Below are 48397 nucleotides of genomic sequence, written 5' to 3'. Positions count from 1 at the left end.
AGACACAACCCTTTGTTTGAGTAATTCTAAAATTCCCTCTTCATGTTTCCAACCAGTAGCTATTTGTCGCACCGCTTCACGTCGCACATTCGAACTCTGATCAGACACAACCCTTTGTTTGAGTAATTCAAACATTCCCTCTTCATGTTTCCAACCAGTAGCTATTTGTTCCAGCGCTTTACGTCGCACCTTCCCACTATTATTAGACACAACCCATTGTTTGAGTAATTCTAAAATTCCCGGTTCATGTTTCCAACCAGTAGCTATTTGTCCCAACGCTTCAAGTCGCACATTCCAATTCTCATCAGACACAACCCATTGTTTGAGTAATTCTAAAATTCCCGGTTCATGTTTCCAACCAGTAGCTATTTGTCCCAACGCTTCAAGTCGCACATTCCAATTCTCATCAGACACAACCCTTTGTTTGAATAATTCTAAAATTCCCTCTTCATGTTTCCAACCAGTAGCTATTTGTCCCACCACTTCACTTCGCACACTCCAGCTCTGATCAGACACAACCCATTGTTTGAGTAATTCCAAAATTCCTGGTTCATATTTCCAACCAGTAGCTATTTGTCGCACCGCTTCACTTCGCACACTCCAGCTCTGATCAGACACAACCCTTTGTTTGAGTAATTCTAAAATTCCCTCTTCATATTTCCAACCAGTAGCTATTTGTCGCACCGCTTCACTTCGCACACTCCAGCTCTGATCAGACACAACCCATTGTTTGAGTAATTCCAAAATTCCTGGTTCATATTTCCAACCAGTAGCTATTTGTCGTACCGCTTCACGTCGCACTCTCCAATCCTCATCAGACACAACCCTTTGTTTGAGCCAAATATAAGTTGAGTTTTCATCCCTCCAAGTTGTAGCAACCACTTCCACAGCTTGAGTACGAATTTCACGAACTAGATGTGCCTCATCGCTATAACGTTCATAATAATAACCAAGGTCATACCCAGTCAAATCTTTTAACCTATTTAATAACCGCTCCTCCACATCACCAATACTATGACGACTCCTCACTTCAAACAAACACTTGCCCGCCAAAAATAAATTCAGAAATTTTTCCTCTTCCCCCTCTTGATCCATCAAATAACTAATAATATCTCCCACAAACTTAGCATCAATCATCCCTGCAATTAACCGCAAAACTTCATGCCATTTTTCATCCTGCCAATGCTTACCAAAAACATAATTTATCAACCCATATATTTCCAGAGTTTGTGTTTCCTTAAACTGCCAAACAAAACTCCAAGCACAGAAAAATTCCAAAAAAGTTCGATGCACAAAAGCATAATATTCAGCCCCAACAAAACACAAAATAAAATTCCGACTCCGTAACTGTTCAATCAATGCCTTAGCCATCGGTCTCGCATCATTCATATCTATACTTTTAAGATATTCCGAAATAATCTCTCTTAAATCTTTTTCAGCAATTAAATTACCAGCTAAACCTGCCTCATTTTCCTGCATAAAAAAAGCTACCCGACGCAAAATTGCCTGCTTATCTTTATAGTCAATAGTTATCGGGTCAATTTTCGCATCAACCAAGGCTCGTTCCATATCCCATTGCTGTAATAAAACCCGCGAAGCTTGATTATAAAGTTCCGCTCTATCTCTGGGCAATTCTTGATGACGATTCAAGATAGCCATCATAGTTAATAAAAGGGGATTTCCTGACAATTGTTCAATAGCTGGAGAATCCTTAATTGCCCGTTTCAACCTCTCCCTTTTCCTCACCTTTTCCGCCTCATCCTGATAAGTCAATTTATGCCAACGTTGAATAAATTCCTCAACTTGTTCCTCCTCCAAATCTTGCAACATAAAATGATAAAACTCAGCATCCCGAAGTTTTTGATGTTTATAACCAATCACCCGCGAAGTAACAATAACCCGGACATTTTTATAGTTATTAGTAAATCCATGAATCCCAGTTATTATATCACCTCGTTTCGCAGGGTCGAAAACTTCATCTAACCCATCAAAAATCACAATAGCATCACCATTTTGTAATTTTGCATGAAGTTCAGGTTTAGGTAAATGACAAACAACTCCACTACCCTTTTCCAGAAAATCTAGAAAATTATTACACTTATTGGCATCATAGTTACGCACATAAGTCCGCAGTTCAATTAACAAAGGAATTGGGTATGAAGGCAAATATTTCGGTAGTAATTCTGCCCATTCCAAAGCGATATATTGTAATAAAGTAGACTTACCAGAACCGGGGTCGCCCAGAATAACTAAATATTTATAATTTTGATCTTCTACTAAGTCTAAAACCGAGCGATTTTGTTGTTCAAAATATCTGCGCCGGAGACCTTCTAATTGTTCCGAAGAAAAATCTTCCTCAAGGTCTCCAGTCTCTTTTAACCGCTGCCGATATTCTTTAGGAATTTCATGTACTTGAGGCAAAAACTCTTGAGATTCCCGGACATTTTGAGGAATAAATATTTTCCATAATTTCAATTGATCGTAACCATAACCACTCGTATCTAAACTTTCTAATTTGAGATTGCCATATTGTTCTCGGATTCCCTCTTGATGTTTTTTGAGATTAAAATCTAGTTTAATATCAGAGTTTTGATTTGCCAGTTTATCAAAATTTTGTGAATCCAATATTTTCCGTAAATCATCAGAATTTATCCTAATAATTTGAACTTTTTTGAGATAATTTTTAGCTATTTATTCCCAGTCAAAATTTTCTGGTAAAGCAGGTAAAGATGGATTTATTTGGTGCCAAATTTTAACCAATTGAGGAGTATCTAAAACCTTAATATCCTTATTAAACGGACTCCCCATAATTTCCAAAACCGACTCATTTTCCAGAAATAGTTTTAAATGCTCATTATATTTCTCAATTTGATTTTTATCTAATTCAGCCAGCTTTAATTCTTGCTGTACTAACCCAGAAAATTCTTGAAGAGCTTCCTGCATAGCCTTTTTCAAAGACCTTTTGTGGCGATCGCTAATCTCACCTGTAAAATCAGTAATACATTGCTTAAAAAAATCTTTAACATAGTCTTCAAGGGTTTCTTGAGCTAATTTTCCCAGAACTTCTCTAACGAGAAACCACAGTAATGAGAAAAATGTAGTAGTAGCCAACCATTCAAGCATAATTATTTCAGCTTTAATGTTAATCGTTATTTTTAATTATATTATATGTATATGTATCCCACCACCTCATCACCTTTTCTGAGTAATATCATTAGCTAAAGTAGTAGCGTATCTAGACTAAAATTGTGGTTAAAAAAAACTCACCCCTTCCCTTGTAGCAGGGGTATTTCATTCTTGGTATTTGGCAGAGAGAGGGGGAGCAGGGGAGCAGGGAGCAGGGGAGAATTTTCCACCCTTTAACCTAGATTTTCCCCAAATTCTGGTAATGATGTCCCCAATTCTCATAAATAATCAATTATTTATTTTACTTTGAAACAGCCCTGCTTCCCTTGTAGGGAAGGGGGAATATCTCCCCCTCTCCTTGCAGGATAGGGGGAGGGGCTGGGGGGAGAGGTCTTAATTTATGAAACTTACCCACAAAATAAATCTAGACACTCTACTACATTCTTTTTCGCCCCTAGCTCTAACTAACTTCCGGTTCCGAACCCTTCAATTCACAAACCATCCCAGAACAAGCGGGATCTTGCGGTCCCATCTCTGGTAACTCACTCGCTAACACATAACCATTCATCAACTCCGAGAAATCATCAGACTTCCGCCGTTCCAACATCTCCCGTTGCAATTTTTCATATTCCTCTTTAGAAATACGCTCGAACGGCAACCGGGGGAACGGTGCATCAAACCGCGCTAACAACGCTGACGAGATATAACCCTCATCATCGCGAATGGCTTCATAAATGCGTTTGCCCAAAGGTTCAATTTCTTCCTCTGTCAGCAAAATAGTGCTACTGCTGTTATGAGTCGTCCAAGCTTGCTGTACCACCATGTAAAAATCAAACATCGCAGTAGCGGTGAACTTCTCAATGGCAATATCCTCAACCCCAGGCAAATCTATCCAAGAAACCTGCACTGGAATTTCCACCAACCATTCTTTGGCGCGATCGTCAAAAGGATCGTTGAGTAAATTTCCATTTTCATCTTTGCTTGACTGTCCGGGAATCACCGAATAACCATAGTCCAAACACGCTAATGCTACCGGGTCATTTTTGGCAAAAGTAATCCGTCGGACCCACCGCAAACCAAAAGGAGGATGCCAACCAGGAGCAGCATTTGTTAACAGAGATTTGGTATTGTGCGATTTCAAAGCACCTTGCCAATACCAAGAGTCGTTATCATCCACACCCTCAATGGCAAAATCATAAGAGTAGTCACAAACTGCCCCAATATTCACAGATTCAATTTTGTATGGAGAAAAACTGAAAACGCGCTTTGGTGGAAATAGGGGTCGTTCCTGACATTTGATACTGTGTTCATTCAGATAATCTAAAGCGTCAGCATTAGACAACATTCGACTCAGACATAATCCCCACATATCTTTTTGTTGGGGTTGCAAGTTTTCCCCTTTGGTATTGTGAAAGATACTGAAACAGAGTCCGATCGCTTCCCCTACTTGTTGCAGGTTGCCAATAAAATCAGAACTTGCTGAATCTATAGATAAGTTCCCCTGTTTCCGCACACATCCATCAGTATCTATCAAACCACAGAAAAATGATAGCAGAGTAACTCGTGAAGAGCGACGTAAACTCATGGGTATCCGGTCTAAATCTTTGCTTTTATCAGTTTTGGCAAGTTGGTTTAAGTGCAACCAGTCAAATAATTGTCGAGAAGCAAAGGATAATTCAAAACGACCATTACCAAGGTCATTGATATTACCTGGGATGCCAAATAATTTTTTGCCTGTTTCTTGGAGGCGATGCAAAACATCAAGTCTGCCATGAGAAAAACGGACTCGATATTTGTGTTCAGAAATGCAACCATTCCCAAACAAACAACCTAAAAAGTAAGCTAAATCTGGAGTAAGAGTTGCCGGAGTCACGATTTCGTGAGTTAAGACACCACGGTTATGACCTAATGTTTGAGACCGTTTCACTCTGGTATAATTTTCTAACTCCAAGGGTATTAGTAAAGCATCTTCTTGTTTGTGATATTCACCAATACTGTAGTCAAGCAACATTCCTGGTTTAAGATCGCAACCATATACCCACTTACCTGCGACACTCATCCGATGGTTGGGAGTCATCCGTAATATCCTACCATTAGCTAGTTTGACTTCCACAAGTTCTAGTGGTTGATTAGCGATCGCCGTGGATGCTCCTATTCCATCGCGAACAGTTAATTCTAATCCTACCGTTTCTCCACTACCAGGTGCGACTATTTCATCTGCATAAAGCAAACCTTGATTAAATATTCTCAAAGCAGTTTTGTCGAGACAACCGGAAGGTTGCACTGTTGTACACCGATTCGGACGTTTCAGATTGTGGCGATCGCAATAATCCCACACTACCCGATGCACTATTTCCCGCCACCGAGTTAAATATTCTGCTTCCTGTTGTTTAAACTCTAAACCTTGAATAGTTGCCGGACGTCCTGCTTGCCACCAATGCAACCATTCAATACCAAAAGCTTTCACAAAAAAGTCAAATAAACCAGTAAAAGAAACCCCAACAATAGGGTCTAATTCTCGACTATAATTATAGCGAGGTTCCAGGAATTTATGGTTAAGTAAAGTTGCCACGGAAAGGGCACCAGCAGTAAAAGCTTCCTCCTGTTCTTTATGATTATTTGGGTCAATTTGATTCAGATGAATCTCTGATAAATTACAATTTCCGGTCAAAGTATTGCCAAAAACACCTTTATGAAATTCTGGTTCTTCAAAACAATAAGTGTCATGTAAACCTGGTAATTCTTCAACACTTTCAATTGTTTGATATTTACCTTTAAATTTAGGTTCACACCCTTTACTTGTATCTAGTCTTTGACAAGGAATTTCACTACAATCAGTTATTTGTAAGTAGTAAAGGTCTTTATTTCTTTCTCCTAAATTTGTAGTATAACCGCGACTGGCCATTAAATTTACTGATGCACGAATACCACATTTTATCAACAGTAATTGTAGTCTTTTTGCCCGTTCATAATCAGATACATAAATTCTGATTCCATTACTGTTAGTATTAGAACCATCTGTATCTGCTAATCCGGCAATAAAAGCTAGAATTGCTGGTTTATTCCAACTAGCAATAATATTTAAAGCATCAGGTTCAGTTTGTAAACGATGCAGTAATTCTCCAGAGAATCCTAAATCAGTGACATCAACAAAAGAAGGTAGATAATTATATTGTCGTTCCACTGATTTATTACCAGCAACAATTAATTCAGCTTTGTGAGAATAAAGCCGAATTTTAGCATTACCATTTTTGTCTAATGTTCCATCACCTACAGCTACACCTAATGTATAAGCATAAGATAAATTGATAGAATCTCCATCCTGATAATCTATGACAAAAGGTTCCGTATGTAAAACATATTTGCTATGATTTAGCAAATCTTTTGTTTGTACTTCTTGATAGTTTTTACCAAACCTATCTTTAACAAAAAATCGGTGATATTCTGTCACATCAAGATAAGAACCATCCCCAAATTTTACCCGGTATAATTTTCTGTCTTTTCCTGTTTTGAAAGGAATTACTTGACTCCAACTTTTACCGTTCCAAACTTCAACTTTTTGACCAACAATATCTTTGATTTTGTGAATACTGTCGCGAGTAATTAATAATGTATCTTCGCTGACACAGTGAAAATTTGAACCAATAATTTCGCCACAGTTATGAACTACAAATCCATTAGCGTCAAACCGAGACGGTCCGGGAACGGTGCAATCATAAACAGTTTCTGTCCCATCGGGAGTAATAGACTTAACTGTTGCAGTGAAGCGGTCACGATTTAGTGTCCGCTTATATCCTTCTAAGACAAGAGTAAGCTTTTCACTTTTAACAGGCTCTTTGAACCCAACAAGTTCTTTAAAAATTAGCAAGTTATCTTTAGAAACAACAAGTTCATGATTGGCTTTGCAATGATAAAAAGCAAGATCGCGATTAGAATCCGGTAATTTTCTTACGTTCTCACTACGTCGATTCTGGTAAACTGTTGAAATAATTCCTATTCGGGCTAGCATTCTTTGAACAATTAAAAGCGAATTTAGATTGCTTTGCGCTAAACGAATACTAACGCCTTTATTTGGGTCGCCTTCAACACTACCATCTGCATCAAAAATTCCTCGTAGAAAGCCACAATAAAAGTTGTAGCTACCACGTTCAATTTCTGAAGTTATAACTTTGTGCTTGCGGTTTATTCCAAACTTATCTCCTAAAACTGCTAACTTAGAAGAAGTTACTTGGCTCATGTTGTGGAGATTGTGATGACATCCTTTTATGTTAGGATGTCCTAAAGCAGAATTATTCAGGGTAGCAATTGCATACTCTAGCATTTCATTTTGAGATTTACCCCAATACCTAAGTATTCCAATGTCATTACCACTTTTAGTTTTGGCAATAGAGCCATCGCCAACCATACTTCCTAAAAGCCATCCTTCTTCAAAAGTTCCTTCACCGTCCCATTTTTGAATTTCTCGGTGATTGTGTAAACAAACTCGATCGCCAGGTTTTAAAGAAATAGCAGAAACCCATTCAGTATATTGTTTCTTTTGAGTTTGACTTATAATTTTAAGCACGAGGTGGTTTTCAGTTAGTCGGATTGAAAAACCTTCTTTAGTTTCCAGTTTTAAAATAGGTTTTGTCCCAGTTTCAAAAAATCCGTCAGGAGTTGTACTAAAAAGTTCTCCGTTAACAAAAGTGCCATGTTGAACGCCAATTAATTCCTTGACCTGACGCGCTCCAAACTCAGTATGAATCCAAGTATCTGCTGTTACACATGGGTTGAGTCCTAGACGAGCTAACCGATGTTCGAGTTCATCATTACTAATATTTGGATAGTGTTCTTGAAACCATTTTTTGGCATTATCTTCTCCATAAGCTTTCAAGAAATCACTCTTTATTTCTGGCGTTGAAAGTAGATCGCGATTAGCACGAGCAACTGCTTCACCTCCCCACTGAATGGCACCTTCACCCGAATAAAACTGTTTTCTCACTGCCTCAACACATTCTTCTAATGTTGGTTTGTGATGGAAAACATGGGTATGATTTGCCATTCTCAAAGCATCTCTTTTGGGGTCAATTCCCCAGTTACCGTTTTCATCTTGTCGCCAGAGATTATCCTTCGCTACAGCAAAGAGGCGATCGCTACTATTACCTTGGCGCATTCCTGCAGATCTTCTGATGTTGCCGGCGACGATCGTGACTGCTGCTTCGTCAATTAGCAAACAACATTCCACAGAATTTAATTGTCGCCCAACTGCTTGATTTAAAATACTCCCACAACGTTGATACAATTCTGGCAATTTTACCGGATTGGCAACACCACCAAATCCTTTTAACGGTTCTCCCGCAGGTCTGACATCACTCAAATCAATGATAACATTCACCTTTCCCGAAAATCGCTCATCAGTTGACAACTCCAACAAAGCCTGATAAGACCCTACCCAACCTTGACGACTGTCACCAACCAAAATTTCCGCTTCGTCTTGATGAAATGTTACTTCTGTCAACTCACGCCTTGATTCAGGAGGAGTAACACCAATTTCACCCCGCAATACAATATTTAAATAATTGCGAATCGGTGGCAGTTGATTTATATTATGTGGTTCTAATACTGCACCTGTACCACACCCCATCATCGCTAAGTCCATTAATAAACCGAAGGAGCGCCAGTCTACAATATTAGTGGACGAGCAGTTATAGGCCCCTGAAAAGTTTTGCTGTTGGGTAATCCATTCTGTGCCACCTACCCACAACCAACGGCCAGAAGATAGGGCCTTAAGTTGGCTCTGCATCCGATAGAGTAAGTCTGTTTCTTCGGCCGTGAGTTGGCCTAATTTTCTGAGGCCATTAATTGTGCGATCGCACACTTCTGTCCAGGTCTCACGGCCTGTTTCTGTCTTACGGCTATAGGTTCTGTAAAATACGGGATTAGCTGTGGGAGCTGTTTCTGGGAACTCCGTCCGATCTATTTTTTCTAGTTCTCGTACCATAGTGAAATTGAAAATAGAATTTTTTGGAAATAAGCAACAAATTATGAGTGTAGCGACTTTTCATATTTAGTGTCAAATTGTTGACAAATTTACCAAATCACTCTACATTTTGTGTTTTTTTGTTTTAGAGGTAAAATTAGTATTTTAGAGATGTAATTAGAATTGAACTAGAGTTAAAAGTATGAGTAAAACACTACAAAAAAATGTTTGCCTAGCATGACCTAAGAAACACTTACCTATAATAATTGAATGCTTACTAAGATATAGGAATCCTAAATAGGTTGTGACAAATAAAAAAGTTGAAACTCCCACCTTTTCCCTGTTCCCTATTCCCTAAAAACCGGCAATATTTTTGCCACAAATATGCGGAGGATTGCTATATTAAACAAGGTACTATATATGTTTGAGAAAATCTTTTCTTTTAAGAATAAGTATAAAGTCAGTATGACAATTTTTGTATTTATTCTTTCCCTGATTATTATTCTCAGCTTTAATTCAGAAAAAATTCTCTCTCAAGACATAAATTTAACTGTCTCAGAGAAAGTGATGAAAATGGAGGAAAGGCTAAATAAAGAATTTGAAGCTTATTTCGATAGAGGGTTTTCTAAATTTTCAAAGAATGGTGATTATATTGCTCAAAAATTGTTAGGAATTAGCCAAAAAAGTAATATAAGACCAGCCGTATTTTGGGCGATTCCTGAACCATAATATTTACATTTAGTTTTTATCTCTCCTGGAAAAAAACCTCTAGTTGAAGATATTAATTTTCTCAAAGAAGAAACCCTAATTCAGACAGTTAAATCATTTCATGTTCAAATCATTAATCCTCAGAAGGGTTTTGCAAACTTTAACTTAAGTCAGGCTCAACAACTCTATGAATGGATTATTAAACCCTTTGAAGCAAATCTCCAAGCCGAAAAAATAGACACAATATTGTTTTGTTTAGGAAAAGGTTTGCGTACTTTACCAATAGCCGCATTACACGATGGAGAACAATTTTTAGTAGAAAAATATAGCCTGGCAATTATTCCTGCATTTAATTTAATTGACTCTAATTATACTCCCATTGAAAAAGCTAGAATTTTAGCTATGGGAGCATCAGAATTTGAGAAACAAACTCCTTTACCAGCAGTTCCAGTTGAACTTTCAACAATTGTTGATGGAAACCTTACAGAAAATATCTCACCTCAAAATATTTCTGGAGGTTGGCCAGGAGAATTGTTTCTTAATCAGGAATTCACTTTAGAAAACTTAAAAAATCAACTTTATTCTCAATCTTTTAATATTATTCACTTAGCAACTCATGCGGAATTTCGACCTGGAAAACCTGAAAATTCTTACATTCAATTTTGGGATACTAAACTCAATTTAGACGAAGTAAAAGAGATTAGTTGGAACACTCCTCCGGCTGAATTATTAGTTTTAAGTGCTTGTAAAACTGCTGTAGGAAATAAAGATGTTGAGTTAGGTTTTGCCGGATTAGCTTTAGAAGCAGGAGTTCAGTCTGTATTAGCTAGTTTGTGGTACGTTAATGATATTGGAACTTTAGCTTTAATGAGTGAATTTTATGAACAGTTAAAAACAGCACCAAGTAAAGATGAAGCTATGAGACAAACTCAAATTAAAATGATTCAAGGAGATGTGTTGCTCAGGAATCAAAGATTGAAGTTTTCTAGAGGAGAAATATCTTTACCGAATTATTAATTATTAATAATTAATAATTAAATAATTCTGGTTTAAAGCCTCCCCTTTTAAGGGGAAAGAAAGAAATAATATTTCCTTATCTTCAATCAAGAACGGTTTTAACCAGAGGTAATTATCAATTATCCATTATCAATTATCAATTAATGAACTGAGAGTTTACAAGTATTGGGAGAAGTTAACTTTTCTCATCCTTTCTATTGGTCAGGATTTACTCTACTTAGTAGTCCTTGGTAATAATTAATAGGGAAAAGGGAATAGGGAATAGGGAACAGGGAATAGGGAGAATATAAATAAATATATGTTTACCTCATTAGTCTGAGAAGCACTATATTGATTTTAGGCGTTGTGAATCAAGCTATTAAATCTAAATTTGTCAAATATAAAATACTTTTAAATTAGGAGTTAGGCAAGGGCAATTTCCAGAAAAATCCTAGTCAAAATCACCAACGGCTGATTTTAATATTAATACCAAATATCCCTCATTACAAAAATTGGTATGGTGAAAATTATCTTAACTAACTATTAGAAACTCTATATTTGGTAACAGAGGGTCTTGAATTATTCCTACTCCTTGAAAACTCCATCTATTAAGTATTGTTTTTAACTGGGTACTAGGAATAGATTCTACTGCGAAGCGATCGCTCAAATCTGGAGCATGGGTATTTAAGTAACTATAAGCATCAAAATCTTTCTGAAATAATAATAAGAATTTTACAGCTTCATCTGGATTTGGATTGGCACTAATATAATTACCATCAACTTTAGAACGGAGTAAATAATAAACTTGGGATAACATAGAAAATTTTTTATATTAAATATTCAAATTGTGGTATACTAATACCTTTGCATAATCCGAGCTTTTGCTTAACAGGTTAAACTACTTATATCAAGACATGAAATCTTTTTCAATTGTTATTCCAGATCAAAAGGATATTACTCAAGACCAAGAGTTTTTTATTTTGGAACAAAATGGTATAACCCAGGAAATAAAAATCCATGACTATGACAAAATTTTCTCAGTACCAGGATTATATGAACAGCTATTAATGAATAAGCTTTAATGTAATTCTCCCAGGGTAATGAAAAATGTAGTTGAGTTCATTAGTAAGAATTATTTTATCCCTATTACTGAGATGTCTGTTCTGGAGATTGGTGCAGGTAACGGATTAATTGGTGAGAAATTACGTCAACTAGATGTTCCTCACTTAGTAGGACAAGATATTTCTCAAATTGCTTGTGATGCAGCAATGCGAGACCAACCCAAAATATATGACAAATATATTGTAGGTGATTTATCTGATTCAAACGGCGAAGTTTTCTCTAAGTTGAAAGATACAAGTTCTATTAATTGTTTAATCGCTGTTGGGTCTCTAGGATTTTCTGATATTTCTACAAAGGGATTCAGCAATGCTCTGAATATTGTTGAACCTGGTGGACTTTTGGCTATCTCGATCAAAGAGGAATTTTTGCTTTCTGATAATCAGACAGGTTTTGGCAAATTTATTGATTCTTTAATCTCAGAAAATTTCTTGGAAAAGATTTGTGAAATTCGTTACGTTCACAGATTAGCTACATCAGGAAAACCGATTTTTTACATTGTTTTATGTTGTAGAAAGCTCCGTTAAAATATATAGCGCTAGGTAATAGGGAATAGGGAATAGGGAATAGGGAATAGCAGATTGTGAAAAGGTTTTCCTACCGAATGCTGCGCAAACAGGATTTAGAAATGTTAAACACCTTAATGCGTAGTGCTATATGTGAAATATGCAAAGGGGTAGACCAAACCCATCTAAATTTTGGCAGCTTTTATCGTTAAAGTTTATAGAAGGAACAATTATCAATACTTAAGTACACGACTTCAAAATAAGATGGGTTTGCTCTATCCCTATTTAGGGGTTGAAGCCAATTTGTATAATCATATTAGGCAATCCAACTCTATACTTGACAAACCTAAATCCCTATTTAGAGATTGAAACATTTTCTCCCTCCTTAAGGGATGCGGTGGAAATTTTTCTTGATAAACCTAAATCTCTCATATTAATCTAATCCCTAACCCCACAACTCAGTATGAAACAAATAACCCTTGCAGAACTTCCCGAAGCTTTCCAAAACCTAATTAACCAAGCACAAGAAACAGGCGAACTCTTAACTATCATCCAAGATGGTCTTCCCTTCGCTATTATTTCCCCTGTCAAAAAAAAATCTCTCCTGCAAACTCTTTCTACACTTGAACCGTTAGATGAAGATTTTCCAGATGTGGATGAAGAATTATTACCTTTAGATGACATTGATTTGTCAAAATGAGTTATTTATATTTATTAGATACAAATATCATTTCTGAACTGATTAAAAACCCAAGAGACTTCATTAATTGATAATTGATAATTGATAATGGATAATTGATAATTACCTCAATAAAAACCTTAACGGAATTGAATCTAAGGAAATATCCTAGCACTTTTTTCCCCTGGAAAGGAGATAATTTTAACCTGAATTATTTAATTAATAATTATTAATTATTCGTAAGCATTAAGCCGTCAGCAATCAGCCATCAGCTATTGCTTTTAGTTTTTGATAAAAGCTTTATTATTCAGAAATTTTATATTACTAGAAAAGTCAGTTTTCAGGACGATATTCGTTTAAATATCCTCCTTAAGGTTGAGGTTTTAAAAGCTGATAGCTGACAGCTAATACCTGAATGCTTACAATTATTCGGTGAGATTTTTCAAAATTCAAGAAGTTGGAGAGGATAAAATTTGTACAAGTATTATTGTTACTTGTGAATTAAAATTCGGAGCTAAAAAAAAGAACTCTCAAAAGCTCATAGAAAAACTGGAAATCATCTTGGAGAGTATTGAAATACTACTAACTAATCCTATCGAGGAATATTACGCAGAAATCCGTACTTATTTAGAAAGTCAAGGAACTCCCATTGGAGCTAATGATTTATTAATTGCTGCTCATGCTTTAACATTGAATTTAACATTTATTACAGCCAATGTTAGTTAATTTTCCCGTATCCCTAATTTAAAAGTTGAAAACTGGCTCAACCCTAGTTAAAAAAGTTAATAATTTTCCATTGACGAACTATATCAAAAATCAGCTATGCAATTAAAAGATTTTAGAACCCCAACTATTAGCATTAACTCCAGCAGAAAAAACAAGCTATTCAAGTATTAATTAGTTCAAAGTTTAGCTAATGGTTAGTCTGCTATGGAAAAGATAGACGGTGTTAGTGGTATAAATGCTTGTATTCCTGATAATTTATAATGGAGAATTAATCCTCAAATTTTGCTACAAAATCTGATAACTGATAACTGATAACTGAATAACTAATAACTATTTCAGACTTTCCAATTTAATCCGAGGATCTACAGCTTTCAACAATAAATCAGCCAATAAATTACCAATAATTAACATTAAAGCACCCATCATTAAACTAGCCATAACTAAATATAAATCCTGGTTTCTTACTGCTTCTAAAATTAGACTTCCTAACCCAGGCCAATTAAAGAAATATTCAGCAATAAACGAACCACTTAATAATGAAGCAAATTCAAATCCCAATAGTGTTACTAAAGGGTTAATAGCATTTCTCAAGGCATGAACGTAAATAACTCGATTCTCTGGAAGACCTTTAGCTCTCGCCGTTTGAATATAATTTTGTCGCAAAACATCTAATAATTGCCCGCGCATTAACCTCTGTAAACCAGCAAAACTGGTAATACTTAAAGCAATTGTCGGTAAAATCATGTGCCAACCCATATCAAAAACTTTACCCACAAAAGAGAAATCATCGTAGTCGATACTTTGCATTCCTCCAACTGGTAATAAAGGAGAAATATTTTGGGCTAAAAATAATAACAACAGAGCAGTAATAAAACTAGGAAAACCTTGACCAGTGTAACTAATTAATTGTAAAAAACGGTCTAAAAAACGATTTTGATTAACTCCAGCAATAATTCCTAAAGGAATAGCGATCGCCCAGGTCATTATTAAGGAAGAAATAGATAAAACTAAAGTAGCAGGTATTCGCTCCCATAATAAGTCTGCCACTGGTTGTTGAAAAACAAAACTTCTACCAAAATTTCCACTGGTAATAATTCTTCCTAACCAACGTAAATATTGTTCTAAAGGCGACTTATCTAACCCAAATTGTTCCTTAAGTTGTTCAATAGTTTCTTGGGAAATTTGGGGATTTTGACTTAAAGTATCTAAATAACTACCTGGAGCCAACTGAATAACAGCAAAACAAAGAGCAGATGCTAAGAATAAAGTCAAAATTGCTTGTAATATTCTCTTCAATATATAAGCAAAAGTGTCACTGGTAATTAGTTGTTTTAGCTTGTTATGCTTCAATTTTTTATCCACCAATTAAATTAACTATAATACTAATCCTAAATGTGTCACATTTTATCATAAGAGTTTGGCCTCCAAACCCAAACAAAAATGGGATTTGGAAACCAAACCCTTACAGCTTTTTTCGCCAATCATTTCTGATAGCTACTCGCTTTTGTTCCCATTGGCTCAGAACTACTCCCTACTCGCTATTTTTTATATAAATTGCTATTTTTTATATAAATTATAAATATTCATCCTACTGCTGTACAATACCTAAACAATTCCGGCAAAACTTGGGTATGACCTGGTAATGCCAGTCTAAAGATGTTTGCTTCTTGCTTCAACCTGGGAGGTTGGCCTCTTCCAGTTCACAAGCGTAAATTCGGGTACAGCCTACCCCCTAGCATTTTGATTAACTTCTCCATACTGAGATAACACCATTGCCGCATTCAAGTCCCGGTCTATTCTCATTCCACAATCAGGGCAATCAAAAGTACGGTCTTTTAACTTTAATTCTTGATTAATGTAACCACAATTATGACAAGTTTTCGATGATGGAAACCACAGGGGGGCTAGCACTACTGTCCCTCCAGAACTAACGATTTTGGTTGTCAATCGTTGTCTAAATTCATAAAATCCTTGCCTTGCTATTGATGCTGCCAATTTACCATTTTGCATCATCCCTTTCACATTTAAATTCTCTAAGCAGACGTGCTTTACTTTACTCGCTAAATTGGTAGTAGTTTTCTCTATGAAATCCCTATGAATATTAACTACACGACCATGGTACAACGCCTGTTTTTTGTAATATTTAATGGCATTTTTTGAAGGTGGTTTACCTTTACCTTCTAACTGTTTATTGCGGTTGCGCCATTGAAACTTGGCTAGCTTTAATTGCTCTATTTTAATGGAGTCTGGGATACTAAAAACTTCGGAGTTCCCCAATTCTTGGTTGGTTATACTTGCAAATTGTTTGACCCCTACATCTATACCAAAAGTTTCGTATTGTCGCTCATCTAATAGAGGATGAACTGGTAACTGAGAAGCTTCAATACTGAAACTAACAAACCATTTTTCTCCTGTTCTACTAATAGTAAAAGTCTGACTTGCTGTGGTGTAAGGAATTGATTCCCATAATCGAAAAGTTCCTAAGGTTGGTATTTTAATTTTCTTACCAGGATTAATTGTTACTTTTCCATGACCGTCATAAACCGTAAAAGATTGTCGGTCTTTTTTCCTTTTTAATTTAGGATATTTACTGATTCCTTCTTTATACCGTTTAAATGCTTCACCTAGATGTTGAAAAGCACTTTGATAAATGCGAGACGAATAATTAGAAGTCCAGACATATTCTGGTTGCTTTTTTACATAGTCAGTAAAGACTTTTTTAGCTTCTAAAATGCGTAATGCGTAACTCAAGCTAACTTCCTGGCCACGTTTGTTAACTTTGGTCATACCAGAAGTTCCGTTCACCATACTGAGGCCATAGTTGTAAACGAAACGAGCATAGCCAGCACATTGAGCCATTTTTGAGCGCTCCTGATTATTAAGCTTTAATTCAAGTTTTTTGGCGTACAATCCAATCACCTCCAAGCACATTGTCAACTATTCGTTTGGCTCACTCAAGAAAATCCCCATCAGAACTGTCAGTTATTACCGGAAATTGCCATATATATTGATACTAGAAATCAGCTCCCTACTCCCTACTCCCTATTTTTAGTATTCAATCAAACTAATAATTGGCACTTTAGGTAATTTTTGTCGCCCACCTAAGTCTTTTAACTCAATAACAAAACCAAAACCCACTAAATTACAATTTGCTTTCTCTATTAATTGAACTGTAGCTTCTGCAGTCCCACCCGTTGCCAACAGATCGTCAATTACTAAAACTCGACTACCTGGTGGCATTGCATCTTGGTGCATCTCTAGACTATCTTGGCCATACTCTAAATCATAAGTAACTGAGTAGACTTTTGCGGGTAGCTTTCCCGGTTTCCGGACTGGTATAAAGCCTACATTCAACTGATAAGCTAAAGGCACGCCAAAAATAAACCCTCGCGATTCCATACCCACTACATAGTCTGGTTGAAATTCTGAGCATTTTTCTGTCAAAATGTCAATAGTGTAATGTAAACCATCAGGGTTACTCAGAAGGGTAGTAATATCTCGGAATAGAATTCCCGGTTTAGGAAAATTTGGGATTTCGCGGATTAAATTTTTTAGTTCCATTGTGGTTAAAGTCAAAATTGAAAATATACTCAGATTTGGTTAGAGCAATTGTAGTAGCCTAATACTAATCAGATAGTAAATGTGAAAGGTTATATAATTATTTAGAAACTAATCTTGGGAATTGTATCATTAAAAAAATTATCAGTAATGGAAGTATATCTTTTTTTCTAAAAATTATTAATACTAAGACTTGTAATTTAAGTGTTATTATTTAATGTTTTTTGAGCAGATTTTTTTAACTGTCTTGATATTTTCACCAAAATAGTGTAAGGAAGTATAGAATATTGCTGTAAAAGTAATGGAATTAAAAACTTCTCCCAGTCTATCTAAACCATTGATATTGAATAATTTACCAGATATACCTCTCCCTGATGGTAGTTGTCCCCGAAGAACTAGGACTCAAATTGATTTAATGCTTTTGGCAATTGAAGCTTTACAACTTGGAGGAGCTGAAGTGATGCTGAAGGTTGTTAAAGACTTGGAACTACAAGAAATTATTCCCAATCGTGTTTCTTTGTGGCGACTGCGTAGTACAAATCCCCTACGTCAAAATAGTCAACGTCGTCCCTTGAAATTGAACGAAGCGAAAGCTCTAGTTATTATTGCTTGTCACTTGGCAAAACGTTTAACTGTCCCAATTAGGCAACTTTTGTTTGACTATCAGCAGTTGAGTCAAAAACAGTTACCAATAGAAAGTCATTTACAATTATCTTTTTATTTAGAACAATTTAGGGCACACTTTCGCAGTCGTATGAATCCTAGGCGTTCTGGTGTAATGGCTTATAATTCGGAAGAAAAGTTAAATCAACTGGGGTTGGAGTTATTGGGTAAGTTGCTATTTTGTACTGGTACGACAGGTATGCAGCGGTTTTGGATTAGTCTGTTTGATGGAGAAGTTTTGTGATAAATATAGTAATCCTATTTAAGTTGTAATATTTTGGTCGTCGGGGCGAATCGCGTAATTAGCAGCATTCCGCAGGAATTCGCCCCTACAGGAGTCAGAATTTTAGAGGTTTTCAGCTCAAATTAACTATTATGACAATTCTCACAACCAATTTAGGATTGTTATAGCAGGAATTAATCAAGGATAAATACCACTAAATTTTGATTCTGTCAAACCGGAGAAATTATCGGTTTGAAAATTAGTTAGCCATCTAGGCGATCGCTCCTTACCCAGTTACTATTTTTTAGCCACTTCATCAACGAAAATACTTAGGTTTAAGGCTATTATTTCCCAAGCATTTTGAAAATTAGTTATAAAAGTGGCATCATATCATTGTTTATATATGATACCAAATGGCTGAAAAAACGCAAGCTCGTAGAAATAGCAACCAAAATTTTCTGCCGAATTTGATGGCTTTTATTTAAAATTTAAAACATAATCTCTATTTTAGACAACTTTTACTTATTCTCTAGCTTTCTAGTATTGACTTAGAAAATATAATATGGTATTAATACTTTATTATTTAGTATGATTAACTATCCTACCTAAATCTTTCCATCGAAAGGAAATTTGGAAAAATTATCTCTAACTCTGTTGTCTGTTGCCTTTTTAAGGTAAATGCTGAGTGCTAAATCCTGAGCAAAAAATAACCTAGATACGCCTCTGGCTTCAGTAAGAGGTACTGTTAACGAAGTCAGAAGTTAGAAGTCAGTAGGGGTGATTTCCTAGGAAATGCTCCTAATTACGCGGAAAGCGACAGCATTCGGTTTGCGCAGCATTCCGCAGGAAACGAAATCACCCGTACAGAAGTTGTTTTTGTAACGGGGATTTAGACCCCGCTCCAAAAACATTTTGCCTTAAAAGGCGGGGTTTTAGACCCAATTTTTTTGATAACTGAAATGACCGTATAGATCCCATAAGAGTTCTATATATCGGGAGTGTGGGAAGTGTGGGAAGTGTGGTCAGACGATGAATATGGGCAGATTATAGCAGTTTTCATGCTTGATAGACCACAGTCATCATCACCGGGGGGCATGATGGAAGATTTGTATTCAGTTGCAACTTAAGGAGCGAGAACTTTGAAACTAGCTTTTGACTCCTGACTCCTGTACGGGCGATTTCCTCACGGAATGCTCCTAATTACGCGGAAAGCGACAGCATTCGGTTTGCGCAGCATTCCGCAGGAAACGAAATCGCTCCTACGACTCCTGACTTCTACAGCAGTTTTGTGGTTTACTCAACTGAAAAGCGCTGTAATAGGGGTGTTTTTCCTCTATTCTATTTCTCTGACTCTTGACTCAAGAGCCAAAAACCCGCACCTTTGCTTATATTCCAAATGGATTCAATAGAACCCTTTTGGGTTCTATTGAAAAATACTGTGTGATGGGGAAATAGCGGAGATAGGGAGATGGGACATGGGGAGATGGGGTGATGGGGTGTATTAGACCTCTTCGATAATCAACAATCAAATCAATTATCCCGTATAAATCATCAATTCTTTCCCCCCTACTTCCTACTCCCTCTTGTCTGGAGAGGTCTATTGGAATATTTTTCCATCTTTTATAGCAGGGAACAGGGAACAGGGAACAGGGAACAGTTGGAAAAGTGTTTCCGTGGTCTTTGATTCACCATCAGTCTATGTCCTAATCGCCCTGGCTGTTGCTATAGTTGTATTTCCTATATCCACAGACGACTCGTGCCTCAAAAATTTACTTCCCGGCAAAGATACTGTTGGGGCTTCTATATAAAAAAAAATTTAATTCTACACTGATTTCAAGTTAATAAAATTCAATTTAATACAGATTTAAAATCAATTAAATATTCAAAACAAAAAATATGTCAAAAAAATTAAAAAATTGAGAAAATAACTCAAATTAACTTGACAGGAAAAAAATGGAATTATAATAGAGTCGGATATTAAACCAGCTCCAGAAAAAGCCAAAATTAGGTTAAGGAGAAAACATGAAAGTAACAAACGAGCAACAACTTGAAGAACTAATACAAAAAGTAAAACTAGCCCAAGAAAAATACGCCACTTATACACAAGAACAAGTAGACTACATATTCAAAAAAGCAGCTTTAGCAGCCAACGCAGCTAGAATTCCCCTAGCAAAAATGGCAGCCACAGAAACAAGCATGGGAGTAGTAGAAGACAAAGTAATCAAAAATCACTTTGCTTCAGAAATTATTTATAACAAATACAAAAACGAAAAAACCTGTGGAGTCATCGAAGAGGATAAATCTTTTGGCTTTCAAAAAATTGCTGAACCAGTAGGAATTCTTGCTGGAATAGTTCCCACAACTAATCCTACATCAACAGCAATTTTTAAATCATTAATTAGTCTCAAAACTCGTAACGCAATAATATTTTCTCCTCACCCCAGAGCCAAAAAATGTACCTGCGAAGCAGCTAGGGTAGTTCTCGAAGCAGCAGTAGCAGCAGGCGCACCAGAACACATTATCGGTTGGATAGATGAACCAACAGTTCCTCTATCCCAACAATTAATGCAGCATTCAGAAGTTAAATTGATTCTTGCTACTGGTGGACCCGGAATGGTTAAAGCTGCCTACTCATCAGGTAATCCATCTTTGGGAGTAGGAGCTGGTAATACTCCAGCTTTGATTGACGAAACTGCTCATATTAAAATGGCAGTCTCTTCAATTATCCTGAGTAAAACCTTCGACAATGGTATGATTTGCGCCAGCGAACAATCAGTAGTTGTGGTTGATAGTGTTTACGATACAGTCAGACAAGAATTTATTGATCGAGGCGCTCACTTCCTAACTCCAGAAGAAAAAGACAAACTGCGGAACAAAATTCTAATCAATGGACGGTTGAATGCAGAAATTGTCGGTCAACCAGTGCAAAAAATTGCCGAAATGTCAGGTTTTTCCATCCCAGAAACAACCAGAGTAATAATTGGTGAAGTGGAAGACATTAACCATGAAGAACCCTTCGCTCACGAAAAACTCTCTCCCATTTTGGCAATGTATCATGCAAGTAGCTTTGAGGAAGCTGTAGACAAAGCCGAAACTTTAGTCGAATTTGGCGGACGGGGACATACGGCAGCTCTATATACTTCTCCTGCTAATACAGATCATATTAAACGCTTTGAAGATACGGTCGAAACAGCCAGGGTTTTAATTAATACCCCTTCTTCCCAAGGAGCGATCGGCGACATCTATAATTTCCGACTCGATCCTTCCCTAACTCTTGGTTGTGGTACATGGGGTGGTAACTCGGTTAGCGAAAACGTTGAACCTCACCATCTGCTAAATATTAAAACAGTGGCAGAACGTCGAGAAAATATGTTGTGGTTCCGCGTTCCTCCAAAAATTTACTTTAAATATGGGGCGTTACCTACTGCCATACGAGAGTTGGCAGGTAAAAAACGGGCGTTCATTGTCACTGACAAACCACTCTATGAACTTGGGATAACTCGTGGTTTAGAAGATGTTCTCGATGAAGTAGAGATTAAATATGACATCTTTTATGATGTAGAACCCGATCCTTCCCTGGATACTGTGAACCGGGGTTTGGATATGATGCGGAAATTTAATCCTGATGTGATTATTGCCATAGGTGGTGGTTCGCCTATGGATGCTGCCAAAATTATGTGGTTGATGTACGAGCATCCAGAAATTGAGTTTGAAGGTTTGGCAATGCGGTTTATGGATATCCGTAAACGGGTTTATGATTTACCAGCTTTGGGTGAGAAAGCTATTTTAGTGGCAGTACCTACGACTTCGGGTACTGGTTCTGAAGTTACGCCTTTTGCTGTGGTGACCGATCGCCGGAATGATATTAAGTATCCTTTGGCAGATTATGCTTTGACTCCTAGTATGGCAATAGTCGATCCAGAGTTGGTATTGAATATGCCAAAAAGTCTGACTGCTTTTGGTGGAATAGATGCTTTGACTCATGCGGTGGAAGCTTATGTTTCTGTTTTAGCTTCCGAATATACGAACGGTTTGTCGTTAGAAGCTATCCGATTAATTTTCAAATATCTACCTTCTGCTTATAACAATGGTGCTAATGATCCAAAGGCACGAGAAAAGATGCACTATGCAGCAACAATGGCAGGTATGTCTTTTGCTAATGGTTTCTTGGGTGTTTGCCATTCTATTGCTCACCAGTTAGGAGCTATTTTTCATATTCCTCACGGTTTGGCAAATGCGTTGATGATTTCTCACATTATTCGTTACAACGCTACCGATGCGCCGTTCAAACAAGCAACTTTCTCCCAGTATAAATATCCTAATGCTAAATGGCGTTATTCTCGAATTGCTGATTACTTATTATTAGGTGGAGAAACTGAGGATGAAAAAGTAGATTTGTTAATTGCTGCTATTGAAGACTTGAAGAGTCAAGTAGGTATTCCCAAGGGAATTAAAGATGTGGTTTCTGTGAGTGAGGGTGAATTTTTTGCCAGGTTGGAAGATTTGGCAGACCAAGCTTTTGATGACCAATGTACTGGTTCAAACCCTCGTTATCCTTTGATTAATGATATTAAGCAGTTGTTGACTAATGCTTATCATGGTAATTTGGCTAGTTCTGGTGAGTTAAATGGTAATGGTAATGGAAGTCAGGGATCTGGAGTTACGAGTCAGGAGGGAATAGGAGTAAAATAAGGAGTCAGGAGACAGGAGTCAGGAGTCAGAATGAATCAAAAGTTAGTGGGGTGGTGAAGGGCGATAGCATCACCCAACCATTACCTGCACAATGTAGGGGCGGGTTTTGACGATAACATCCTGCTGATGTCAAAGATTTTGCGTGCACCCGCCCCCTATTTCATCGTAAATTTTCGGGAAGTTGGAAAAGTGCCAGTTTTAACGGCTGGATGAAAACGACCCGACGGGTTTTAACCCGTATTCAAAAAAATGTGTTATCATTAATTCTTAAAGACACGAAGACCTCTGAATCATGGTGAAAGCCCGATAGCTAATGGACGCTTCAGTTAAATGGTAGTTAATCGAAAAGGTAGCTCGGTGCTTGCCAGCACTCTGTTTCCAGCCGTTAGTCAGCACGTTGTACCTCAGAGCGAGTGAATCAACCAATAACTAAAAAAAGTAGCCTCAATGGTCTTTGACCGGAGAGAGTAGTGGCAATTGGCACCGCCTAGTGAGCTGCTGCTGTATGCGTACTACGGTACGGTACTGGCAATGTGGCCGTTTCGAGCAATGTGAAAATCGTGGTTTTAACCCGATTTACAGCTCCTCTGAAGAATCCACGCGACTTTAGTCCGTGGAGTGTCAATTATTGGGTAGTTCAATATTTTGGGATGAACCCGCCCCTACAGGTTTGGCTGGTGCATGGGGGCGGGTTTATTTACAGCAGTTTTTATTTCAGTAGACACACAGCGAATGGAATTCGCCCCTACATGGCATTCGCCCCTACATGGCATTCGCCCCTACAGAGTTTTGGTTATGATGGTGTGGTTTATCGAAAAGTGATCCAAATCACTTAAAATATTGTCATTAATCACATTGAATATCTTCAGCAGTCACATACTATTAGTAATTTTTATGAGATACTAGATCTAAAGTAAGGAGTGCATCATGGATACTAAAAACTGTACGAAACCACTAAAGTCAAATCCTTTTCAGTCTATTCGCGACCCCAAAACAGGAAGATGGGTAATTATTAAATCTTGCGAACAGCAAATTAAGAAAAAAGAAAAAGTAGCTTGAGATAGATATTACTTTTATCTAACATTTATATTTTTTAAAATTAATGAATCAATCAACAAAAGTAGTCTTTAATAGGCTACTTTTTTTATTACAGCGGTTTTCATTTGAATAACTGTTGTAGGAGTAATGAGTAATATCATGTTCGGATAAACACTAACTATAAAGTCATTGCGACTGGAACGGAGTGGAAGGTTTGCGGAGCATTCCGGAACGGATAGCAATCTCAAGGGTTTGAGGTATCTCTTCGATCTATATCCTAATCATAACTATTCAACCGAACATGATATAAGGAGTAATGAGTAAGGAGTCAGTATGATTGTTTATTTATCATTAAACCGCTGTAGGAGTTACCAGGTGAACCTAGAAACCCGGTTTCTCCTAAACGTCTATTGCTCAAAACAACGATTTATCCTAGAAACCGGGTTTCTTTGCGTAAGTCCTAATTAGATTAAACTTTTACTACTTCAGTTTCCATATTATCTGCTGATTTTGAAACTGAATTAGTTTTGACTGCACGGAACATTCCAAAGCGACAAAGACCGTTCCCAAATGCCAGACGCATTAGTAGCAAAGTCGGTACTTCTCGTAAAGATTTAATCACCCCTGATAAACCAGAGCGAATCATCCCTTGAGGTTTAATTACACCTTGCCAAATAGAATCCAACCAAGAAGGGAGAGTTTCCTGCGTCCAATCTGCTGTTATTACTTCCCCTTCTACTAACCCAGTTTCTGCTATTAGTTCTGAAAAGCCTTCGATACTAGAAAAAGCCGGATGAGACCACTGCTCTAATAATTGACGCATTACAGGTTTTTCCCAAAAATTGAGTGGTTTTTGGCGATCGTCTCGCTGATTCCAATCAGCTACAACCAATATTCCACCAGGCTTTAATACCCTTATCATTTCTTGAGCATATTTGGCTTTATCTGGCATATGAGGTCCAGCTTCAATAGACCAAACTACATCAAAACTATTATCTGGGAAAGAGAGTGCCAAGGCATCATCTACCTTAAATTTAGCGTCAACTCCTTCCGGGGTTAGCTCCTGTGCGCGTTTTACTTGTTGAGGGCTAATAGTAATACCCGTAACATTAAATCCATACTCTTTGGCTAAAATACGGCTGCTACCACCTATTCCACAACCTACATCTATAACAGTAGTACCGTGGGGTAGCTTATCGATACCACCCCATTTAACCATTTCATGTACAAAGTCATATTTTGCAGTCAAGAAATCCTTCCTTTTTGGGGGCGAGCCATAATGACCTAAATGAATGTGTTCGCCCCAGTAAAATTCGAGGATGCCGTCTTCTGTCCATTCATCGTAGGAGTTGGCTACAGTTTCTGATGATTCATAACTGCGAGGATTTTTTAGGTAAAGCAAAATGCCTATTACTGATAGTAAAAGTATAAGTCCAAGGGTGTAATATAGGTACATTAAAGAAATCGTGGTATTTGTTTGTAAGTTTATTGGTATTATAGCAGTATTGTTTAAGTTAGAAAATTCCGAGCGGTTAAATATTGATAGGACTTACGCATGAACGCTATTGGTAGGGTGCGTTAGCGGTAGCGTAACGCACCAATACTACATATATAGTCCTTTCCCGTAAGTCCTGATTTATATAACTTACGCAAAGAAACCGGGTTTTTAGGATAAATCGTTGTTTTGGCAATCAATATCTACGAACAAACCCGGTTTCTCGGTTTATCTGCGTAACCACATTTAACTATTACAGGACTTACGCAAAGGTTCTACATATAGTGCCTCCCTAATACCATTTTAGGTGAAACAGTCCACTACGGTGCGTTACGCTAGCGCTAACGCACCCTACTCCTACTCCTACTCCTACTCCCCTTTGGTAACACAACCTTCCAGGTTGTTACACCCTAGAAGGGTGTGTTACAAAGCCAGAGAAGTCCTGATTCAATCTAGCGGTGGCAACCCATTAACAATATCTACTGTTTCTAAACTAACTGTAATTACTTGACCAATTAATCGGACAATATATTGTTCATCGTCTAAGCGGTTGGGGTCATTTTCAATGTCACTGCGTTTGTCTATTTTTACTTGGTAGCGATCGCTAATCCAATCTAAAGCTGATCGATTTCCGAGACGATATTCAAAGACTTTTGGGGGAATATCGGCTAAGGTAAGAAACTCGTTATAAACTAATTGGGTTTTGTCTTTGCTGAGTTTCATTTTTTCGACTCGCCAATTTAAGGGAACTTCTTCATTCTCGATAAATGTTAAGGGATATTCGGGTTGTTGTTCGTAGTTGATATGAATTTCGGCGAGACGTTTTCCGGCATTGGCAAATCCGTGAAAGTCTGGAGCGTAGGGTATGCGGGGTAATTCTCGTTTGAGGTTATCGGCGTATTTTTCTCGATAGGTGGGATGGTGTAAGAGGGCGTAGATATAATAGAAGATATCCCATTTAGCGATCGTGGAGTCTTGGTATTCTTGGCGAAAGGTGTCTAAGCTCCAATCAGTGATATTTTCTTGGCGGTTGTTTCCGTCTTCGTCGTAAGTGTAGAAGGGAAAACATTGGGTTTGTCGTCCACCAACATCCAAAGAAGGAATCAAATCTGTTATTTGAACTAAAAAAGGAATTTGAGTATGATTGGTGACGCAAATTACCCGATTCTCTTTCTCAGTCTCCGAGGTAGGGAATATGTAGGGAAATTGATAGCAACGTTCATTTAAATAAATATCAAAATAAAGCCGAGATTTGGTAAAAGGACGATAAAGAGACTGTCTAATATGATTCTGGTCATATTCTACGATAATTCCTTGTTTTAAATATTTTTTTAAACTTTCAGACCAACTAATTTTAGTATCATCATAGGTAACAAAATCATCGACTTTAACCGATTTATCTTGCCTATGCTGCCATTTCCTGACTTGTTCATTATAAGTGGCGATCGTCTCTTGAATATTTGCTGCCAATTCATCAGGATTAAAATTATACGCCCAAACATCGCGACTGGTATTAACTCCGTTGCTAAATAATTTAAAAATAGTATCGGTGACTTTTCCCTTTGCAGCTTTAGTTTCCTTAGTTCCCATGGGGATAAAAGTTTCAAAATCAGCCTGCAACCCTGCCGTTAACCAGGTATTTTTTTTGTCCGGTTTAATTTCTTGCCAGTCAACCCCACCTAAATGCTGACATTTTTCTAAATAAGCATATTTTTCCTCTTTCCGCCAAAACTCATCCACATTTCCATAGTAAATTTGACATTGAGATTTTTTACCTTCCTTCTTTTTAATCAACAGATTAATACTCACCCCAACCTGAATCCCAAAAACATTATGAGTTGTTCCCGATAACTTAGGATTAGTTCTTACATTACCACCTAAATCTAAAACATAAATCGCGTCAAAATCTTGGGCTAAATATTGTCGCATCCCATCAAAAGCAATATTATCTATAAAACTACTATTAGTGACAAAAGCCACAATACCCTCATCTTTAATTCTATCCGCTGCCCAACGAAAAGCTTTTACATAAGGGTCTGAAAGCTTATTTTTATTGGTCGCTTTTGAGCCTTTAGAATAAGTCTGAGCTACCCGTCTATCTACTTCTTCATATTTCCGGTTTTTATTATTATCATTCTCATTCACCTGCCCCATATTATAAGGAGGATTTCCAATAACCACAAAAATATCTGAATTTTGCTGTCGTTGCACCCGTTGAGTATTTTCGGGAGTAAACAAATCTAACTGTAAAGCTTCTTGAACCGAAAAAGTATCCACCAAACAAATCCCTGCAAACGGCTCATATTTACCCGTTGCCTCCAAATATTCGTGCTCAATATTCATCGAAGCAATATAATAAGGTAACAACATCACCTCATTACAATGTAACTCATCCTTATATTTATTAGGTAGAGAAGTTTTCTTAATTTCCCGCATTATTCGCATTAGAAAATTACCCGTTCCTACAAACGGATCGAGAATATGTACCCCTTTATGACTGAGAGATTTCTTAAACTCTTTTTTCAGAATCTCATCAACACTTTTTACCATAAAATCAACAATAGATTGAGGAGTATAAACAATCCCATGAGTATCAGCAACCTTAACAGCAAACCCTTGGAAAAACTTCTCATAAACAGTGTTTAAAAAATGCTGTTTTTCACTATACTCCTTAATAGTTTTAGCCGCTTCTTCTAATGCCAAATAAAAATAATCTACCTCCTCCAAAAAATGATTCCGACTAAAAGACTTCGAGGTTAAAGCATTAATAACTTTCTCAATTTCCACCGCAATAATATTCCGCCGAGTAAAATCTGGATTATCAAAAATCTGGCGAAAAATTCGTTCCGTTAATAAATGCTGAATCAGCATTTCTTCCACCGCAGCATCAGAAATATTCGGATTAATAGACAGACGACAAATATTACTAAAACCGTCAAAAGCAGCAATAAACTTTTTATTAGTTTTCCGTTGACTATGAATTAAATCAACTAACTTTTCCCCTAAATTATTAACTCTTTCCCCAAACTCTGTAGCTGCCTTTTCCCAATTTTCTATCTGTGGCGGGCGATCTTCAAAAAATAACTTGAGACTTTCTACGAGAACTTCCGGTTTAGTAATTTCTCCATCATAAACCTGTTTTCCTCCTTGCCAAATAATTACCCGTTCGGGAGACTGAAAAATAATATTATCTTTAGGATAACCTTGTTTAAATTTCTTTTGTACTTCCTTAGCCAAATCATCCTCAGTATCTTTTGCTTCCCAGATACCATGTTTAAGAGTATCATTTCTAACTAATAAACCATCAACTCGGATTAGTTTTTTCTTAGTTAATGGAATACTCTTTTCTTGTACCAACATCCAATTAAACTGTTGACAACAAGCAGTTAATAAGTCCGCAAAAGCAACTTTTACCGCCCCTTCATTAACAGCATTCAACTGTTGAAACTTTTTTAAACTTTGGTAATATAATTTGATAGGTTTGTGAGTAGTTTTGAGATTAAGAATAGCCATTTCAGTTATCAGTTATCAGTTATCAGCAATTAATAATTAATTATTACCTCTCCTTAAAAAAAGAGGATTGACCAAAATGATTTTTTTTCTCTTTAAAAGGGGAGGTTTTAGACCCAATTTTTCGGTAACAAATATTTTGTGAATTTGGTATTACACATTGATAGATGTAAAACATTACATAAATAAATATATTAGGACTTACGCAGCAACTATATATATAGCGGATTGGTGCGTTACGCTTTCCTTTCCTGCGGAATGCGGAGCAAACGGAATGCTGCGCAAACGCTAACACACCCTACCAGTAGCTAATAATTTAGGATTGCTATAGCAAAATTGTAGGGTGCGTTAGACGGCTTAAATTCAGACGATGGAAGGGATTTAGCAATCCGTCGTAACGCACCTAGTTAATGCGTAAGTGCAAAATTGTAGGGTGCGTTAGACGGCTTAAATTCAGACGATGAAAGGGATTTAGCAATCCGTCGTAACGCACCTAGATGTGTTATTCCACTACTACCAGTAGCGTTAATGCGTAAGTCCTGCATTGTCAAAAAATTAAGCTAAACCCACCAACTTTGAACTTAATTCCCAAAGCTTAATTGCCTTATCATCATCACTCGCTTCATCAGACACCTCTTGTACAAAAGACCGACGATCTTTCTTTTGACGATTTCCCCAACTCCAATACATACCCGACTCTTTATACTCATCATCTTTAACCAAAGCAGCAACCCTTTCTCCTGCCAAATCTTGAGAAACATATCCCCCAGTAATATTCTTTTGAAACAGTGGGAAAATTTTCTGGAATAAAGGAAAATGATTTCTGAACAAAGGTGTATCTGCGACACATCCAGGATACAAAGAACTAAAAACAATTCCTGTTGACTCGTGATAACGGCGATGCAACTCACGCATTGTCAAAACATTACAAAGTTTGCTATCCTTATAAGCTTTACCAGACTTAAACTTCTTACCATTAATCATCGTAATAGGAGCTTTGAAACCCTGTTCAAAACCCTGCAAATCTCCTAAATCTGGAGGTGCTGGAATTGGAATCTTTCCTCCCAACTCTTTCGGATTAGCTGTTACAGTTCCCAAAATCACCAATCTTTTATCTGTAGCAGGAGACTGTTTCAAATCCTCTAACAGAATGTTACATAAGAGAAAATGTCCCAGATGATTTGTAGCAACACTTAGTTCATAACCATCTGCACTCCGCATCGGTTCTTTTAACAATGGCAAATATACCGCAGCATTGCAGACCAAAGCGTTCAGAGACCTACCACTTTCTCTGAAAGTATTGACAAACCTTTTTACACCATCTAGACTGGCCAAGTCTAGGTGCATAACAGTATAACTGTCTTTTGCCATTCCTACTTCTTGAGCAGCTTTTTCTGCTTTGGATAAGTCTCGACAAGCCATCACAACATACCATTCACCTGTTTTAGCTAGAGCTTTCGCAGTATATAAACCCACCCCTGAAGATGCACCTGTGATTATTACTGTCGATTTATGATTTTGTTCCATTCCCAATGAGATTTTGTAAAATTCGATTGACTATTTCCATGATTTTACAACAGTTCTGGCCAACTAATTTCAAGAGTCATAAATATTTGTTACATAAGTACATAAAGTAGTAATGTGTCTAACTTGAAAATGTGGATTAAAAAACCTAACCCCCCAACCCCCTTCCCTACAAGGGAATGGGGAGAATATTCCCCCCTCTCAAGAGCAGGAGAGGGGTCGGGGGAGAGGTCTTCCCTACAGAAAAAGACGGAAGTCAGATTTTCTCATTGTTAAGCAGGTATCTCACTATGTAACGAAATGTTGATACAGTCTAAATCCTTGAGATTGCTATCCATTCCGGAATGCTCCGCACACCTTCCACAGAGTGACCGTCGCAATGACTTAGTTGTAAATTTTCACAGTTACCTACTTAAAACTTCATATTTAAATTGAACCTTATTAAGATAAAATGTGCTTGAAAATACAGAAAAATTTTTAGTAGTAATTATAGGAATTACAACACCCAATAATACAAAACTAATGAAATGAAACGAAGAAAACTCATCAACCATATTGCAGTTGGCGCAAGTGTCGCAACTTTAGCCGCTTGTACTCAAACCACCACTGAAACTACCTCTACCGATAGCTTGCCCTCTGTGAAATGGAGAATGACCACAAGTTGGCCTCGCTCCCTAGATACAATTTTTGGTGCGGCACAAACAGTATGCGATCGCGTGGCAGCCATGACTAATGGCAGATTTACTATTACTCCCTATCAAGCTGGTGAAATAGTCGGAGGTTTAGAAGTTCTGGATGCTGTCCAACAAGGCACCATACAATGTGGCCATACTGCTAGTTACTATTATGTTGGTAAAAATTCAGCCCTTGCTTTTGGCACTGCTGTCCCCTTTGGTTTAACTGCCCAACAACAGAATGCTTGGTATTATCATGGTGGGGGCTTAGAAATAATGCACAAACTTTACTCCGACTTTAATATTATTAGTTTTCCTGCTGGTAATAGTGGGACCCAGATGGGAGGCTGGTTTAAACGAGAGATTAACACAGTTAGCGATCTAAATGGTTTAAGTATGCGTATCCCTGGTTTTGGTGGGGAAGTAATGAAAAAATTAGGTGTAAATGCTCAAGTATTGCCTGGTGGTGAAATTTATCTAGCTTTGGAGCGAGGTGCTCTTGATGCTGCGGAATGGGTAGGTCCTTATGATGACCAGAAATTAGGTTTAAATAAAGCTGCAAAATATTTTTATTATCCTGGGTGGTGGGAACCCGGTCCGACTTTTGAAGTGCAAGTTAATCTGAATGAATGGAATAAGTTGCCAAAAGAATATCAGGAAATTTTCAAAAGTGCTGCATATCAAGCTAATATAAATATGCTCGCCCAATATGATGCTTTAAATGGAGCAGCATTGAGAGAATTGATAGCAAGTGGTACTGAATTACGCGCTTATAGTCAAGAAATTTTACAAGCAGCACAGAAAGCAGCTTTTGAATTTTATGAAGAGAAAGCTAGTCAGGATGCAACTTTTAAAGAAGTCTACGAACAGTGGAAAAAGTTCCGAGAAAAAATTTATAAATGGAATTCTATTAATGAATTGAGTTTTGCTCAGTTTGCCTTCAATAACTCCCTAAAGTGAAGTCAAAATTCAAAAGTCAAAATTCAAAAGTTAGATTTTACAGGCTATCAACTCAGTGAAGTCAAAATTCAAAAGTCAAAATTCACAAATCAGAATTGAGAATTCGGATAACGGAAGTGTTTTTCTCCCTGTTCCCTATTCCCTACCCAAGTCCGCAGCGACTGGAACTGAGTGGAAGGAAGCAATCTCAGGGGCGTCGCGAGATTGCTACCGCTTCGTCGCGGAGGACGACTATTCAAAGTGAATTCAGAATTGAGAATTTAGCACAAAGGAAGTGTTTTTCTCTCTGTTCCCTGTTCCCTGTTCCCTATTCCCTAATAAATAATGAAACGTCGAAACCTAATTACTTACGCTACTGTTGCTGCTACAACTGCAGTTGCTTTACCTGCATTGAGTCAAACCGAACCGCAACAGATAAAATGGAGAATGACGACAAGTTGGCCGAAATCTCTCGATACTTTGTTTGGTGGAGCGCAGAGAATTTGCGATCGCGTCGCAGCTTTAACCAATGGCAGATTTACTATTACTCCTTATCAAGCGGGTGAAATAGTTGGAGGGTTGGAAGTTCTGGATGCTGTACAACAAGGTACCGTACAATGTGGTCATAACCCTAGTTATTACTACAAAGGCAAAAATCCTGCTCTAGTATTTGCTACTGCTGTTCCGTTTGGTTTTACAGCTCAACAACAGAATGCTTGGCTATATCATGGAGGAGGTCTAGAAGCTATACAAAAAGTTTATGCTGATTTTAACGTAATTAACTTTCCTGCTGGTAACACAGGTGCGCAAATGGGTGGTTGGTTTCGAGAGGAAATTAATACTTTGGCTGACCTCAATGGTTTAAAGATGCGTATTCCTGGTTTGGGAGGGGATGTGATGAGCAAATTGGGAGTAAATGTTCAGGTGTTACCTGGTGGGGAAGTTTATTTAGCTTTAGAAAGAGGAGCTATTGATGCTGCTGAATGGAGCGGACCTTATGATGATGATAAATTAGGTTTATATAAGGCTGCAAAATACTATTACTATCCTGGTTGGTGGGAACCTGGTCCGACTATAGATGTATTAGTTAATTTAGATGCTTGGAATAAGTTACCAACAGAATATCAGGAAATTTTTCAGACTGCTGCTTATGAAACTAATTTGAATATGTTGGCTCAATATGATGTTTTGAATGGTGAAGCGTTGCCAAGATTGATTGAAAAAGGTGTTCAGCTAAGACCTTTTAGTCCAGAAATTATGCAAGCTGCTCAGAAAGCTGCTTTTGAGATTTATGAGGAAAATGCTAGTAAAGATGGGAGTTTTAAGGAAGTTTATCAACAGTGGAAAAAATTTCAAGAGCAGATTTTTAATTGGAATAAAGTTAATGAGTTGAGTTTTGCTCAGTTTTCGTTTAACAAGTAGTCATATCATGTCCGGTAGCATCGGTCTTGTATAGGGAAGTTCATTAATTGATAATTGATAATGGATAATTGATAATTACAAGAAGGTTAAAACCGCTCTTGATTGAAGATTGGGAAATTCAAGAGCACTTTTTTTCCCCTATCCAAGGGGAGGCTTTAAACCACAATTATTTAATTAATAATTAATAATTAATTATTCGGTAAGGAAGAAGGAAGAAGGAAGAAAGAAGAAAGAAGAAGGAAGAAGGAAAAACCTTACTAATGGTAGCTCTTTCCCTAACTTTTAGACGCTCCGATACCAACGGACATGATATCAGTAGGGGCGAATGGCTATTCGCCCCTACATTATTCCCCATTCCCTGTTCCCTATTCCCTATTCCCTATCCAAGTCCGCAGCGACTTACACTCCGTGGAAGGTTTGCGGAGCATTCCGGAACGGATAGCAATCTCAGGGGTACAGTGAATTTAGAATTTAGAATTCAGAATGGCTCTGTTGCATAATTAGCGATAGAAAATCAATTCTGCAGCTATATCGCTCTCTTTGGCAATTATTGATGTTCTATTCATCTATTGTCCAATAGTTAGGGCTGGAGAATTAAACATCAAAACCTTTAAAGGCAAAAGTTTCAGCCTTTTCCTATATCAAAATTGATGTTCTATTCATCTATTGTCCAATAGTTAGAGGAGTTTTCGCACGTTATTATTGTATATATGCACTTGCTTGTGCGACAGCTATATACTTTCATGCAACAAAGCCATTCAGAATTCAGAATTCGCACAACGGAAATGTTTTTCCCACTGTTCCCTGTTGCCTATTTCCTATTCCCTACCCAAGTCCGCAGCGACTGGAACGGAGTGGAAGCAAGCAATCTCAGGATGCCACGAGATTGCTTCCTCTCGTCGCAATGACGACTTTTCCAAGTTAATTGAGAATTGAGAATTCGCATAACGGAAATGTTTTTCCCACTATTCCCATTCCCTATTCCCTACTCCCTATTCCCTATTCCCTGCTATATTGAGAATTCGCACAAAGGAAATATTTTCCCACTATTCCCTGTTCCCTAATAACACATAAAAAAGAATGAAACGTCGAAATCTAATTACTTACACTACTGTTGCTGCCACCAGTGCAGTTGCTTTACCTGCATTGAGTCAAACTGAACCGCAACAGATAAAATGGAGAATGGCAACGAGTTGGCCGAAATCTCTAGATACTTTGTTTGGTGGAGCGCAGCGGATTTGCGATCGCGTAGCAGCTTCTACCAATGGCAAATTTACTATTACTCCTTATCAAGCTGGTGAAATAGTCGGAGGGTTGGAAGTTTTAGATGCTGTACAACAAGGCACTATACAATGTGGTCATACCAGTAGTTTTTATTATAAAGGCAAAAATCCTACCCTTGTCTTTGCGACTACTGTTCCATTTGGTTTGACTGGCCCACAACAGAATGCCTGGCTATATCATGGTGGGGGTCTAGAAGCGATGCAAAAAGTTTATGCTGATTTTAACATTATTAACTTCCCTGCAGGTGGCATAGGGGCACAAATGGGTGGTTGGTTTAGGCAGGAAATTAATAGTTTGGCTGACCTCAATGGTTTAAAAATGCGTATTCCTGGTTTGGGAGGTGATGTGATGACTAAATTGGGGGTAAATGTGCAGGTGTTACCTGGTGGGGAAGTTTATTTGGCTTTAGATAGAGGTGCTATTGATGCTGCTGAATTTACAGGACCTTATGATGATGAGAAATTGGGTTTATATAAGGCAGCAAAATATTATTATTATCCTGGTTGGTGGGAACCTGGTCTGACTTTAGATGTATTGGTTAATTTGGATGCTTGGAATAAGTTACCAAAGGAATATCAGGAAATTTTTCAGACTGCTGCTTATGAAACTAATTTGAATATGTTGGCTCAATATGATGTTTTGAATAGTGAAGCGTTGCCAAGATTGATTGAAAAGGGTGTTCAGTTGAGACCTTTTAGCTCAGAAATTATGGAAGCTGCTCAGAAGGCTGCTTTTGAGATTTATGAGGAAAATGCTAGTCAAAATGGGAGTTTTAAGGAGGTTTATCAACAGTGGAAAAAATTTCGAGAGCAAGTTTTTAATTGGAATAAAATTAATGAGTTGAGTTTTGCTCAGTTTTCGTTTAATAAGTAGTCAGTAGGGGCGTTTTCCTGACGGAATGCTCCCCAAACATGTCGCGCAGCGTTTCATGTCGGCGACAGCCGAAAATGGCCATTCGCCCCTACATTGGTTCACTTATAACTGATATAGAATCCGGATAATTACTATCGCTAAGTCATTGCGACTGGAACGCAGTGGAAGGTTTGCGGAGCATTCCGGAACGGATAGCAATCTCGTGGGACCTCTGAGATTGCTTCCTATCGTCGCAATGACCACTGTTCAACCGGATTTTATATGATAACTGAAATGACAGATACCCTCTATATATTGCCTTTGCGTAAGCCTAATTAAATAAACTATCGCAATCTTAGACATAAGATTTAGTAATAGTTATGAAGATTTGATGAAGTTGATATGGAAATTTTCATAGCTATATGAAGATTTAATGAAATTGCCGAAATGCTCTTGACACTAGGGGGGTGGAATACGATGAAAATCTAACATGGTTAGGACACTTAGAAATTCTCAAATTCTGTCATAGATTTTGTTGAATTTTTCATGGTTGATTTGATCTTGCGGGTGTCCTAACTACGTCAGTCAAATAAAATCAGGACTTAGGCAAAATAAGGCATTTATGTCATTGCGTTTCGGCTGTCGCCGACATGTTTGCGGAGCATTCCGTCAGGAAAAAGCGCAGCTTTGCGTTAGCGCCAGCTTTGCTTTGCAATAGCAAGCGACAGCGTTTGCGGAGCAGTCCGTCAGGAAAGCAATCTCAAATGTTGATATTTCATTCCTTATGGGTAATTCCTGAAAATGCCTAAATAACCTTTGAATTCTCAGTAATGATTCAAATTCCTAAACCCACTGCTCAAACTTCTAGGTTTGAGATTACCACATCTCCCGAATTTGCTGGGTGGCTGGTAAAACACTATCTTACTCTGGCTTTCAGCAGCTATCAAACCACCGCCAAAAGTAGAGAATGAAACAAAAAATCCACTTTATCTCAGGACTACCGCGATCTGGCTCTACCTTATTAGGAGCCTTACTTCGCCAAAATCCTCGGTTTCATGCAGGGATGTCTAGTCCAGTGGGGGGTCTGATGAGTCGCCTACTAGAAGCGATGAGCGAAAACAATGAGTTTTCGGTCTTTATCACTCCTGAACAAAAACGGGCATTAACCTTGACTATGTAGTGCGGGCATCTTGCCCGCAACGACCTTTGGTTACGATTAATAATTATTGCCGCCTCACCCTCCCCACCCTACTGCCGTGTCAAGCTTAAAATAGTGTGTTAGGAGCGAGGAACCTAGAAGACCTCTCCCCTAACCCCTCTCCTGCAAGGAGAGGGGGTTGGGGGGTTAGGTTTTTCAAGCTTGACACGACACTACTCTGTTGATGAAAGCATAGAGTGATAGAATAGAGGTAATGTTAATCTTTTTGAGCTTTCCGGTTTACTAGGATAAAAACATGAATTATAAATTTATATAGTTAAATTCGGAAATTATCAAATATGGAAACCTACGCATATAGTCAAGCTGCTCTAACTTGGGAAACATCTCACAACATTGAACAACCAGAATGTTCTCCATGCGATCGCATTATGGAATTTTTAAGTTTAGGATGGAAAATGATGTTTACACCAGAATTATTAGAAGTTTATTAGAGTTTCCCAATAGATCGATATCGAGATGAAATCCACTGTAAAAATTCTGACTTCTGTAGGGACGTTGCATAACAAAAATGCGAACGTCCCTACCTTCCGACTTCCATTATCAAGATGGTGGTTAAGGAAATTTTCTTTCCTTAACTTCCAAACTATATTCCTTAACTGCTTCAGTAATATTCTCTCGTAAATTAGCATAAGATTTCGCAAAGGGTGGCTGCCAATCAGAAATTCCTAAAACATCATTAATCACCAATATCTGACCATCACAATAAGTACCTGCACCAATACCAATAGTAGGAATAGAAACTTTTTCCGTAATCTCTTTTGCTAAATCTACTCCAATATGTTCTAAAATCATGGCAAAAGCACCAGCTTGTTCCAAAGCCACAGCTTCTGCTAAAATACGGGCACTAGCATCAGGAGTTTTACCTTGTCGGCGATAACCTCCAAATTGATGCACAGACTGGGGAGTTAGACCAATATGACCCATAACAGGAATACCCACTGATGTTAATTTATGAACAGTTTGAGCGATCGCCTCATTACCACCCTCTAACTTTACAGCTTGAGCGCCAGTTTCTTTAAGTATTCTTCCCGCCGAATGTATAGCTTGTTGAGGACTTTCCTGATAAGTTAAAAATGGTAAATCCACCACTATCAAAGCCTGCTTGACACCTCGTCGCACTGCTTTAGCATGATGAATCATTTCCTCCAGAGTAACTGGTATAGTTGTATCATAACCTAATGTCACCATACCCAGAGAATCTCCCACCAGGATTAAATCTACTCCAGCATTGTCTAAAATTTGAGCGATCGTATAATCATAAGCTGTCAGAGCTACTATCGGGCGACCTTTTTGTTTCCATTGAATTAATTGTTTAGTTGTAATTGCCATTTTCAGTTAAGTCAGCATATAAAAGTCAATTTTTAATCTAGAGTTCATACCAAATACTAAAAGTTAATCAATCGAAAATTTTATATAGCAGTTCCAGGACTTACGCATAGCCACCACATCTAGCGATTGGCCAATCGCCCCTACAGGTCGTGTATGTTTTCATGTTTTGCGTAAGTCCTGAGTTCTTTAAGTAGTTGAACATAAATAAATAGGTCTGTGTTAATAAATTTAAAAAGATGAGTAATTATTATACTACAAGCATTTTGGTGATATTTCCAAAACTTTATATTGATAATTTATAATTAATCAATTCGGTTTCAAACCTCTCCTAATAGGAGAAAAAAAGAACAGGTGATTTCCCCATCGTTCAATCTGATGGTTTTAACCAGAGATAATTATCCATCATTCATTATCAATTAATGAACTAGCCAAGCAAAAGCTCTGATTAATTCAGCATTACCATTTTCTTCATAGCATTTTCCGTGGGATAAAATAATTTTTTTAGCTTCCCATTTTAACATTTTTTCTAAACAGGCACGAGCTTGATTTTTTCGCCCCCAAAATGTTATTTGTAAATCCAGTGGTGCTTTACCATTTGGAGCAGCACAACCAGCTAACTTAATTAATAAATGAAATTTTTTACTAACTTTATTAAGCTCAAAATTTTCAATTAAATCTGCAAGAATAACTGTAGAACTTTTGCGGTGAAAAAATACTACCTCATCCATAAACCTACTACCTCGAAAAACTAATTGAGCAATATCCTCTGACCAGTCAATTGGTGCTTCATCATCAAGAAAAGCATGAAAATTCACCTCAATTTTTTGTTGTGCTGCACGTTCTACTACTCCTGGAGACCCCCATGTAATAGCTTCTGGATAAGCTTTTGCCCAACTGCCAATATGAGTATAATGGATTTTGTTTGGTGAAATTAAGTGACGAACCGAACCCAAGGCATCAATTTTTGCTTTTAATTCTGGAACTAATTCTATAGGAGAATGACACCACAAATCATTATTTTTCAATCGGATAATAGTCATCCGTGTGGGAAATGGAATATGTGTGCCATACATTGCCATTCTGACAATAGGGCCATCAACAATCCAAATATCTTCATCAATAGCTTTAGGAATATTAAGTGGTTTGTATAGCTGAATTATGTTTTGGTTCATAATGAAAGAAAGCACCGATCGGCATTTGAACTTTTAATTTAATTTTAAAGCACTGACAGGTACTTCATCCCAAGACTCAACAGTTCGCAGTGTAGCTTTCCATCCTTGTTCCTTTTGAGTATCAGTTAAATTATTTTGAAAAGATTCATGGCATTCTTCCGCTTGCTGTTTGTCGCAACAGGCAATACAAGAGTAGACAATACCAGATGGATCTATCTGTTCATTTACCCAAATAGTCATGGTTAATAACCTCAATATTATTTGTGATGTTCCCGACACTAAATTAATAATCAGTCTTATATTTTTACCTATTTTGTTAACAATAGTCAAGTTGAATAGATTTAGCCACTACACAAAAAAATTCTGAATCCCTGAGAACTCAGAATTTTCTAGTAGCAGTAAATTTTTAATTTTGAGCGGCTTTGTTGTATGAAAGCATATAGCTACCGCACTTGCTTTGCAGATGTACTTCATACTTCTATAACTATTGTCCAATAGATGAATAGAACATCAATCTTTGATATAAAAAGGCTAAAAGCCTTTACAGGTAAAAGTTTTAGCCTTTTTACTATTGTCCAATAGATGAATAAAACATCAATCTCTAGAAAGAGAGTGATATATAGCGCTGTGCTCCGGGAACAGGCACTATTGGAACAGGCAACAGGGGGAATAAATTGCCGATAATATAAGACTTCTAGCTCTTTTGCCCCTACTACAATTTGTAAATATACCAGCGCTCATTGCTATAGAAGTCCTAACCGTATCTCCAGAAAATAGGTCAAATTAGAGAATTAATTGATAAAAAATGGCTAAGAATTGATTTGATGATGGTATTTGGGTAGATATCTAATACACCCCATCTCCCGATATCCCTTACTCTCCACACTCCCCTACTCTCAATCTATAATTTTCAATAGATCCTTTTAGGGGTTCTATAGCTGCCACTAGGTTCACCTTTCATGTCGGGAACAACCGAAAAGCGGAACGGATGTTCTATCGTTACTTTCATGCAACAAAGCCATTTTGAGCTGAAATGTTAGAACAGATTCCAGATTAATGGGTTAAATATTTTGGCATTGCTGAATTAAGGTATAAAAGTGGGTTTGTAAGGAATAGGGAATAGGGAACAGGGAACAGTTAATATTAACAAGTAGTTCAAAAAATCCAAAATACACCCATCCAAAATACAAAATTATCACATCATACCTAGAATCAACAACGCCAATATTTTTTGCTTGTTCCCTATCAAACTCCCCATCTTCCTTACTGACGTTGCATCCAACGTCCTTACTATTCTCTACTCCCCAAAACCATCAATAGCAGTCGTCATTGAGGACATTCCCGCTCTTGTCTTGCCTTAATCAAAGAAATGATTTAACTTTTAACTTTTAGAGCACTACGCAAATAGGTTAGGATATTTATGAATCCTCAAACTCATTCAGGGATTACTTCTAACTTCTGATTTCTGACTTCTGGTTTGCACTATCAGGACTTAGCAGAACTTAGGCAGAGCAACTATATCTAATGGTACTTAGACATTTTTTGGCAGAAAAACTGCTTGAAAGCCAGTCTAGACAAGGGAATTACGTCAACTCCTTAAAAATGGCTAAAACCCTTGGTAATAAAGGATTTATACATTTTTGACGTAAAACCGCCTCCCTATCTATATTTGAGCTTATTTTTGGCAGTTAAGTTGTCTAAGTACCACTAATAAGGGATAATGACCATTAAGCCCTACGGATGGTGTGTAATTTCATTTTTTGCGTAAGTCCTGACTATAATTGCTGTCCAGATGCTAAACTGCTGAGAGAATTATCAGTAACACGACATATACGCCACTCATTCAAAATTGACGCACCAATACGTTCATAGAATCCGATCGCCGGTTCATTCCAATCTAAAACACTCCACTCCAAACGCCCACAGTTTCGGGATACTGCTAACTCTGCCACGTAACTTACCAGTCGTTTCCCAATACCCCGCCCCCTATACTCAGGTAACACAAATAAATCTTCTATATAAATTCCGGGTTGGGTGAGAAAAGTTGAATAGTTATGAAAGAATAAAGAAAAACCAACAGCTTGGCCTGACAATTCAGCGATAATAGCCTCAGCATAGGGACGATGATGAGACTTATCGCTACCCGGTTTACCAAACAAATGAGCTTCCAGGGAAGCAACGTTACCTGTAACAGCATGAGATAATTTCTCATATTCAGCTAGGGCTTTAATTAACTCAAATATTACAGGTACATCTGCTGGTGTTGCAGCACGCAACTTTAGTTCATTCAGGGACATAATTTAATACCGTTTCACGGAAGTCATGGATCGAGTGTGTAATTCTGAGGTCTCCATTTTCTGGGGAGTCCTTAAGGAAACAGAATGTAAGACACACTCAGGACAGTCAAAAGTTAAAAGTAAGATTTTATCAGCTAAAACAGAACTTACGCATGAGGTACGAAAAACTAGGACTTGAGATTGCTTCCCTATCGGTCGCAATGACGAAAATACGTTGTACTGCGTAAGTCCTATAAAAAATTGATCAGAGTATTTTAATTTGAGCTAATAGCTGAATGCTATAGGTAAGGAAGAATTGATTGGGAGACAGATCGATGACTAATTTTAGACTAGGAAATGTTTTTCCCACTGTTCCCTATTCCCTACTCCCTACTCCCTATTCCCTATTATCAAAAACGATTTAACCATCCTTTTAAACGTTCAGCCACTTGAGGGCGACGTAACTTTCGCATTGCCTTAGCTTGAATTTGTCGTACTCTTTCCCGGGAGAGATTAATCATCCGACTCACTTCATCTAAAGTATGAGGTTCCCCTGTGATTAAACCATAGCGGAGAGTAATGACATCTTGTTCGCGATCGCTTAACACATGATTTAATACCTCCAAGATATCCTGGCGCATCATCATATCATTCATTTGCGCTTCGGGAGTAGTATTTTCATTATCTTCTAAGAAGTCTAACAGTTCGGTATTTTCATCTGTACCTAAACGATGATTGAGAGAGAGAGTTTTCCGACGAATTTGCTGGAGGTTACGCAGTTGTTGGTGGGAAATTTCTAACGCTTGAGCAATTTCTGCGTCACTGGGAATACGATTTAAACTGCGTCTTAGGTCGCGGTAAACTCGTTTAAGTTTGTTAATTTGTTCAACTACATGAACTGGTAGGCGAATAGTACGTCCTTGATTAGCAATGGTGCGTGTTATTCCTTGACGAATCCACCAATAGGCGTAAGTAGAAAATTTGTAACCTTTCTCTGGGTCAAATTTTTCTGTGGCGCGGTTTAGTCCTAATGCTCCTTCTTGAATCAAGTCTAGAAAAGGCACTCCCCGGTTTAGATAACGTTTGGCAATAGAAACTACTAAACGGAGGTTAGAGCTAATCATTCGACGTTTGGCTGCCCGACATTGATGTAGGCGATGGTCTAGTTGCATTTCTGTCAAACCTGCGGCTGCTGCTACTTCACCTTTTGTCGGCAGTCGCCCTAAGTCATTTGCTAGTTTCTCTGGCAGTTGTTCAAATATGACTAACTCTTGGATCTGCCTGGCTAATTCTATTTCTTCTTTTTGGCTCAAAAGAGGATAACGAGACATTTGCTTAAATAATGCTCCTACTGCATCATCTATATCTTGTTGATTTTCTGGTACTGGGATAGTTACAGCCGATATATTCATACTAGAATCCTCCTGATTTTTATCTTCTTCATGCAGGGATTCGGCAATCATCAAACTCATTTGTTGCATTTGCTCTGGTATCTCTGATTTATTAATGGGGTCTGGTAATTGGATTTGATGCCGATCTGAATTCTCTGGAAGTAGAATTTTCATAGTGTTTTTTTCTATTATATAGTTTGGCAATTGTAAATGGTTGATGAGATACAATCCAAGTGTGATTTTATACCAGAATTTCTCAATTATTACTTAACAATTTAAGTCAATATCAATAACGCACCTAATAGAGATTTGATGTTACCATATTTTACACTTTCTGTCAATAAATAACTAATAACAATCGCAATCTTAAATTACATTTGATTCCATGAAGATTTATCTGCGAACATTTACATAACTAAATAATTACTTAATAATTAATTAACATTTAGTTATTTGTTAAAAGACAAAGAATAGTATCTATTTCAAAGCTTTAATCCCTAATTAGCTGTATTAATCAATACAAATTAGATGGTTTATTCCTAAAGTTTTTTCTTTATTGAATATAATTAAAAGAACTATAATTATGGAAAATTGTAACAAGGTTAACTGCTTTATGGTCTTATTGATGCTGTATAAATTACAGTAAATTTTGGAAATAGAAGTGGATGTGAATACAATTATATTATAACATGATTACAAATACCTATATTTTACCTCTAATACCAATTTTTAATCAAGTTGCTCAAGAGAAGTCAGAATAGTTTTTTCAATTGATTCTCACAAGGGTGAATTTTTTTTGTAATCCTAAATATCTCACGATATTGGTTGGTAAATTACTGTTATTTTCCCCAGATGAATCCCATTTATCACTACTTTTTTTTAGGTGGAAGCTAGCAAAAGCTAAAAATACTGGATAGTGGTACATAGTAATGGTTATGAGAGCATAAACTTGAAGGTTGTGCTATTTCATTTATCAATTATCAGTTATATCATGTGCCCCCTCCGGGGGAGCTACGAATTGCGGATAATTAGTTATAATAAACATTCTTCCTTCTAAATTTCTTCTTTCCCTCCTAACTCCTTCAAATATAATTTATAAGTATTCAACCGAACATGATATTAGCCTCCTAGATCATAACCACCTCTTGCAGAGGAGTTATCCTAAGATAGCTTTGCACCAGCAAAAACGTTTTTCATGTTGCGTAGCAAAACAACATCTCTGGCTGAAGGTAGACGCTTGAAATACTGAAGTTTATTCTTTTCATCTTTTTAAAAAGGGACACATAAGCGTGAAAAAACTATTTAAAATTTACCTAATAAACAATCTTTAAGTGCTAGAATTAGCTCATGCTTGACTTTAAATTAGGAACTACTAAACTAAATGTTAGATTGGATTTCTGCTACTTTTTCCCAATTATTAAAAAATATAGATGCTATCATTTTTTATAGTATTGGAGGTGACCAAGGCATACCACTTATTGTACTTTGGCTAATTAGTGGTGGTCTCTTTTTTACTATCCGAATGCAGTTTATTAATATTCGAGCCTTCAAACACGCTATTGATGTTATTTTGGGTAAGTACGATGACCCCAATGACGAAGGTGAAGTTTCCCATTTTCAAGCTGTCGCTACTGCCCTATCTGGAACTGTGGGGCTAGGAAATATTGCCGGAGTTGCCATTGCTATTAGTTTGGGAGGGCCGGGTGCAGCTTTTTGGATGACGATCGCAGGTTTCTTAGGCATGAGTACCAAGTTTATTGAGTGTACCCTGGCTCAAAAATATCGGATGATTAGACTAGATGGTACAGTTGCTGGTGGACCAATGTATTATCTGTCAATAGGTTTAGCTGATTTAGGACAAAAAAGTTTTGGTCAAGTTTTAGCAGGAATGTTTGCATTTTTCAATATTTTGGCGGTACTAGGTAGTTCGAGTATATTTCAGTCTAACCAGTCTCAAGTCGTCGTTGCTAATGTGCTACCATTTGTTGCTGAAAGAACTTGGGTCTATGGATTGGTTCTAGTATTAATAGTGGGGTTAGTGATTATTGGAGGTATTCAGCGTATTGCTGGAGTGGCTGCTGCTATCGTACCCGCAATGTGTGCCGTATACTTTTTCGCTGCTCTGTGGGTGATTTTGGCTAACTTCACAGCTATTCCTAATGCCATAGCGAGCATTATTCATGGTGCTTTTGTTCCCCAAGCTATGGCAGGTGGTCTGCTTGGGGCGCTAGTCCAAGGGTTCCGACGCGCTGCTTTTTCTAATGAAGCGGGTTTGGGTTTGGCTGCGATCGCTCATGCTACGGCGAAAACTGATGAACCTATCCGGGAAGGTATTGTAGCATTACTAGAACCATTTATTGATACTATAGTCATCTGTAACATGACTGCTTTAGTAGTTATTATTACTGGGGTTTACAATAATCCAGAATTTGCTAATCTTGGTGGTTCAGAATTGACTTTAGCTGCTTTTACTTCTGTCATTGGCTGGTTTCCTTCTGTTTTGACAGTTTGTATATTTTTGTTTGCTTTGTCTACCATGATTTCTAGTAGTTATTATGGTCAAGTTTCCTGGCAATATTTATTTGGAGATCGGAGTGTGATTATATATAAAGTTTTGTTCTTAGTAGGTGTGTTTGTAGGTACAGTTACTAATCCAGAAGCTGTAATTCAATTCGCTGATGCTTTGAAAATAACTCTTGCTTTTCCTACTTTACTTGGTACTTATTTCCTTTGTGGTAAAGTCGCAACAGACCTAGAAAATTATATGAAACGTTTACAAACAGGAGAAATTATTTCAGTAAACTAATCCTCAAGATAGAATTTACATTTGATATAGGAACATAAAAAATTAATTCTCCTATATAAAAGGAAAGGGTCGAACATAGATTTTCTGAAAAAGTTGCTGACACAAAATTTAAACCTATTACATCGATAAAAAAAGTCGGAAAATCATTATATTTTGGGATAGAGCTTCTGATAAAAAAGGAGAAAAGATGCAAGAGTTCCTAATATAATTGAATCAATATTTAGCTACTGAAGACTGGAAAATAAATTGTCATTTTTTGGCTCATTACGCCCCCAAATAAAATTAAATTAAAGCGCTCTGGCTATCCTGAAAAAATCTACTTAGGAGATGTTATTGCTTCTCGAATAATTTCACAATAATTAAGAAGATGTTTGAAGTTTTTTTTGAGTGTAATTTATTTGATTTTCCTGACTTAAAAAAATACGATGTATTTTCCGGTCTCATTTGAAAACCCTATAATTATGGTCAAAAATAATGTAAGCATTCAGCCGTTAGCTCTTAGCTATTGCTTTTAGTGCGTATAGGAAAGCTTTATTAATGGATTCAGAAAAATATGACTACAAAAGCTAGCACCCTTGACCTTAAAGTCTATATTTATTTACACTCCGTCCTTAAGCACAGGTTTTTCTTGCTGATTTCTGACTGCTAATAGCTGAATGCTTACAAAATAATTATTGATTATCCATTGTTCATTATCAATTTTTCAAGAGGTAATTATCTATTATTCATTAATGAATACCCAGGTATATTTTTCTGTTCCTTGTTATATAAATCTATGAAATAATTTTGTACAGGTATTTATAATAGAAAAGTTGAATAATTCCTTGACTATACCTGAAAAATTTAGACTTTCATGGTATAAGTGTTTAGTTAAGAAAAATGATTAACTGGTAAAGTTGAAAATGAAAAGACGAATTTGGCTCTATATTTTCCTGTTTCTGTTAATACCAACTGTTGCTTTAGCATCAGAACCAGAAACAGCAAATAGTTTCATTACAAGCATAGATAAAACTTTTTCAGGTTTTGTAAATGTAATATTTAGCATTCTTTTCTTTAGTATAGCTGGTTTTCCTTTAATTGTTTTATGGTTAATTATTGGTGCAATTTTTTTTACTATTAGGATGCAATTTATCAATATTCGTGCTTTTAAACACGCTATTGATATCGTTAGAGGCAGATATGACGACCCTGATGATCAAGGAGAAATCTCCCACTTTCAAGCTTTGGCTGCAGCATTGTCAGGAACTGTAGGATTAGGCAATATTGCAGGTGTGGCTGTAGCTGTTAGTATCGGCGGACCTGGGGCTGCATTCTGGTTGACGATCGCTGGTTTTTTTGGGATGACCAGTAAATTTGTTGAATGTACCCTGGCTCAAAAATATCGCATTATTAAACCTGATGGTACTATTTCTGGTGGACCGATGCGCTACCTATCCGCAGGTTTAGCAGAAATGGGGCAGAGAACTTTAGGTAAAGTGCTGGCTGTAGTATTCTCTGTATTGTGTATTTCTGCTGCTTTCGGTGGCGCTAATATGTTCCAAGCAAATCAGTCTTATGGAGCTGTTTCTACTGTATTACCAGGTTTACCTAGTTGGGTTTATGGTTTAGTGCTGGTAGTTTTGGTCGGGTTGGTAATTATTGGTGGTATTCAGCGTATTGGTATGGTGGCAGGGACTCTTGTACCTTTGATGTGTTTAGTTTATGTTTTGGCTTCCCTATTTATTCTCCTAGCTAATATTACCGAAATTCCTGGGGCGATCGCTACTATTATTTCTGGTGCTTTTGCTCCCAAGGCAATTGAGGGGGGTGTTATTGGTGTAATTATTCAAGGGTTTCAACGTTCTGCTTTTTCTAATGAAGCTGGTGTGGGTTCGGCAGCGATCGCTCACTCTGCTGCCAGAACTGATGAACCTATTCGTGAGGGTTTGGTTGCACTGTTGGAGCCATTTATTGATACTATTGTTGTCTGCAATATGACTGCTTTGGTGATTGTTATTACTAAGGTATATAATGCTGATGAGTTTGCTGCTTTGCGGGAAGCGAAGAAAGGGGCGGAGTTAACTTCTGCTGCTTTTGGTACTGTTTTGACATGGTTTCCAATTTTATTAGCGATCGCTGTTTTCTGTTTTGCTTTTTCCACGATGATTTCTTGGAGTTACTACGGCGAACGTTGTTGGGATTATTTGTCTGGTGGTAAGGGGTTAATTATTTACAAAATCTTGTTTTTGGTTGCTGCTTTTGTCGGTTCGGTATCTAACCCATCTTCTGTAATTAATTTTAGTGATGCTACTTTACTGTCAATGGCTTTTCCTAATATTTTGGGAGGTTATTTTTTGTGTGGTCAAGTAGCAAAGGATTTGCAAAATTATATGAGTCGTCTCGGAAAAGGAGAGTTTGTAGAAGTGGAGTGAGTTGGATAAAATACCCCTATCCAATTTTCTCAACTTCGGTCTTCTTTCTTCCTTCTTCCTTCTTCCTTCTTCCTTCTTCCTTCTTCCTTCTTCCTTCTTC

32 protein-coding genes and 1 pseudogene are annotated in these 48397 nt (G+C 37.3%); 18 read left to right on the top strand and 15 right to left on the bottom strand.

The genetic code is table 11. The annotated features are described in order from the left end of the window. The 3 genes and pseudogenes from ACP6PK_RS10170 to nrdJ form a co-directional block, all read right to left on the bottom strand. Positions 1-1095: HEAT repeat domain-containing protein (locus ACP6PK_RS10170; protein WP_426559509.1), on the bottom strand; the 1095-nt coding region annotated here is incomplete at its 3' end. A gap of 690 nt (positions 1096-1785) precedes the next feature. Then, positions 1786-3123: pseudogene (locus ACP6PK_RS10165) on the bottom strand (NACHT domain-containing protein); the annotation flags it as partial. 463 nt (positions 3124-3586) lie between these two features. Beyond that, on the bottom strand, positions 3587-9106 hold the full coding sequence (nrdJ, locus tag ACP6PK_RS10160; RefSeq protein WP_426559506.1) for a ribonucleoside-triphosphate reductase, adenosylcobalamin-dependent: 5520 nt from the start codon (positions 9104-9106) through the stop codon (positions 3587-3589). A gap of 444 nt (positions 9107-9550) precedes the next feature. Here nrdJ and ACP6PK_RS10155 point away from each other — a divergent pair, with 444 nt between their 5' ends. Continuing rightward, positions 9551-9814 (top strand): hypothetical protein, encoded by a 264-nt coding sequence (locus tag ACP6PK_RS10155; RefSeq protein WP_426559505.1) that lies wholly within the window; start codon positions 9551-9553, stop codon positions 9812-9814. An 18-nt stretch (positions 9815-9832) separates the two neighbouring features. Then, positions 9833-10810 carry a CHAT domain-containing protein gene (locus ACP6PK_RS10150; RefSeq protein ID WP_426559508.1) on the top strand — a complete coding sequence of 326 codons (978 nt, stop codon included), beginning with the start codon at positions 9833-9835 and terminating at the stop codon, positions 10808-10810. A 511-nt stretch (positions 10811-11321) separates the two neighbouring features. Here the strand turns inward: ACP6PK_RS10150 and ACP6PK_RS10145 are convergent. Further along, positions 11322-11606: a hypothetical protein gene (locus tag ACP6PK_RS10145; RefSeq protein WP_426559504.1), complete on the bottom strand. Its 285-nt coding sequence runs from the start codon at positions 11604-11606 to the stop codon at positions 11322-11324. Positions 11607-11703: 97 nt separating this feature from the next. Here ACP6PK_RS10145 and ACP6PK_RS10140 point away from each other — a divergent pair, with 97 nt between their 5' ends. The 4 genes from ACP6PK_RS10140 (at position 11704) to ACP6PK_RS10125 (ending at position 13819) form a co-directional block, all read left to right on the top strand. Beyond that, on the top strand, positions 11704-11871 hold the full coding sequence (locus tag ACP6PK_RS10140; protein ID WP_426559503.1) for a hypothetical protein: 168 nt from the start codon (positions 11704-11706) through the stop codon (positions 11869-11871). A gap of 72 nt (positions 11872-11943) precedes the next feature. Then, on the top strand, positions 11944-12435 hold the full coding sequence (locus tag ACP6PK_RS10135) for a class I SAM-dependent methyltransferase (RefSeq protein WP_426559502.1): 492 nt from the start codon (positions 11944-11946) through the stop codon (positions 12433-12435). A 442-nt stretch (positions 12436-12877) separates the two neighbouring features. Beyond that, a complete protein-coding gene (locus ACP6PK_RS10130; protein WP_426559501.1) occupies positions 12878-13114 on the top strand; it encodes a hypothetical protein in 237 nt (78 codons plus the stop codon). Between the two features lie 411 nt (positions 13115-13525). Continuing rightward, entirely contained in the window at positions 13526-13819 is a 294-nt protein-coding gene (locus tag ACP6PK_RS10125) for a PIN domain-containing protein (RefSeq protein WP_426559500.1), read from the top strand. Between the two features lie 330 nt (positions 13820-14149). Here the strand turns inward: ACP6PK_RS10125 and ACP6PK_RS10120 are convergent, their stop codons facing one another. The 3 genes from ACP6PK_RS10120 to ACP6PK_RS10110 all read right to left on the bottom strand — a co-directional run bounded on the left by ACP6PK_RS10120 (position 14150) and on the right by ACP6PK_RS10110 (position 17380). Further along, positions 14150-15169 (bottom strand): ABC transporter permease, encoded by a 1020-nt coding sequence (locus ACP6PK_RS10120; protein ID WP_426559499.1) that lies wholly within the window; start codon positions 15167-15169, stop codon positions 14150-14152. 375 nt (positions 15170-15544) lie between these two features. After that, positions 15545-16750 (bottom strand): RNA-guided endonuclease InsQ/TnpB family protein, encoded by a 1206-nt coding sequence (locus ACP6PK_RS10115; protein ID WP_426559507.1) that lies wholly within the window; start codon positions 16748-16750, stop codon positions 15545-15547. A 117-nt stretch (positions 16751-16867) separates the two neighbouring features. Beyond that, entirely contained in the window at positions 16868-17380 is a 513-nt protein-coding gene (locus ACP6PK_RS10110; RefSeq protein WP_094673958.1) for an adenine phosphoribosyltransferase, read from the bottom strand. A 298-nt stretch (positions 17381-17678) separates the two neighbouring features. On the opposite strand from ACP6PK_RS10110, the gene ACP6PK_RS10105 reads away from it, so the two are divergent. The 4 genes from ACP6PK_RS10105 (at position 17679) to ACP6PK_RS10090 (ending at position 24014) form a co-directional block, all read left to right on the top strand. Then, a complete protein-coding gene (locus tag ACP6PK_RS10105; protein ID WP_094673957.1) occupies positions 17679-18284 on the top strand; it encodes a DUF3038 domain-containing protein in 606 nt (201 codons plus the stop codon). A 2001-nt stretch (positions 18285-20285) separates the two neighbouring features. Beyond that, the gene (gene adhE, locus ACP6PK_RS10100; RefSeq protein ID WP_426559498.1) at positions 20286-22955 is read left to right on the top strand and encodes a bifunctional acetaldehyde-CoA/alcohol dehydrogenase; all 2670 of its coding nucleotides are present in this window, start codon (positions 20286-20288) and stop codon (positions 22953-22955) included. A gap of 560 nt (positions 22956-23515) precedes the next feature. Continuing rightward, positions 23516-23791, top strand: a complete 276-nt coding sequence (locus ACP6PK_RS10095; RefSeq protein WP_426559497.1) for a hypothetical protein — start codon at positions 23516-23518, stop codon at positions 23789-23791. A gap of 91 nt (positions 23792-23882) precedes the next feature. Beyond that, a complete protein-coding gene (locus ACP6PK_RS10090; RefSeq protein ID WP_256386634.1) occupies positions 23883-24014 on the top strand; it encodes a hypothetical protein in 132 nt (43 codons plus the stop codon). Positions 24015-24462: 448 nt separating this feature from the next. On the opposite strand, the gene ACP6PK_RS10085 is transcribed toward ACP6PK_RS10090, so the two are convergent. The 3 genes from ACP6PK_RS10085 to ACP6PK_RS10075 all read right to left on the bottom strand — a co-directional run bounded on the left by ACP6PK_RS10085 (position 24463) and on the right by ACP6PK_RS10075 (position 30525). After that, positions 24463-25449 (bottom strand): methyltransferase domain-containing protein, encoded by a 987-nt coding sequence (locus ACP6PK_RS10085; protein WP_426559496.1) that lies wholly within the window; start codon positions 25447-25449, stop codon positions 24463-24465. A 486-nt stretch (positions 25450-25935) separates the two neighbouring features. Continuing rightward, positions 25936-29001 carry a type ISP restriction/modification enzyme gene (locus ACP6PK_RS10080; protein ID WP_426559495.1) on the bottom strand — a complete coding sequence of 1022 codons (3066 nt, stop codon included), beginning with the start codon at positions 28999-29001 and terminating at the stop codon, positions 25936-25938. 552 nt (positions 29002-29553) lie between these two features. Beyond that, complete coding sequence (locus tag ACP6PK_RS10075) at positions 29554-30525, bottom strand: protochlorophyllide reductase (RefSeq protein WP_426559494.1); 972 nt, start codon at positions 30523-30525, stop codon at positions 29554-29556. A 524-nt stretch (positions 30526-31049) separates the two neighbouring features. Here ACP6PK_RS10075 and ACP6PK_RS10070 point away from each other — a divergent pair. The 6 genes from ACP6PK_RS10070 (at position 31050) to ACP6PK_RS10045 (ending at position 37343) form a co-directional block, all read left to right on the top strand. Next, positions 31050-32156, top strand: coding sequence for a TRAP transporter substrate-binding protein (locus ACP6PK_RS10070; protein WP_426559493.1), 1107 nt, complete (start codon positions 31050-31052; stop codon positions 32154-32156). Positions 32157-32480: 324 nt separating this feature from the next. Beyond that, positions 32481-33557 carry a TRAP transporter substrate-binding protein gene (locus ACP6PK_RS10065; RefSeq protein ID WP_426559492.1) on the top strand — a complete coding sequence of 359 codons (1077 nt, stop codon included), beginning with the start codon at positions 32481-32483 and terminating at the stop codon, positions 33555-33557. A 1080-nt stretch (positions 33558-34637) separates the two neighbouring features. Further along, positions 34638-35714, top strand: coding sequence for a TRAP transporter substrate-binding protein (locus tag ACP6PK_RS10060; protein WP_426559491.1), 1077 nt, complete (start codon positions 34638-34640; stop codon positions 35712-35714). 809 nt (positions 35715-36523) lie between these two features. Further along, positions 36524-36664, top strand: coding sequence for a hypothetical protein (locus ACP6PK_RS10055; RefSeq protein WP_426559490.1), 141 nt, complete (start codon positions 36524-36526; stop codon positions 36662-36664). Next, on the top strand, positions 36661-36873 hold the full coding sequence (locus tag ACP6PK_RS10050; RefSeq protein ID WP_426559489.1) for a sulfotransferase: 213 nt from the start codon (positions 36661-36663) through the stop codon (positions 36871-36873). Before ACP6PK_RS10055 ends, ACP6PK_RS10050 begins: the two co-directional genes overlap by 4 nt. 317 nt (positions 36874-37190) lie before the next feature. Next, on the top strand, positions 37191-37343 hold the full coding sequence (locus ACP6PK_RS10045; RefSeq protein WP_426559488.1) for a hypothetical protein: 153 nt from the start codon (positions 37191-37193) through the stop codon (positions 37341-37343). Between the two features lie 121 nt (positions 37344-37464). Here the strand turns inward: ACP6PK_RS10045 and panB are convergent, their stop codons facing one another. The 5 genes from panB to ACP6PK_RS10020 all read right to left on the bottom strand — a co-directional run bounded on the left by panB (position 37465) and on the right by ACP6PK_RS10020 (position 43254). Continuing rightward, positions 37465-38241, bottom strand: a complete 777-nt coding sequence (panB, locus tag ACP6PK_RS10040) for a 3-methyl-2-oxobutanoate hydroxymethyltransferase (protein WP_426559487.1) — start codon at positions 38239-38241, stop codon at positions 37465-37467. A 416-nt stretch (positions 38242-38657) separates the two neighbouring features. Next, positions 38658-39413 (bottom strand): DUF4336 domain-containing protein, encoded by a 756-nt coding sequence (locus ACP6PK_RS10035; protein WP_426559486.1) that lies wholly within the window; start codon positions 39411-39413, stop codon positions 38658-38660. Positions 39414-39446: 33 nt separating this feature from the next. After that, positions 39447-39653 carry a glycogen debranching protein gene (locus ACP6PK_RS10030; RefSeq protein WP_426559485.1) on the bottom strand — a complete coding sequence of 69 codons (207 nt, stop codon included), beginning with the start codon at positions 39651-39653 and terminating at the stop codon, positions 39447-39449. Between the two features lie 1535 nt (positions 39654-41188). After that, positions 41189-41710: a GNAT family N-acetyltransferase gene (locus ACP6PK_RS10025; RefSeq protein WP_426559484.1), complete on the bottom strand. Its 522-nt coding sequence runs from the start codon at positions 41708-41710 to the stop codon at positions 41189-41191. Positions 41711-42099: 389 nt separating this feature from the next. Continuing rightward, entirely contained in the window at positions 42100-43254 is a 1155-nt protein-coding gene (locus tag ACP6PK_RS10020; protein ID WP_371357527.1) for an RNA polymerase sigma factor, RpoD/SigA family, read from the bottom strand. A 1207-nt stretch (positions 43255-44461) separates the two neighbouring features. Here ACP6PK_RS10020 and ACP6PK_RS10015 point away from each other — a divergent pair. Together ACP6PK_RS10015 and ACP6PK_RS10010 are read left to right on the top strand one after the other, a co-directional pair. Further along, positions 44462-45886 (top strand): alanine/glycine:cation symporter family protein, encoded by a 1425-nt coding sequence (locus ACP6PK_RS10015; protein WP_426559483.1) that lies wholly within the window; start codon positions 44462-44464, stop codon positions 45884-45886. Positions 45887-46788: 902 nt separating this feature from the next. After that, on the top strand, positions 46789-48297 hold the full coding sequence (locus tag ACP6PK_RS10010) for an alanine/glycine:cation symporter family protein (RefSeq protein WP_426559482.1): 1509 nt from the start codon (positions 46789-46791) through the stop codon (positions 48295-48297). The last annotated feature ends 100 nt before the right edge of the window (positions 48298-48397 follow it).

Source organism: Dapis hubbardiae BLCC-M172 (assembly GCF_050016015.1).
Classification (GTDB): Bacteria; Cyanobacteriota; Cyanobacteriia; order Cyanobacteriales; family Microcoleaceae; genus Trichodesmium.
Note: the sequence above shows the minus strand (reverse complement) of the source record. Positions and strands in the feature narration are given on the sequence as shown.

What these genes read in the sequence shown, in the direction of transcription:
- ACP6PK_RS10050 (WP_426559489.1), top strand. Translation starts at nt 36,661, where the DNA reads ATGAAACAAAAAATCCACTTTATCTCAGGACTACCGCGATCTGGCTCT.
- ACP6PK_RS10055 (WP_426559490.1), top strand. Translation starts at nt 36,524, where the DNA reads ATGATTCAAATTCCTAAACCCACTGCTCAAACTTCTAGGTTTGAGATT.
- ACP6PK_RS10105 (WP_094673957.1), top strand. Translation starts at nt 17,679, where the DNA reads ATGGAATTAAAAACTTCTCCCAGTCTATCTAAACCATTGATATTGAAT.
- adhE (WP_426559498.1), top strand. Translation starts at nt 20,286, where the DNA reads ATGAAAGTAACAAACGAGCAACAACTTGAAGAACTAATACAAAAAGTA.
- panB (WP_426559487.1), bottom strand. Translation starts at nt 38,241, where the DNA reads ATGGCAATTACAACTAAACAATTAATTCAATGGAAACAAAAAGGTCGC.
- ACP6PK_RS10140 (WP_426559503.1), top strand. Translation starts at nt 11,704, where the DNA reads ATGAAATCTTTTTCAATTGTTATTCCAGATCAAAAGGATATTACTCAA.
- ACP6PK_RS10065 (WP_426559492.1), top strand. Translation starts at nt 32,481, where the DNA reads ATGAAACGTCGAAACCTAATTACTTACGCTACTGTTGCTGCTACAACT.
- ACP6PK_RS10110 (WP_094673958.1), bottom strand. Translation starts at nt 17,380, where the DNA reads ATGGAACTAAAAAATTTAATCCGCGAAATCCCAAATTTTCCTAAACCG.
- ACP6PK_RS10035 (WP_426559486.1), bottom strand. Translation starts at nt 39,413, where the DNA reads ATGAACCAAAACATAATTCAGCTATACAAACCACTTAATATTCCTAAA.
- ACP6PK_RS10060 (WP_426559491.1), top strand. Translation starts at nt 34,638, where the DNA reads ATGAAACGTCGAAATCTAATTACTTACACTACTGTTGCTGCCACCAGT.
- ACP6PK_RS10045 (WP_426559488.1), top strand. Translation starts at nt 37,191, where the DNA reads ATGGAAACCTACGCATATAGTCAAGCTGCTCTAACTTGGGAAACATCT.
- ACP6PK_RS10135 (WP_426559502.1), top strand. Translation starts at nt 11,944, where the DNA reads ATGTCTGTTCTGGAGATTGGTGCAGGTAACGGATTAATTGGTGAGAAA.
- ACP6PK_RS10025 (WP_426559484.1), bottom strand. Translation starts at nt 41,710, where the DNA reads ATGTCCCTGAATGAACTAAAGTTGCGTGCTGCAACACCAGCAGATGTA.
- ACP6PK_RS10145 (WP_426559504.1), bottom strand. Translation starts at nt 11,606, where the DNA reads ATGTTATCCCAAGTTTATTATTTACTCCGTTCTAAAGTTGATGGTAAT.
- ACP6PK_RS10020 (WP_371357527.1), bottom strand. Translation starts at nt 43,254, where the DNA reads ATGAAAATTCTACTTCCAGAGAATTCAGATCGGCATCAAATCCAATTA.
- ACP6PK_RS10155 (WP_426559505.1), top strand. Translation starts at nt 9,551, where the DNA reads ATGACAATTTTTGTATTTATTCTTTCCCTGATTATTATTCTCAGCTTT.
- ACP6PK_RS10030 (WP_426559485.1), bottom strand. Translation starts at nt 39,653, where the DNA reads ATGACTATTTGGGTAAATGAACAGATAGATCCATCTGGTATTGTCTAC.
- nrdJ (WP_426559506.1), bottom strand. Translation starts at nt 9,106, where the DNA reads ATGGTACGAGAACTAGAAAAAATAGATCGGACGGAGTTCCCAGAAACA.
- ACP6PK_RS10080 (WP_426559495.1), bottom strand. Translation starts at nt 29,001, where the DNA reads ATGGCTATTCTTAATCTCAAAACTACTCACAAACCTATCAAATTATAT.
- ACP6PK_RS10015 (WP_426559483.1), top strand. Translation starts at nt 44,462, where the DNA reads ATGTTAGATTGGATTTCTGCTACTTTTTCCCAATTATTAAAAAATATA.
- ACP6PK_RS10075 (WP_426559494.1), bottom strand. Translation starts at nt 30,525, where the DNA reads ATGGAACAAAATCATAAATCGACAGTAATAATCACAGGTGCATCTTCA.
- ACP6PK_RS10115 (WP_426559507.1), bottom strand. Translation starts at nt 16,750, where the DNA reads ATGTGCTTGGAGGTGATTGGATTGTACGCCAAAAAACTTGAATTAAAG.
- ACP6PK_RS10130 (WP_426559501.1), top strand. Translation starts at nt 12,878, where the DNA reads ATGAAACAAATAACCCTTGCAGAACTTCCCGAAGCTTTCCAAAACCTA.
- ACP6PK_RS10085 (WP_426559496.1), bottom strand. Translation starts at nt 25,449, where the DNA reads ATGTACCTATATTACACCCTTGGACTTATACTTTTACTATCAGTAATA.
- ACP6PK_RS10070 (WP_426559493.1), top strand. Translation starts at nt 31,050, where the DNA reads ATGAAACGAAGAAAACTCATCAACCATATTGCAGTTGGCGCAAGTGTC.
- ACP6PK_RS10010 (WP_426559482.1), top strand. Translation starts at nt 46,789, where the DNA reads ATGAAAAGACGAATTTGGCTCTATATTTTCCTGTTTCTGTTAATACCA.
- ACP6PK_RS10090 (WP_256386634.1), top strand. Translation starts at nt 23,883, where the DNA reads ATGGATACTAAAAACTGTACGAAACCACTAAAGTCAAATCCTTTTCAG.